Here is a 56,097-nt window from a genome sequence, read left to right on the forward strand (position 1 = left end):
ATCTAGTACATTTTATCTCCACAGGCCGGAACCTCTCGGCCCATGCCAAAAACAATAAGTGGAGTTACCCCATGCCCCCTATCGTTCTGGTGCTTAACGGCCCGAACCTGAACCTGCTCGGCACCCGCGAGCCGGCGACTTATGGTCATGAAACCCTGGCCGATATTTCTGCACTGTGTGGTCGCGCGGCTGACGAGTTCGGCCTGACCGTGGAATTTCGCCAGACCAATCATGAAGGCGAGCTGCTCGACTGGATTCACGCCGCGCGTGGTCGTTGTGCCGGGATCGTGATCAATCCGGCGGCGTGGACGCATACGTCCGTGGCGATTCGCGATGCACTGGTCGCCAGTGAATTGCCGGTGATCGAGGTGCATCTGTCCAACGTCCACGCCCGTGAGCCGTTTCGTCATCATTCGTTTGTTTCCGGCATCGCCACGGCGGTGATGTGCGGGTTCGGCAGCCATGGCTACCGCCTGGCGCTGGAGCATTTCGGTCAGCGGTTGCAGAGGTAAGAACCATGTCGCGTTCCAAGGTGATACTCGCCGGGCTGATCGGCGCCGGGATTCAGGCTTCACGTACACCGGCACTGCATGAGCACGAAGGCGATGCGCAGGGCCTGCGTTATCTGTACCAGCTCATCGACCTCGATCAATTGCACCTCGACAGCACGGCCCTGCACGACCTGCTGCAAGCGGCGGAGCGGATGAATTACACCGGACTGAACATCACTTTCCCGTGCAAACAGGCGGTCATCCCGCTGCTCGACGAATTGTCCCCGGAAGCACGCGGTATCGGCGCGGTCAACACCGTGGTGCTGAAGGACGGCAAGCGTGTCGGCCACAACACCGATTGCCTCGGTTTCGCCGAGGGTTTTCGCCGAGGTCTGCCGGACGCTGCCCTAGAACGTGTAGTCCAGATGGGCGCCGGTGGGGCTGGAGCGGCGGTGGCCCACGCGCTGCTCAGCGAAGGCGTACGGCAATTGACGATTTTTGATGTCGACCGCGAGCGTGCCGAGAGCCTGGCGAACAATCTGAATCAACATTTTGGCGCCGGTCGCGCGCAGGCGGGACGGGATTTGCCCGGGGCGCTGGCGCAGGCCGATGGCCTGGTCAACACCACGCCGATGGGCATGGCCAAGCTGCCGGGTTCACCGGTGCCGGCCGGCTTGCTACGCAAGGCAATGTGGGTCGCGGAAATTGTGTATTTCCCGCTGGAAACCGAGCTGCTGCGCGATGCCCGCGCCTTGGGTTGCCGCACCCTGGATGGCGGCAACATGGCGGTGTTTCAGGCGGTGAAGGCGTTTGAACTGTTCAGCGGCGTGGTGCCGGATGCGCAGCGCATGCTTGAGCATTTTCAGAGCATGAATGGCTGAACAACAGGGTAACTCTGTGGGAGCGAGCCTGCTCGCGAAGGCGTCGATTCAGTCAACGAACAGGGCGACTGACACATCGCTTTCGCGAGCAGGCTCGCTCCCACAGGGGGGATCGAGTCAGGCCTTCAGGTAGCGCAACACCGATTCGCAGATCATCTCGCGGTGGCGCTGCTTGATGGTTTCGTCCGGCAGGTCGATCTGGAAGATTTCTCCCAGCGTGTGGCGGTTCGACACGCGATAGAAGCAGAACGAACTGATCAGCAGGTGCACGTCCAGCGCATCGATGCCACGCCGGAACAAACCTTCGTCCGCGCCTCGTTGCAGAATCCCGCCCAAGGTGTCGAGGATCGTGTTGTTCAGCGCCTTGATCGCATCGGAACGCTTTACGTACTCGGCGTTGTGGATGTTTTCGATGCTGACGATGCGCACGAAATCGACGTTGTGGTCATGGTGATCGAAGGTGAATTCCACCAACCGACGGATCGCCAGCTCGGGCGGCAGCTCGTCCAGGTGCAGGCGGTTTTCCGTGCTGCGAATATCGCCGTAAAGCTTCTCCAGCACCTCGACGTACAACTGCTCCTTGCTGCCGAAGTAGTAATAGATCATGCGCTTGGAGGTGTGGATGCGCTCGGCGATCGCGTCGACGCGGGCGCCGGACAAGCCCTGCTGGACGAACTCGACGATCGCCTCCTGGAGAATGTTTTCGCGGGTCTTTTCCGGGTTGTTCTTGCGACTCTTGCGCGGCACTGCGTCGGACTCGACAGCAGCGGCGGAAAGTTCTGAATTCATGGTCATCGCGGGCTCACGGCCATCACTGCACAAGCTGGCGATTATGGGCCGCGCGGGACAGTGAAGGAAGCCGCGCAGCCGGTGTTTAATCCCGCGTTTACGAATTCCCTACAACTTCGCCTGACGCACCGCACCGCTGCGGGATTTGGCCATCGCCGCCAGCCGCACCGCAACGTTGGCCGCGCCGTAGCCGGCATAGCCATTCTTGCGCTGGATGATCTCGAAGAAGAAACGCCCCTCGAACGGCTCGGTGTAGACGTGAAACAACTCGCCGCCCTGGGCGTCACGGTCGTAGAGCACGTTGTAATAGGCCAGTTCGCTGAGAAACTCATCGTCGAAATCGAAACGCGCCGCGAGGTCGTCGTAATAGTTCAGCGGGATGTCCAGCAGCGGCACACCGGCCTCCTTGGCGCGACTGACCTGGGCGAAGATGTCGTCACAATCGAAGGCGATGTGGTGCACACCGGAGCCGCGATAACTCGACAGCGCATGAGAAATGGCGGTGTTGCGGTTCTCGGAAATGTTCAGCGGCAGCCGGATCGAACTGTCGCGGCTGCGCAGTGCGCGGCTCTTCACCAGACCGTACGGATCGGGCAAGACCACTTCGTCGTCGGCTTCGAAATCCAGCAGGCTTTTGTAAAACAGCACCCAACTGTCGAGGCTGTCCGCCGGCAGTGCCATGGCCATGTGATCGATACGCTTGAGGCCGCCGCCGGTCTGCGCGTCCGGCAACAGATTGAAATCGGTGCCGTACACGTCGGCGTCCTCATCGACCAGATAAATCAGGCTGCCGTCCGGTGCGCGCACCGCCGCCAGCTCCAGTTCATTCGGCCCGACCAGCCCGCGATAGGGCTGCCCCTTGTAAGCGACCGCGCGGGCCAGCGCACTGGCGCTGTCCTTGACCCGCACCGCCGTAGCGCACAGCGACGGGCCGTGGGCTTCGAAAAAGCTGTGGGCGAAGGAATACGGCTCGGAGTTGAGGATCAGGTTGATATCGCCCTGACGCAGCAGGCTGACACTCTTGGAGCGATGCTGCCCGGCCTTGGCGAAACCGAGGCGTTGCAGCCAGTGACTGAGCTTCGCGCCCAGCGCTTCGTCGACGGCAAATTCGAGAAATTCCACGCCGTTGTATTCGCTGGCCGGCGGCGTTTCGAAAAGAATCTCACGGTTGGCCACCGGCGCCGCTTCCTGCTCGAGACGCTGACGGGTCTTCTCTTCCAGATACAGCAGCGAGCGCAAACCGTCGGCGGCGTTGGCCCGTGGCGGCGCGGCGCGAAAGCCGTCGTTGAAGATTTCCAGCGACAGCGGCCCGGTATAACCACTCTTTATGATCGGCGCGAGGAAACCCGGCAGATCGAATTCGCCCTGCCCCGGGAAACAGCGGAAATGCCGACTCCACTCCAGCACATCCATGGCCAGGATCGGTGCGTCGGCCATTTGCACGAAGAAGATCTTGTCGCCGGGAATGTCGGCGATCGCGCTGGGATCGCCCTTTAGCGACAGGGTGTGAAAGCTGTCGAGCAGCACGCCGAGGTTGGGGTGATCAGCCTGACGAACGATGTCCCAGACCTGTTGATAAGTATTGACGTGACGCCCCCACGCCAGCGCTTCGTAACCGATGCGCAAGCCACGGGCGCCGGCGCGTTCAGCCAGCAGGCGCAAATCATCGACGAGGATTTGCTGATCGCCGACACTGTCCGGCGAGGCGTTGCTGCAGACCAGCACCAGGTCGGTGCCGAGCTCCTGCATCAGATCGAACTTGCGCTCGGCACGCTCGAGGTTGCGCGCCAGGCGATCGCGGCGGCAGCCTTCGAAGTCACGAAACGGCTGAAACAGGGTGATGGCGATCCCCAGATCGGCGCACATCTGTTTAATTTCCCGGGGGCTGCCGTCGTAGTAAAGGAGGTCGTTTTCGAAAATCTCCACGCCGTCGAACCCGGCGGCGGCAATGGCTTCGAGTTTTTCCGGCAGGGTGCCGCTCAAGGAAACGGTGGCAATGGAACGCTGCATGTTTCAACTCCCGGACTGCGCCGCTTTATCTTTACTGTAGGAGCTGCCGAAGGCTGCGATCGTTTGATCTTGATTACCAAAACAGCAAAATCAAAAGATCGCAGCCTTCGGCAGCTCCTACCGGGGAATGGGTTTTTATAGTGAGGGAAATTATTGGCTGCATCCCTGCGCGCAGCAATTTAAAGTGTACTACCCGGTTAGTTTTGCGTGCGATTATCGAACACTAAGGCGATTTGGCGAATTGACGATTTTTTGTTCACTGCCCAACATCGGTTGCACATCGAGTCCGGCCACTAACCACCGGGCAAGGTGTTCGACAGAAAAGAACACCAAATAACAAATCCAAAAACGGGTGGAACACATGATTCCTTCACAGACTTCCCGCATGGCTCCGGCCATGAGCACTGCCACGGGTGGCATTGGCGACAAGATCCGCGGCGCCATGGCCGTCGGCAAGACCCGCTGGGGCATGCTGGCGCTGGTGTTTTTTGCCACCACCCTCAACTACATCGACCGCGCCGCCCTCGGCGTCATGCAGCCGATCCTCGCCAAGGAAATGAGCTGGACGGCGATGGACTACGCCAACATCAACTTCTGGTTTCAGGTCGGCTACGCGATCGGGTTTGTCCTGCAGGGACGCCTGATCGACCGGGTCGGCGTCAAGCGCGTGTTCTTCTGCGCCGTACTGCTCTGGAGCCTGGCCACCGGTGCCCATGGCCTGGCGACCTCCGCCGTCGGCTTCATGGTCTGCCGCTTCATCCTCGGCCTGACGGAAGCGGCCAACTACCCGGCCTGTGTGAAAACCACGCGCCTGTGGTTCCCGGCCGGTGAACGCGCTGTCGCTACCGGCATCTTCAACGCCGGCACCAACGTCGGCGCGATGTTCACGCCGATGCTGCTGCCACTGGTCCTGCATGTGTGGGGCTGGCAAGCGGCGTTCCTGTGCATGGCGGCACTCGGCGGCATCTGGCTGCTGTTCTGGGGCTTGAAGTATTTCAATCCGGAAGACCATCCGACGGTGAAACAGTCGGAGCTCGATTACATCCAGCAGCAAGTCGAACCGGAACAGGCCCGCGTGCCGTTCAGCAAGATCCTGCGCATGCGCGGCACTTGGGCCTTCGCCCTCGCCTACTCGCTGACCGCGCCGGTGTTCTGGTTCTATCTGTACTGGCTGCCGCCGTTTCTCAATCAGCAATACAACCTCGGCATCAACGTGACGCAGATGGGTATTCCGCTGATCATCATCTACGTCACGGCTGACTTCGGCAGTGTCGGCGGCGGGATTCTGTCCTCGTTCCTGATCGGTCGCGGGATGAACTCGATCAAGGCGCGGCTGCTGTCGATGTTGCTGTTTGCCTGCTGCATCATCGGCGTGGTCATGGCCGCCGGCTCGGCGAATCTGTGGGTGGCGGTGGCGGCGATCTCGCTGGCGATCGGCGCGCATCAGGCCTGGACTGCGAACATCTGGAGCCTGGTGATGGACTACACGCCCAAGCACATGATGAGCACGGTGTTCGGCTTCGGCGGCATGTGCGCGGCGATCGGCGGGATGTTCATGACCCAGATCGTCGGCCACATCCTCACCGTTACCAACAACAACTACACGGTGCTGTTCACGCTGATTCCGGCGATGTACTTCCTCGCACTGACGTGGATGTACTTCATGGCACCGCGCAAGATTCCGACCATTACCGAATAACCTGCCTGCATACATCCCATTGTGGGAGCGAGCCTGCTCGCGAAGGCGTCAAGTCAGCCACTGAACAGGGTGACTGACACACCGCTTTCGCGAGCAGGCTCGCTCCCACAAGTTGTACCGGGATTCCGCTCTTCAGCGCCGGCTCTGCTGCCACGCTGCCGCCAATCCGCTGCAACAGATCACCGCAATACCGATCACCGTCAACCCGCTCGGTGTGTGATTGAACAGCAGCCAGCCCAACAACCCGGCAAAGACGATCTGGCAATAGCCGAACGGCGCCAGCAATGCCGGCGCGGCGTGACGGAAGGCCTGAGTCAGAAACAAGTGCGCAGTCATCCCGCAACTGCCCAGCGCCAGCATCAGCGCGGCATGAGGCAACGTCGGCACCTGCCAGAAGAACGGCACCAGCGCGCTCATCACCAGGGTATTGCACAGCCCGGCGAAGAAGTTGCTGGTGGTCGGGCTGTCCACTTCGGCAAGTTTGCGCGTCAGCAGCTGGTAGAAGCAGAAGAACAGCGCCGAGCAGAACGGCAGCAGGATTGCCGGGGTGAACAGTTCGCCGCCCGGGTGGACGATGATCAGCACGCCGATGAAGCCGCAGATCACCGCGATCCACTGCCCGCGCGTCACCCGTTCCTTGAGCAGCGGCACCGACAATGCGGTGACCAATACCGGTGCGAGAAAGTTGACCGCCGTGGCTTCCGCCAGCGGGATGTACAGCAGCGCCGTGGTGAAAAACAGGCTGGTGCCGAGCAGACACAGGGCACGGGCGAGCTGCCATAACGGTTTCTTGGTGCGCAGCACGCGCAAACCGGACTGCGGCAGGAAAATCCCCGCCATCAACAAGGTGTGCACCACATAGCGCGCCCACACCACCATCACGATCGGATAAAAACCGGAGAGGTATTTCGACAAGGCGTCGTGGCTGGAAAACAGGAACGTCGCCACGACAATCAGCAAGATCCCCTTGAAGGGCTGGTTGACACCGGAGAGCGGGGTGCTGACGGTCATTGGCAATCTCTGAAAAATACCCGGGCGAGCGTTCGCGCTGGCGGCAATCGTTGTGGCAATCATAGTCGGCCGAGCTTTCAGCAACCGCACAGGTTGCACTCTTCTTCGCCGGGAAACCGCCGCCAGGCAAAACCTTGAGGCAAGATTCCCGCCACTTCGGCGTCCGGCCAGTGTGCAACATCACAGACTGCCGTCGAAACAGCGGGTTCATGAATTCAACGGAAGAAATTCCACTCGTGATTGAATTCACGGCCCGCTCGACCGTCAATACCAGGCCCGCACCATGTGGGCGCGTGTGCATGGACGGACGACCGGACTGGCGCCACACTCACACAGCGGCAACACTCATCACCAGCAGATTCATCACCGGCAATAAAAGAGGATTCCCACATGCTATGGAAAAAAGGCCGACGCAGTGACAACGTCGTCGACGCCCGGGGTGATGACGCAGGCGGTGGCGGCGGCATGCGCTTCGGTGGCGGCAAGGGCCTGAGCCTGACGGCCATCGTGCTGATTGTCGGCATCGGCTGGCTCACCGGCCAGGACCCGATGCAGATCCTCGGCCAGTTGACCGGCCAGATGGACCAACCGGCGCCCTCCTCGCAAACCCGTCAGGCGCCACCGGCCAATGATGAACAGGCCGAATTCGTCCGTTCGATCCTCGGCGACACCGAAGATACCTGGGGTCCGATCTTCCAGCAGGCCGGACGCCAATACAAAGACCCGACACTGGTGCTGTTCAGCAATCGGGTGAACTCCGCGTGCGGCATGGCCACTTCTGCCACCGGCCCGTTCTATTGCCCGGCCGACCAGAAGGTCTATCTGGACATGGCCTTCTTCCAGGAAATGTCGCAGCGCTTCAAAGCCGCCGGCGATTTCGCTCAGGCCTACGTGATCGCGCACGAAGTCGGCCACCATGTGCAGACGCTGCTGGGCGTCTCGGCGAAGATGCAGGCGGCGCGCCAGCAAGGCCGGCAAATGGAGGGCGACGGCGGCTTGCTGGTTCGTCAGGAATTGCAGGCGGACTGTCTCGCCGGCGTCTGGGCGTATAACGCGCAGAAACGCCTGAACTGGCTGGAGCCCGGCGACATCGAAGAAGCCTTGAACGCCGCCAACGCCATCGGCGATGATCGCTTGCAGCAACAGGGCCAGGGCCGTGTGGTCCCGGACTCGTTCACCCACGGTACGTCAGCGCAAAGGGTGCGCTGGTTCAAAACCGGATTCGCGCAAGGCCAGGTAAGCCAGTGCGACACCTTCGCGGCGAAAACCCTGTAAATGCATAAATGGCTCGTGGCGTTATTGTTCATCGTCGGCACCGCGCAAGCGGCCGGCGTCGATGCGATCAGCCCCGGTCGCCTGCAACTCAAGGCCGGGGAAATGGCAGTGGGCATCGGCCCGGCACCGGAAAAGATCGAGCGGGTGCTGATCGTCATTCACGGTCGCCTGCGCAACGCCGAGACCTATCGCAAAAGCGCGGAAAGCGCCGCCGAACTCGCCGGGCAGACCGCGCACACGCTGGTGATCGCCCCGCAGTTTCTCAATGAAAGCGACGTCACCCTGTATTCCTTGCCGCCGACGGTGCTGCGCTGGCAGGGCAACGAGTGGATGGGCGGCGGCTTGTCCACCGGGCCGAATCCGCTGAGTTCCTACGCGGCGCTGGACGAAATCGTCGCGCGGCTCAGCGACCGCAAACAGTTTCCGGACGTGAAGCAGATCGTGATCTTCGGCCACTCCGGCGGTGGTCAGGTGGTGCAGCGTTACGCCCTGCTGGCCAAGGATCAGCCGGCGCTCAAGGCCAACGGTATTCGCTTGCGCTATGTGGTTGCCAATCCCTCTTCTTACGCGTACTTCAACGAGCAGCGGCCAGTGGCGTTCGACCACGCACAATGCCCGGGCTTCAATCGCTGGAAGTACGGCCTGGCGGACATGCCGGTGTATGCCGGCGGGCAAACGCCGTTGCAGGTCGAGAGCGCTTACGTCAAACGCGAGGTGATTTATCTGCTCGGGCAGCAGGACGTCGACCCGGAACACCCGGCGCTGGACAAGAGCTGCGCAGCCGAGGCGCAAGGGGCTTACCGGTTGATGCGCGGGAAGCTGTATTTCGGTTATTTGCTGCGTCGCCATCCTGAGGGGGTCAATCAGCGGCTGGTGGAGGTGCCCGGGGTCGGGCATGACGGGGATGGCATGCTGACGTCGGCGGAGGGGCAGAAGGCTTTGTTTGATCAGTGAGTTTTTTGCTGGATCCACCGGCCCCTTCGCGAGCAGGCTCGCTCCCACATTTGGAATAAATGCCACAGTTGGAATGCATTCCCCTGTGGGAGCGAGCCTGCTCGCGAAGGCGTCCGATCAGACAACAACGATCTCAGGCCTGCAGCATCCGCCGCAACTCAACACAATCCCTTGCATGCCAATCCGTCAACTCCGGCCACGGGTTATCCGGCAGGTTCACCAACACCGTCCGCGCCCCAGCTGCTCGGCCGCAATCCAGATCAAAGCGGTAATCACCGACCATCACCATGTCACTGGCCGGCACTTGCCAGGCCTCGGCCAGTTTCAGCAAACCGCCGGGATGCGGCTTCGGCGGTGCTTCGTCGCGACCCAGCACATCCTCGACCGCAAAGCAGTCGGCCAGGCCGATCGCCTCCAGCGTGACATGTGCCAGCTCCCGCGCATTGCGCGTGAGAATGCCGAGGCGATAACCGCGCGCATGCAGGTCGCGCACCAGCTCCACCGCGCCGGTGGCCGGGGTCGAGCCCAACGCCAGATCGCGTTCATGCTCGAGCAACCAGGCATGCTTGGCCGCCGCTTCATCCGCTGGCAATGCAGCGAGGTGGGTGAGGATGTCATCCTCGGGCGGAATCGCCAGCGCCACACGAATCGCCGCGAAATCATGCACGGCGACGGTCAGCGTGCCGTCCATATCGAACACCCAATGACGAACCTCGGTCAGGCTCATGCCCAGTCCTTGCGATGGCGGATCAGACCTTCCTGAGTCACCGAAGCGACCAGTTGCCCGGCGCGGTTGAATACGCTGCCACGGGAAAAACCACGGGAGTTGCCGGCCCACGGGCTGTCCATCGCGTAGAGCAACCAGTCATCGGCGCGCAGATCATTGTGGAACCACAGCGCGTGATCAAGGCTGGCGACCTGCATGTCTTTCTGCCAGACCGACTTGCCGTGGGGCAGCATCGACGTGGTCAGCAGGCCGAAGTCCGAGGCATACGCCAGCAGGTATTTGTGCAGCGCCGGGATGTCGGCCAGGGCGCCGTCGGCGCGGAACCACACGTACTTCAGCGGATCGGCCGGTTGCGGGTTGTACGGATCCTTTTCGGTGACCGGGCGTACTTCGATCGGTTTCGGACACAGCAGTTTTTCACGCATGTGCTCGGGAATCAGGTGCGCACGCTGCTGGATCAGTTCCAGCTCCGAGGGCAGGTTTTCCGGGCCGACCACCACGGGCATCTGGCCCTGATGCTCGAAGCCTTTTTCGTCGTACTGAAACGAAGCGCTGCACGTGAAGATCGGGTGGCCCTTCTGGATCGCCGTCACGCGGCGAGTGCTGAAGCTGCCGCCATCACGCACGCGATCAACCGAATAGACCACCGGCAACTTGGCATCGCCCGGGCGCAGGAAATAACCGTGCAGCGAGTGCACGTGGCGCGCCTCTTCCACCGTCTGACTGGCCGCCGACAGCGACTGGCCGAGCACCTGACCACCGAACAACTGGCGGAACCCCAGATCCTGGCTGCGGCCACGGAACAGGTTTTCTTCGATCGGTTCCAGGGTCAGCAGATCGACCAGATCTTCCAGCACTTGGCTCATTCAGACTCTCCTCACACAAAGCAATGGCCGCGCAGTCTTGGCTGCGGCGGACGGTTCAGGTTCTGGCACGGGCCAAATACGATGGCGGCCATTGTAAACGTCCGTGTCGGCTTATTCATGCAAGGTTTGCAGCCATTGTTCGCGGCTGATGCGATACAGAACATGACGGCGCAACGGGTGATCGAGCGCAAGCCTGGGGTGATCGAAATCATCCTGTGGATCGTGATGCATGCCGATCGCCTGCATGACCTTCTCCGACTGCGCATTCTGCCCGGCGGTAAACGAGACGATTTCCTCCAGTTTCAACTGGTCGAAACCCGCGCGCAGAGCCGTCCACGCCGCTTCGCTGGCGTAACCCAGGCCCCAGTGTTCCTTGGCCAGACGCCAGCCGATCTCCACCGCCGGGGTAAACGGCGCATCGAAGCCGACCACGCCCAACCCGGTGAAACCGATGAATTCACCCGTGTCCTTGCGCTCCAGCGCCCACAGGCCAAAGCCGTGCTCGGCAAAATGCCCGCGCACACGGCCGATCAATGCGGCACTCTCGAGCCGGGTCAACGGCGCCGGAAAGTAGCGCATCACCTGCGGATCGGCGCACATCGCGGCGAATGCCGGCAAATCCTCGTCCTGCCATTGACGCATCAACAAGCGCGCGCTTTGCAGCTCCAGTATCGGCTCCATCGTCCCCTCCATTTCCATGCCGTTGAGTCTACATCGCTGGTAGGATCGTTCATTCTTTCCCAGGTTCTGCGCGAAACAAGCCATGCCTTTGCCGTTGATCTACCACGAAGACTACAGCCCCGAGTTTCCTGCGGAGCACCGCTTCCCCATGGACAAGTTTCGTCTGTTGCGCGATCACCTGGTCGACAGCGGCCTGACCCGCGACGCCGACCTGCTGCGCCCGCAGATCTGCCCCAACGACATCCTCGCCCTCGCCCATGACCGCAGCTATATCGAACGCTACATGAGCGGCGAGTTGTCCCGCGAAGACCAACGGCGCCTCGGCCTGCCGTGGAACGAAGCGCTGGCGCGACGCACCGTGCGTGCAGTGGGCGGTTCGATCCTCGCGGCAGAGCAAGCCCTTGAGCATGGTCTGGCCTGTCATCTGGCCGGCGGCACCCATCACGCTCACTACGATTACCCTGCCGGCTTCTGCATCTTCAATGACCTGGCGATCATCAGCCAGTACCTGTTGCAGAGCGGCCGGGTCAATCGCGTGCTGATCTTCGATTGCGACGTGCATCAGGGCGACGGCACTGCGCGGATTCTGCACGACACGCCGGAGGCGATTACCGTTTCCCTGCACTGCGAGAAGAATTTTCCTGCGCGCAAAGCCGAAAGTGACTGGGACATTCCGCTGCCCAAAGGCATGGGCGATGCCGATTATCTGCAGGTGGTCGATGACACCCTCAACTACCTGCTGCCGCTGTATCAACCGGATCTGGTGCTCTACGACGCTGGCGTCGATGTGCACAAGGACGATGCCCTCGGTTATCTGCAACTGACCGACGCCGGGGTGGCCGAGCGCGATGAACGGGTGATGCGCCATTGTCTGGGCCGCGACATCCCGGTGGTCGGGGTGATCGGCGGCGGCTACAGCAAGGATCGCCACGCCCTCGCCCGCCGCCACGGCATCCTCCATCACAGCGCGCAACGAGTGTGGGATTCACACGGCTGTCATTGAAACGTGCTGCGTTACCCACAATCGCTGTAGAACTGGCTGTGGATAACCTGAGTGAAAGGGACTGCAGGCCATGCTGGGCAAGGCGCCCAGCGCACTGTTTGTTTTTTAACCAGCCTCGAAATACACCGCAGCCCCGGTGGCAGCGAGCCTGCTCGCGAAAGCTTTAGCACCTACAACATCTAATTGACTGACAGACCGCGTTCGCGAGCAGGCTCACTCCTACAGGGGTTCAGCGCTGTTAGAATGCGCGCCTTGTCCCGCCATACCGCAGCGCACCCCCATGACCCAGAACTCCGCCCCCGCCAACACCCACGTCGCTATCATCGGCGGTGGCCCCGCCGGCCTGATGGCAGCCGAAGTGCTGAGCCAGGCCGGAATCCGCGTCGACGTGTACGACGGCATGCCCTCGGTCGGGCGCAAGTTCCTGCTGGCTGGGGTCGGCGGCATGAACATCACCCACTCCGAAGCGTACCCGGCGTTCCTCTCCCGCTACGCTGAACGCGCACCGCAGATCGCCCCGCTGCTGCGCGCATTCGATGCCGATGCCTTGTGCCAGTGGATTCACGATCTGGGCATCGAAACCTTCATCGGCAGCTCCGGCCGCGTGTTCCCCACCGACATGAAAGCCGCGCCACTGTTGCGCGCCTGGCTCAAACGCCTGCGCGACAGTGGCGTGGTTATCCACACACGCCATCGCTGGCTCGGTTGGAACGCAAGCGGCACATTGCGCATCGCCAGTCCGCAAGGCGAAATCAGCGTAAACCCCGACGCCACCCTGCTCGCCCTCGGCGGCGGCAGTTGGTCGCGCCTGGGCTCGGATGGCGCGTGGATGTTGCCGCTGGAGCAGCGCGGCGTGGATCTGGCACCGTTGCAGCCAAGCAATTGCGGCTTCGAGGTGCAGGCCTGGAGCGAGCTGATGGTGAGCAAATTCGCCGGCGCGCCGCTGAAAAACATTGCCATCGGTTTGAACGACGACATCCCGCGCTTGGGCGAATGCGTGATCACCGCGACCGGCATTGAAGGCAGCCTGATCTATGCGCTGTCGGCGCCGATTCGTGAGGAAATCAATCGCTATGGCGCAGCGGTTATCCACATCGACCTACTGCCCGGCCGGCCTGTGGATAAATTACAGGCGGCGCTGAGCAAACCACGCGGCTCGCGCTCGATGGCCAAGCATCTGCACAGTCAGGTGGGGATTGATGGGGTTAAAGCAGCGTTGTTGCGCGAACTGACCGACGCCGAAACGTTCGCCGATCCGGCGCTCCTGGCGCGAGCGATCAAAGCGTTGCCGCTGACCTTGGTGAAAACCCGTCCGCTGGATGAAGCGATCAGCAGTGCCGGTGGCGTGAGATTCGAGGCGATGGATGAGCGCTTGATGCTCAAGGCGTTGCCGGGGGTGTTTTGCGCCGGCGAGATGCTCGACTGGGAAGCGCCGACGGGCGGCTACTTGCTGACCGGGTGTTTTGCCAGTGGGCGGGCGGCTGGGCTGGGAATCGTGCAATGGCTTAAGCACAAACCCCTGTAGGAGCTGACGAGTGAAACGAGGCTGCGATCTTTTGATCTTCAAAAATCAACATCAAAAGATCGCAGCGTTCCGCAGCTCCTACAGGGAAACGCATCCCCAATGTGGGAGCGAGCCTGCTCGCGAAGGCGTTATCGCAGACGCCGCATCAAATCAAGGCTTGCGCTTACGCGGTCCGGTATTGAACACCGGCACTTTGCGCACCGGCTTGATCGATGGCTCCGGTGCCGAGGTCTCGCCGCTGTCGACCCACTTACCCAGATTGCGTTTTCCACCGCCACCGCCCGATGCTTTCGGCTTCTTCGGTTTTTTCGGTTTCTTGATCACCTGACCGCTGGCATCGGTGTCCGGCACGCGGTGCTCGGGTTCGAAATCCGGCTCGTTCTGGCGCTTCAGGTTCTGCCGCGTCAGCATTTCGATGGCCGAGAGCATGTTCACTTCATCGGCACACACCAGCGAGATCGCCTCACCGGTGGCACCTGCGCGGCCAGTGCGGCCGATGCGGTGAATGTAATCCTCGGCGACGATCGGCAGATCGAAGTTGACCACCAGCGGCAGGTCTTCGATGTCCAGACCACGGGCGGCGACGTCGGTCGCCACCAGAATCTGCACTTCGCTGAGCTTGAACCGGTCCAGCGCGCGCTGGCGCGTAGCCTGGGGTTTGTCGCCATGGATGCCGTCAGCATTCACACCGAGGCCCTGAAGTTTTTCCACCAGCGCATCGACGCCGTTGCGGGTCTTGGCGAACACCAGCACCTGCTTCCACTTGTTCTTGCGCATCAGGTGCACGAACAGTTCAGCCTTGCGCTTCTTGTCTACGGTGACGATCCACTGCTTGACCGTGTTGGCAGCGACGTTGCGCGGGCTGACTTCGACGCTCAAAGGATCGTTGAGCATCTGCCCGGCAAGCAGGCGGATGTCATCGGAGAAGGTCGCGGAGAACAGCAGGGTCTGGCGCTTTTTCGGCAGCATGCGGTAAATGTTCGCCAGTTCTTCCGAGAAGCCCAGGTCGAGCATACGGTCGGCTTCATCCAGCACCAGCGTTTGCAGCTGATTGAGTTTCAGCGCGTTCTGGCGGAACAGGTCGATCAAGCGACCGGGCGTGGCGACCAGCACATCGACGCCGCCGCGCAGCTTCATCATCTGCGGGTTGATGCTGACACCGCCGTACACCGCATATGTGCGCAGCGGCAGGTTCTCGGCGTATTGGCGCACGGCTTCATGGACCTGCTCCGCCAGCTCGCGGGTCGGCACCAAAATCAGCGCACGCGCCGAGTTGGCGGTGACTTTCGGCCCTTCCATGGCCAGCAACTGCAACAGCGGCAAGGCGAAACCGGCAGTTTTACCGGTGCCGGTCTGGGCGGCTGCCATCAGGTCACGACCGGCCAGCACCGCCGGAATGGCTTGCGCCTGCACCGGCGTCGGGGTCTGGTAGCCGAGCGTCTCGAGGGAGCGCAGCAAGGGTTCGATCAGGCCAAGGGAGGCGAAAGTCATGGGAGTACCGTAGGAAAAAATGACGCGGGGATGCAATGCCGCGCAGTTTACCCTAATTCGTACGCGCTTCCGTCGGAACGGCTTTCGCCTCTTCCACGGGTGGCTGTGCAGGTCGACGCCACTGCGGCAGGCTGATCAGCAGCACGGCGCTGATGATCACCAGCATCGCCAGCGCTTCTTCGATGCCGATGGTCTCGCCGACAAACACCACACCGAGCAACACCGCCACCGCCGGGTTGACGTAGGCATAACTGGTCGCCGCCGCCGGGCGCACGTGTTTGAGCAGATACATGTAGGAATTGAAGGCGATGATTGAGCCAAAGAAGATCAGATAGGCCAGCGCCAGCCAACCCTCGAGCGGCGGCATGGCTTGCAGGTGCTCGCCGCTCAGCGCACTGCCGATCAGCAAGACCACGCCGCCGACGAGCATTTCCACCGCGCTGGCCATGGCCCCCGCCGGCAATGGCAGGTATTTGCTCCACACCGAACCGAACGCCCAGCTCGCCGCCGCGAAGATCAGCAACATCGCGCCGAGCGGGCTCGATTGCAGGTTGGAACCCATGTTGAGCATGGCGATGCCAATAATCCCCAACGCCACACCGGCCCACTCCAGCCGCGTATTGCGCGCGCCCCAGAAGTAGCCGAACAACAAGGTGAACAGTGGCACCGTCGCCACCGCCAGCGCAGCAACACCTGAAGCTACCCCGGTGTGCTCTGCCACGCTGACCGCGCCATTACCAAAACTGAGCAGCAGAATGCCGACCAGCCCCGCCGCTTTCCACTGCGCCCAGGTCGGCGCAGGAGCACCGCGCCAGCGCAGCCAGGCGTACATCAAGCTGCCGGCAATGACGAAGCGCACCCCGGCCAGCAACAGCGGCGGCCAGTATTCGACGCCAATGCGAATCACCAGATAGGTCGATCCCCAAATCACGTACAACGCAAAAAACGCAGCGATCAACGGCAGGGAAAAACGGCGCAAGGCAGGCATGGGCAGCTCGACAGTCAGGCTCGGTGGATGGATTATTCTAGAAAGGCGCACGAGCAAAAATAAGTTACAAAACCTGTTTTTAGCGCCGGTACACTTTGGAAAACACGGAGATCGCCGAGTTAAGCCGCGATTTCGAAAGTCTGGCCATTTCAGGAGTTCGCCTTGGACAAATACGACCGCATGCTGCTCGGCGCACTTCTGGAAAACGGCCGCGCGTCTTACGCTGATCTGGCGCGCAAGATTAACCTCTCAGCCCCCGCCGTCGCCGAACGCGTGGCCAAACTAGAAGCGGCCGGAGTGATCACCGGTTATCAAGCAAAAATCGATATGGCGAAAATCGGCCTGCCGATCCAGTGCGTGATCGAACTGCGCCTGAACCAGCACGGCAACCAGAAGGCCTACGATGAACTGATCAAAATCCCGCAGATCACCGAATGCCATCGGGTCACCGGCGACCCGTGCGTGATCATGCAAGCGGCGGTGGCCTCGATGCCGAAGCTGGAAGAGTTGATCGATCGGGTGGCGCAGTTCGGGTTCAGCAAGACGTCGATTGTGCTTTCAAGCGCAGTCGAAAAGCGTGTGCCGTTGGGACACATCGAAGGCAACGGTAAATAATCAGGCACACCGAAAAGATTAATGTGGGAGCGAGCCTGCTCGCGAAGGCGTTGCATCAATCAATACAAAGCTGACTGACACACCGCCATAGCGACCAGCCGAATATTCAACCGTAACTGCGGCCCTCCTCGCTCAGCAAATACGGCATATCCCGCATACGGATCCAAGGCTCATTGCGCCAATGCAGGAGCCTCACCGTTTCTCCGGCACACGCGAGTAAACGCAAATGCGGGTCTGCAACCGACTTGGCGTCCTGCCGAAGCAAGGGCACGACCTGATGCGTAAGCCATTGGCGAAGGTGTCGGTTCTCAGGGGAGTAGTGGTAGATCAGCATCGAATAGACGCCGGACTCACTCAGCATCAAAGCCTTGTCAACACCTTCATGCCCAGACAGATGCATCATCTGCCTCTGATCCTCATCCAGCTTGAGCACTTGCCGTGCATTGATTTCCAGCCCCATGAGACGACCGATGTCTCGGGCACAGAACCAAGCCTCCGCATGTTGCAGAGTGGCCCGCAGTTGAATGTGATGACGGATGAATAATTGGGGCTGTATGAGCGGCTCACGAGGGAATGCTGAATCGAAATTTTCTGAGTGCGTGGGGACAACCTTGACCATGACAAATCTCCTTAAAACATCGGAGCTGCCCGCATCACTTGCAGATGATGGGTGGCAGCTGTGCGCGGGTCTGCAAGACCGAGTAGGAGACCTCGGCAGACCCGAAGGTCTCCCGCACACAGCTACCATAAATCGATAGTCGCCAATTGAAGCGACGCGATTATAGGTTTGCCAGTGGTCTCCTAACAAACTATCGGCGGGCTTGCAGTCCCGATCGCTGAATTTGCAGCGACGCACAGAGGTTAACGGCAGGGTTATCTAGGCTCAAGACGGATTCCCCCTAAACTTCAGTAGGATGCTTCGCCGAGCCATACACGTAATTAAACAAACTGATTACGGGAGACTTTTGTTCGATGGACGCCACCCAGCGCAGCAGCTAATGTCCTGAACATGCCGAGAATTGACCGTTCTCAAATAAACCGATGGACATGAAAGGAGTTCAAAAATGACTTGGAAGGGAACCCTACGCTCAATGCAGGCATCAGCGAGAAGAGCAGAGCGCAACTCAAAACGGCGACAAAGGGAATTGGAGGTGCGTCAGAAAGAATTCGAAAAAATGGAGGTCCTTGAGCAGGCCGCCTACGAAGTTGAGGTCTACGAAAATCACATAGATTTGTTGCTGTCTGTGCATAAAGACTGCGGCGAAAGGATCGACTGGAGTGAGTTCGCAAATCAACCTCCACCGATAAAACCAGCCGCACTAAATGCTCATGAAAACCAAGCGAGGGCGAAACAGGCCAGCTATAAACCTGGCTTCATTACGCGCACTTTGAAACTTGAGGCCAGACAGCGTAAAAAACTGGAATACGCTATTCAAGCAGCGGTTGCCAAAGACACGCAGCAGTTGGCTCAAGAAATAGCGGAGTGGGAAAACGAGTATCAGGATTGGAAAATAGATCACGAACTCGCGCTAGGAATTCTCGCGGGCAATGGCCAATCGAAAATTGATGCAGTTCTGCGCGTGAACCCGTTCACGGATATTTCCCACTTGGGCACGTCAATTAATTTCTCGGTCGCAGATAACGGCATTCTCGAATGCACACTCTCGGTACACGGGACCAAAGTGATCCCTCAAGACATCAAGTCGCTACTACAGAGTGGAAAACTGTCGGTGAAAAAAATGCCGATCAGTAAATTTAATGAGCTGTTACAGGACTACGTGTCCAGCTGCGTTCTGCGTGTGGGTCAAGAACTGCTAAATATTCTTCCCGAACACCTCGTCATCGTTACGGCCGTTGACTTACTCCTCAACTCCGCGACCGGCCACTTAGAGGATCAGCCCATCCTCAGCGTCGCTATTTCTCGCGAGACACTGTCCAAGCTCAACATGCAAAGCATCGATCCATCAGACTCGATGAAGAACTTTGTACACGCTATGAACTTCAAGAAAACGACAGGCTTCATGCCGGTAAGCAAGATCAATAGCCAGCAATTCTACAGTCTGGCTTAAAGCCGAACCCGCAGCCTTCGGCAGCTCCTAGAGGACATTTGATGTTCCAAAGTACACATCGTCTTATCCCATAATGGTTAAGGTGGTGTGTACAACACTCTGCAGTGGGCTAGGGATCAGCGATAACGCTGCAGATGCTCGCCGACTTTCGCCGCAGGGACTTTCTGCAACTTGCACAGCAGGTCGTGATTCAACTCGCGCACCCCGTGCTTGCCCCGCAACTCTTCCGCCAAATGCGCCATCAGATTGGCGGCCATCTCGGCATCGGCCATGGCCCGGTGAGCCTGGCCGGTATGCGGCAACTGCGCGAACGTGGTGAGCGTACCGAGCTTGTGATTCGGCGCCGCCGGCATCAGGCGCCGCGCCAGCAGCAGTGAACAGGCGAAATTCTGCAGGCGTGTGCGTTTGATCCGCCCCAGTTCGAAATCCCAGAACTTCTGGTCGAACGAGGCGTTGTGCGCCAGCAACGGCGTGCAGCCGACGAATTCGTTGACCTCTTCCATCACCCGCTCGGCCGGCGGCGCGGTGCGCAGCATGGCGTTGCTGATGCCGGTCAGTTGCTCGATGAACGCGGGGACGCGCACGCCGGCGTTCATCAGGCTCTGGTAACGCTCGACGATGCGGCCGTTTTCCAGCATGACCACGGCGATTTCCGTGGCGCGGCAGCTGCTGTTCGGCGACAGGCCGGTGGTTTCAAAGTCGATGACTGCGATGCGTTCCAAACCGGGTTCAACTCCGTACAGATAAGTTCTTGAGCTTAATTCTTTAACAGCAGCGCGCCTTCGATCGGCACGTAGCGGCTGGCGGCGCGGATCAGCGAGTTGGCGGTCAGGCCAGGGACGCCGTAGGCCACCGCTTGCACACCGTGCTTGTTGATGATGCGCTCGAGCAGCATGTCGAAATCGCCGTCACCGGAAGCCAGCACCACTTCGTCGACGTGGTCGGCGGCATCCATGATGTCCAGGGTAATGCCGACATCCCAGTCACCCTTGGCCGAGCCGTCGCTGCGCTGGATGTAGGGCTTGAGCTTCACGGTGAAGCCGAGGTTGCGCAGGATCTGCTGAAACTGCTGCTGCTTGCTGTCGCCACGGTCGATGGCGTAGGCATAGGCCTCGACGATCTGCCCGTTCTTGCTGATGTCCGCCCACAATGCGGCGTAGTTGAAGTGGCAACCATAGGCCTGACGCACGGTGTAGTAGAGGTTCTGCACATCGGCGAACACTGCGATTTTTTTCACCGGAGTTCCTGTGGGCGCGCAAGCGCACGAAGCGGGGTCAGGCGATCAGGCCTGAAAAAGGCGATCAGTATGCCAGCCAAGAGAAAGATTCAGCGAATAATCACCGGCTGGCGCCGAGATGTCCCTGACAAACGGTGTTGTGGCGAGGGGATTTAGCGAAACGTCGCACCGCCCCGCTGGGCTGCGCAGCAGTCCTCGCTTTAACCAGGAAAAGCGGGGGCTGCTGCGCAGCCCAGCGGGGATGAATCCCCTCGCCACAGGGTGCATGTCAGCCTTCAGAGGCTATGTCAGACAAAGGAGTCGTCGTCATCGAAGAACGACGAATTGTCGCTGCTGTAATCGGCGTCGCTGAAACCGCCCTGGTCATTGCCCGAGAAGCCGTTGTCCGCCACGCGCTGATCATCGCCCCAGCCGTTGTTGCTCTGGTCGGCGACCTGCGCCGGTTCTTCCTTGATGACCTCGACGATTTCTTCCGGTTGCTGATTATGGTGGAACAGGCTGCTGATGCCCTGCGCCAGCATCACACCGCCGGCCACGCCAGCGGCGGTTTTCAGCGCGCCGCCGAGGAAGCTGTTGCCCGCCGCCGGGGCTGCCTGCTGCGCATAGTTGGGCGGCGCGGCGCCGAAGCTCTGTTGTGGCGCCGGTGCCTGGTAGCTCTGCTGCTGTGCCGGTTCACGCCAGCCGCCGGAGGACGACGGCGCTGCGCTCTGGCTCGGCGCCGGACGCGAACTGCCGCCACCAAAAATGCTCGACAGGAAGCCACCGCTACCGCTCGCTGCCGGTGCGCCACTCTGGGCCTTGGCCGATTGCAGCTCGGCCTGCAGGCGCTGGACTTGCTGGGTCAGTTGCTTGTTCTGCTCATCGAGGCTTTTCAGCGCGGCCTCTTGCACCAGAATCGCCTGGGTCATGAAATAGCCCGCCGCCGGTTGGCGCGTCAGGTGTTCCTTGATCCGCGCCTCGGCCTGGGCGTCGCGCGGGGCTGCCTCCGTTTCGGCCTGTTGCAGCCGGGAAAACAGTCCATCGATCAGGGTTTGCTCTTCGCTGTTCATGGCGACCTCGTAGATTGCCGGTAATAACGTGCCCGCACCCACTCTGGGCGCGGTGCTCTCCTGTAATGGAGACAGTGACAAAACGTTTCAATGACCTTTACCGAATGTTTACGTTTGTGTCGGCCCGCGTTGCATCGGTTAAAGTGAGCCACTGTTTTCGACCTGCGATACCGACTGATGAATGCCCTCGAAGTACTGCGCGACTCTTTGTATTTTTTCAAACGCCATCTGGGCAGCATCGTGCAGTTGTGCCTGCCGCTGGTGATCGTCGAAGCTTTCTTGCAGCAGGCGGTCGATCACGCCACCGGGCCGGACACCTTCGCCGGAGTCAGCATCATCGTCGGCCTGCTGGTGTATCCGCTGTACACCGCCGCGCTGATCCTGTTTCTCGATGCGCGCAGCCGTGGCGAGTCGCCGCGCAACAGCGACCTGCTGGCGATGGCCGCAACCCTGTGGCCACGCTTCGCCGTGCTGACCGCGCTCAATACCTTGCTGATTCTGCTGGGCCTGTCGCTGTACTTCCTCCCGGGCCTGATGCTGATGGTCATGCTCGCCTTCGCTGAATACCTGTTGGTGCTGCGCGGCCTCGGGCCGTTGCAGGCGATGAAGGAAAGCCTGCGCCTGACGCGCGGGCACTTCTGGCGCATCCTGCTGTGCATTCTCTGCGTGATGACTCCGTTGTGGTTGCTCAAGGGCGCGACGCTTGCGGTGTACCCCGAACCGCAGAATCCGCTGATTGCCGGGCTGATCGACAGCGCTCACAGCTTTCTGCAACTGTTCACCAGTGTGGTGCTGTTCCGCCTGTTCATGCTGATCAGCGAATTGCCTGACAAACGTAACGGAGCGGTCTGACCGCGCCGTGCTTGGGCTTCGCGGCTGCCGTCAGGTATGCTCGGGGCCACTTCCTGTAACGCTATAAGCCGAGCCATGACCCGTCTGCTGCGCTACACCCTGCTTCTCGTCATCCTTGCCGTCGTCCTGTTCGGAGTACTGCTGTTCAGCCTGACCTGGCGCCCCGATGCCCGCGAAACCCTGCCGGTCCGTTGCAGCACCACGGCGCCGACGCTGGTGCCCGGGCAAGCACTGAAAGTCATGACCTGGAACGTGCAGTTCCTCGCCGGCAAGCGCTACGTATTCTGGAATGACCTGGCTCAGGGCGACGACGAAGCGCCGACCGCCGAAGACATGGCCTTCAGCCTCGACGAAGTGGCGCGGGTGATCCGCGACGAACAACCCGATGTGGTGCTGTTGCAGGAGCTCGACGACGGCGCCAAGGCCAGCGATTACCAGAACCAGCTCAAACTGTTGCAGGAACGTGTCGCCGATCTGTACCCGTGCAGCACCAGCGCCATCGACTGGAAGGCGGATTTTGTTCCCGAGCCACATATCTACGGCAGCGTCGGCCGCCAGTTGGCCACCTTGAGTCGCTATCGCATCGAACACGCCGAACGCCTGCAACTGCCCGTGGCCCCGAGCAACTTCATCAGCCGCCAGTTCCAGCCCAAAGACGCTTTGCTGGCCGTCAAACTGCCGCTCAGTGATGGCGGACAACTGACCGTATTCAACACCCATCTGCAGCGCGCCAGCCAGGCGGACGGCCACTTGCAGGCGCAAGTCGCCGCCGTGGCCAAGGTGCTCGACAAGTATGAAAGCCAAGGCCTGCCCTGGCTGATCGGTGGCGATTTCAATCTGCTGCCGCTGGGCCAGTACCGGCGCCTGCCCGTGGAGCGTCGCACGCCCTACTCTGCCGACAGCGAACTGCATCTGCTGTGGGACAAGTACCCGATGATCCCGACCAACAATGAAGCCGGCGGCATCGACCGGGCCAAATGGCTGACCCATTACCCCAACGACCCCGGGCTCAACGGCCCGGATCGCACGGTGGATTATCTGTTCTACAGCCCGAAGCTCAAACGCCTGCAAGCCCAGGTGCGACAGGACGATACCTTGCGCATCTCCGACCACTTGCCGGTGATTGCGCGCTTCTTGCTACCCGCTGCGCCATAAGCGCTCTGCCCTTAGAAGCCGGGCGGAATGTAACCGGGGACAAACCGGACGCCCAGGCACTTGCCATGCAGGATTCGCCCGTCCTCGATCAGGAACTGTGCAATCTTCTTCTGTTGATCGATCTTCGCCTGCAATTTGCAATCGGAACTGTGCCCAACTTGCTGATAATGCTCGGTGTACACCATGCCGTTGCCGGTATGGGTCATCGAAGTGCCAGCCGCTTCGGTGGTGGTCCAGCTCGCGGACTTGTACCAGGTCAGCACGGCCAAGGGTTCGCCATTTGGGCCGATTTCTTTTTTCATCGAATCAGGCGTGCCGAACAGGTCCAGTGCTTCCTGGAGATCGCGGCCTTCCCAGCGGCTCTGCGCGATAGTGCCACAACCGCTCAAGAGCAATCCTGCCACTAGGGTTGCCAGCCACAAACGTGTGTAAGTCATTGGATGCCCCGGCTTATTTCTTCAGTTCGAGCAGGCTGTCGATGTTGTCCATCATCTGGCTCTTTTGCTGAATCGGCGCGAGCTTGAAGAACATCTGCTGCAGCATCTCGATCATCTGCAGGTATTCCATCTTGCCCACGGCGGCCATGTCGTTTTTGGCGCGACTGCCAGGGGCGCAGGCAAACTTAAGCGCCTGCTGGACCCAGAAGTCTTTCGGGGTCTGCCATTGATTGGCAACTTTCAGATGACGCATGGTGTAGGCGAGGCGTTCGATGGACTGGCCATTGATAAAACGCACCTTGCCCGTAGAGCATTGGGCTTCGAGGTTGTAGACGTCGATCATCGGTTTGCCCGGCTCTTCATACACCAGAGTCACCGCGACCATGGTTGCGCCTTTGGTTTTCTGCGAAGGCACGACCGAGGTGGCATCGGCGACGTACATGATGTTTTTCTGAGGCACGCCGTTGCCGTAGATAATCCACCAGTCGCCAATCGGATTGGACTCTTCGGCCATTGCCGGATCAGAGGCGGCCAGCAGCGCAGCCGACAAGAAGATCAACTTCTTGAACTTGAAGAAAGAGCTCATGGGCAGTTCCGTTCCTTGGGCGCAAGTTGTCAGGCAACAAGGCTTGATATTGTTCAGGCGGCGATTTTGCGAGCCTGAACAACCAAGGGCAATTAGCACGGATGGGCTAATGGCACGCAGCCATTGCGGGTCAGGTGCCCCGTGGTTTCGCCCGCGCCGTGGCTTCGGCGACCAAGGGATCGTCCGGCCAATAATGCTTCGGATAACGCCCCTTCAGATCCTTCTTCACCTCGGCATAGGTGCTGCGCCAGAAGTTGGCCAGGTCCTGCGTGACCTGCACCGGTCGCCGCGCTGGCGACAGCAGATGCAGCTTGACCACTTGCCGGCCGCCGGCAATCCGTGGCGTATCGGCCAGACCAAACAGCTCCTGCAAGCGCACCGCGAGAATCGGTGGATGGTCGCTGTAATCCAGACGAATCGATGAACCCGACGGCACGCTCAAATGATGCGGCGCCAGCTCGTCGAGTTTCTGTGGCAGCGGCCACGGCAGCAGATTGCGCACGATGCTCGACAGGTCGAGGTTGGCGAAATGGCTTAGCCGCGAGACCTTGCCCAGATACGGCATCAGCCAGTCTTCCATGGTATTGAGCAGCGCTGCATCGCTGACATCCGGCCATTGGCTGTCGTCCTGAGTGCGCAGATCGAGCTGGCGCAACAGCGCCACCCGCGCTTGCCACTGGCGCAGTTCCGGGGTCCATGGCAGCAGCTCCAGCCCCTTGCGCCGCACCAGATTGACCAGCGCCTGACTGCGCGCGTTTTCATCGAGACCGGTCAACGGTTCGCGGCTGAGAATCAGCTCGCCGACCTTGCGCTGGCGCTCGGCACGCAGCACGCCTTCGCGTTCATCCCAATCGAGTTGATCGACGCTGCGCACTTGTTCGGCGAGCACCGAATCGAACAGCGCCGGATCGAAATCCGCCGCCAGATAGATGCGTTCTTCGCGCTGGCCCTGGCGGCTGCCAAGGTCGGCGATGACGATCCACTCGTGCTTCATCAGGCTATCGGCCTCAGCGAACAGCGCCGCGCGACCGTTGGCCAAACGGAATTCAGCCCCACCGGAACGCCGTTGCTGGGCGACGCGATCCGGGTAGGCCAGCGCCAACAGAGCACCGAGCCAGCGCGGATGCTCGGCATCTTTGACCGGCTCGCTCGCCTTGCCGCGCAGATAACCGCGATATTGCCGAGCCAATTGCCGGGCACGTTGCACCCCGCCCTGCGCGCCACGACCGGCGCGCTCTTCGCCGGAAAGCAGCACCAGCCTGCTGTGCAGATCCGCACCGGCACCGCGCAAGATATCGCGCTCGCCGAGCAGCGCCGCCACATCGCAGGCCATCGCCGCCAGCCCCAGCGCCTGACCGCGCAACAGCAAGTGCGCAATGCGCGGATGCGCCGGCAATTCAGCCATGGCCTGGCCGTGGGCCGTCAGCGTGTCGCCGTGCAACGCGCCGAGCCGTTGCAGCAGATCCTGCGCTTGGGCATACGCGGCGGCGGGCGGTATGTCGAGCCAGACCAGTTCGCCCGGGGTCACGCCCCAGCGCCCCAGCTGCAAAGCGAGGCTGGCCAGATCCGCCGAGAGAATTTCCGCGCTGCCATAGGCCGCCAGTTGTTCGTGCTGATCCTGTGACCACAGGCGATAACACACGCCCGGCTCCAATCGCCCGGCGCGGCCGGCACGCTGGGTGGCGCTGGCCTTGGAGATGCGTTGAGTGTCGAGGCGGGTCATGCCGCTGCCCGGGTCGAAACGCGGCACCCGCGCCAGCCCGGCATCGATGACCACGCGCACGCCGTTGATGGTCAGGCTGGTCTCGGCGATGTTGGTTGCCAGCACCACTTTGCGCTGACCGGGCGGCGCCGGATCGATCGCCGCGCGTTGCGCATTGAGGTCGAGTTCGCCGTGCAACGGGCACAGCAAGATGTCTTTGCGCTCGCCAATGGCGTCGGCCAATTGCTGATGCACGCGACGGATCTCCGCTTGCCCCGGCAGAAACACCAACATGCTGCCGGTCTCGTCGTGCAGCGCTTCGAGCACGGTTTGGGTAACGCGTTGATCGATGTATTCCCCTGGTTGGAACGGCCGGCCCCAGCGCATCGTCACCGGGTACATGCGGCCTTCGCTGCGCAGGATCGGCGCGTCATCGAGCAACCCCGCCAGGCGCTCGCCTTCGAGGGTCGCCGACATCAGCAGAATCTTCAGCGGCTGTTCAGCGCGAAACAGCTCGCGACCGTTCAGACTGAGCGCCAACGCCAGATCGGCGTCGAGACTGCGTTCATGAAATTCGTCGAAGATCAGCAGGCCCACACCCTCCAGCGCCGGGTCGTCCTGCAAGCGCCGGGTAAGGATGCCTTCGGTGACCACTTCGATACGGGTTTTCGGGCCGACTTTGCTGTCGAGGCGGATGCGATAGCCGACGGTTTCACCGACCTGCTCGCCGAGCTCGCTGGCCAAACGTTCCGCCGCTGCGCGCGCGGCCAGACGCCGTGGTTCGAGCATGACGATGGTCTGCCCGGCCAGCCAGGCTTCGTTGAGCAAGGCCAAGGGCACGCGGGTGGTCTTACCGGCGCCGGGCGGTGCTTCGAGCACGGCTTCGTGGCGTGACGCGAGGGCTTCACGCAGGGCGGGTAAAACATCATCGATCGGCAAAGAAATCATGCTGGCTCCCAAACAGAGCGGCGAGTATAACGACGAACTGTCTGACGTTCGTCAGGGTCTTAACTTCACAAGACGAAGCTTCGTTATTTGATGACTCAGGAGACATTTCCATGCGCTTACCCTCTCGCCTGATCGGCGGTGTTCTGGTCACCACTCTGCTCACGCAACTGTCGGCGTGCGGTTCGATTTTCTACCCGGACCGCCGTGGCCAGATCGACGGCAAGATCGACCCGGCGATTGCCGTGCTCGATGCCGTCGGCCTGCTGTTCTACATCATTCCCGGGCTGATCGCGTTTGCCGTCGACTTCGCCACCGGGGCGATCTATTTCGAACCGGGCCACACCGCGCAGATCGATCCGGCCAAGCTCAAGCAAGCCATCGGCCCGGACGGTCAGGTCGACAATCACAAGTTGCAGGCGATTCTCGAGAGCGAACTGGGTAAAGACTTTCCTCTCGACGACCCGCGCCTGATCCAGCACAAGGGCAGCACTCAGCAACTGGCGATGTTCGGCCTGCAACCCGCCGCTTGAATAAGGACGTTCAATGACCTCCAGCCCCGAACACGCCCGCCTGCTGCGGCTGGCGACCCGCGCCTCGGTGGCGGTCGCGTGCACGCTGATCGTCGCCAAAGCGATTGCCTGGTGGCTCAGCGGATCGGTGAGCATGCTCGCCGGCCTCACCGACTCGGCGCTGGATGGCGTCACTTCAATGCTCAATCTGCTGGCGGTGCATTACGCACTGCGTCCGGCGGATGACGATCACCGTTATGGCCACGGCAAAGCCGAATCGCTGGCGGGCATGGCGCAGGCGTTGTTCATTGGTGGCAGCGCGGTGTTGATCGCGTTTCAGGCCTACGAGCGCTTGCAGAAACCAGAGCCGCTTGGCGCGCCGTGGCTGAGCATCGGTGTGATCGTGTTTTCCCTGCTGCTGACGGCGGCGCTGCTGATGTTGCAGCACCGGGTGATCAAGCAGACCGGCTCCAACGCCGTGCGTGCCGACTCCCTGCATTACCGTTCGGACCTGCTGCTCAACGGCAGCATCCTGATCGCGCTGGTGTTGGCCGGGATGGGTTTTGCGCAACTGGACGCGTGGTTCGGGCTGGGGATCGCCGTGTACATTTTCTGGAGTGCGATCCAGATCGCCCGGGAAAGTTTTTCGGTGTTGATGGACGAGGAGTTGCCGACCGATGTCAGCCAGCACATGCTCGAACTGGCGTGCAGCGTGCCGGGGGTGCTCGGTGCGCATGACTTGCGCACGCGGATCTCGGGCAACCACTGGTTCGTGCAATTGCACCTGGAATTGCCGGGCGAACTGACCCTGTCAGTCGCCCATGGCATCAGCGATCAAGCGGCGGCGGCGATTCACAAGGAATATCCGAAGGCCGAGGTGCTGGTGCACGCCGACCCACAGGAAGTGGTGCTCGCCGCCCGCACTCAGTAATTGACTTGGTAACCGCGACTGCTCAGGCAGTTGCCCTGCGCCTGGCGATAAGCCTGAACCACCTCGGGCGCCGGTTGGTAGGTCGCGGTGCGCGGGTCGAAACCGCTTTGCTGCACAGCGTACTGCGAGCACTGGTAACCGTCCTGCTGCACCTGCTGCGGTGACTGGCCGTTGGCCGGGTAGGCTTCGACGTCATAGCCTTGAGATTGCGGTTGCGGCGGTTGCTGCAGCGGCGGCTCGACGACCACGTAATCCTGCGTCGCCTCTTGATAGGCGTAATACGAGCCGGCGGCGAGGAACAGCAGCGAGCCGCCGATCCACACTTCACGGGCGTAATCCGGCAAATACTGGATGCGGATCCCGCGCGGCGGCTGCACGACGATGTAGCGTGGGCCTTGCGGGCGATACCAATAGCCACCGGAATAGAAGTAATCCTGACCGCGATACGGCACGCGGTAATCACGATCCGGGAAACGGTCGATCACATGGCCTGGACGATACTGCGGGCCAGGACCCCAGCCATTGCCATGACCGTTCGGCCGTCCCGGCCAGCGGTTGTCATCGGGACGCGGCTGCGTCTGCCATTGCTGATTGTGGTAACCGTTCTGCGGGCGCTCGTCGCGGTAGTAACCCTGACGCGGTTCCTGGGTCTGGCGCACGGCGTCGGGTCGCGACTGGATCGGCAGGTTGTTGCCCGGCTGGCGAGGCGGTTCTGGACGATCACCGACACGGTTGCGGTTCTGCCATTGACCGTCATTGTTATGCGGCTGGCCGTTGTGCTCGAACTGACGGCTGTTGTCGCCACGGATGATCCCGTCCTTCTGCGGCCCGTTGCCCGGCCCACGATTCTGCGGCTCATCGGCCAGCGCTTGCGCACTGACACCCACACACAGCAAACCAACACCGGCCAGACGCCAGATGCGCGAATTCATGCTTTTCCTCACTGCGGGAGCCTGTCGTTGGCAGGGCTTGTTGCTGAGACTCGAAACAGCCCCACCGGGTTCTGCAACAGGTTATCAGTCGCGCGACTTATTTATTGAGGCGCCTACATGAAATCGCAGGCAAGAAAAAAGGGAGACCCGTCGGCCTCCCTTCTGGAGAACTTCGTCCTGGCTCGACGCTTTTGACGTCGGCTCACCTCACGCTGTCTTCTGGGCAGTGTGCAGCTCGGGGGCCGGCACATCCCCGGTGGGGGTGGCGGCCGCGGCGGGCCTGATTGGGCGGGCCGCGTGGACTGTGTTACCGAGCAGTGATTCTGGTGTTAAGAATAAGCCTGAGGCTGCGACAGAGGATTGCGAAAATTGCTCAATTAAACACCGCTTGCGCAATTTTTAACCCTGGATAGATAATCTGCCGCAATAGTTACGACCAAGGACAGATTGATGAGCAAACTTGACCGGTATGACCTGAGTATTTTGGCGGAATTGCAGCGCGACGCCCGTATCTCCAACCAGGAACTGGCCGAGCGCATCGGTCTGTCGCCCTCGCCTTGCTCGCGCCGGGTCAAGCAGCTGGAAGACGATGGCTATATCTCGCGCCAGGTTGCGCTGCTCGATCGCAAGATGCTCGGCTTGAGCCTGACGGCGTATGTACTGATCGGCATGGACCGGCACACCCCCGAGCGCTTCGAGAATTTCGAGGCGGCAATCCGCACGTTGCCGCAAGTGCTGGAATGCAGTCTGGTGACCGGAGTGGATGCCGACTACCAGTTGAAAGTGGTGGTGCCGGATATGGATCACTATCAAAAGTTGCTGTTGGGGCATCTGACCCGGATCGAGGGGGTCACCAGCGTGCGGTCGAGTTTTGTGCTGAACCAGGTTTTGAACAGTACTGAATTGCCGCTGACTCATTTGCGTAGCTAAGCAAAAGCCCCTCACCCCAGCCCTCTCCCGGAGGGAGAGGGAGCCGACCGAGAGATGCTCTAGAAGTACGCCGACCTGAAAGTTCTGTTGTGAATCCATAAGCGACTCGATATTTCAGGTCGATGTAAGACGCCAGACACCTCGGTCAGTCCCCTCTCCCGGAGGGAGAAGGAGCCGACCTAGAGATGCTCTAGAAGTACGCCGACCTGAAAGTTCTGTTGTGAATCCATAATCGACTCGATATTTCAGGTCGATGTAAAACGCCAGACACCTCGGTCAGTCCCCTCTCCCGGAGGGAGAGGGAGCCGACCTAGAGATGCTCTAGAAGTACGCCGACCTGAAAGTTCTGTTGTGAATCCATAATCGACTCGATATTCAGGTCGATGTAAGACGCCAGACACCTCGGTCAGTCCCCTCTCCCGGAGGGAGAGGGAGCCGACCTAGCGATGCTCTAGAAGTACGCCGACCTGAAAGTTCTGTTGTGAATCCATAATCGACTCGATATTTCAGGTCGATGTAAGACGCCAGACACCTCGGTCAATCCCCTCTCCCGGAGGGAGAGGGAGCCGACCTAGAGATGCTCTAGAAGTACGCCGACCTGAAAGTTCTGTTGTGAATCCATAAGCGACTCGATATTTCAGGTCGATGTAAGACGCCAGACACCTCGGTCAGTCCCCTCTCCCTCCGGGAGAGGGTTAGGGTGAGGGCAACAATTGCGGATCAGACCCAGATCAATGCCACCCCACCGACCATGGCGTATACTCGCCGCCGCCCTTTCAGCCCTGTCCGCGCCGGAGATCGCCAATGGATCCAGCACTGTTCGAAGAGTGGATGATGACCGGTCTGGTCAGCATCCTGATCATTTTCATGGGTTTCATCGTCTGGGATCTGGCGAAGAAGTCCAAGGCCGGGCGGTTCGGCTCGTTCATTCTGTTTTTCGTGCTGGGCCTGGGCGTGGCCGCGTTCATCATCAAGAGTGTGGTGATCGGCCTGATCGAGTCCGGCGCCTTATAAGCGCGCCGGCACTTCCCGCCACTGGCCCTGATCCAGCCCTTCAAGGGTCCAGTCGCCAATCCTGACTCGCACCAGACGCAACGTCGGCAGCCCGACCGCCGCCGTCATGCGCCGCACCTGACGATTGCGCCCTTCGCGAATCACCAGTTCCAGCCATGAAGTCGGTATGGTCGCGCGAAAGCGTACCGGCGGATTGCGCGGCCACAACTGCGGCTCAGCCAGTTGCCGCGCTTGGGCGGGCAGAGTCATGCCGTCATTCAGCTCGACGCCATCACGCAGGCGCTGCAACTGCTCAGCCGTCGGCTCGCCCTCCACCTGCACCCAATAGGTCTTCGCCAGTTTGTGTTTCGGATCGGCGATGCGCGCCTGCAACTGGCCGTCGTTGGTCAGCAGCAACAAACCTTCGCTGTCGCGATCCAGACGTCCGGCCGGGTAAATCCCTGGCACATCGATGTAATCCTTGAGTGTCGCCCGCCCTTCACCGTCGCTGAACTGCGTCAGCACATCGAAGGGTTTGTTGAACAGGATCAGTTTCGGCTCGGCCGGTGGTGCCTTGGCAACACGGCGCGGGGCAGAAGACTGAGGCTTCACGCCGGGGCGGCGGGAAGGGGGACGCGGGGGACGGGACATAAGAGACAGAACATTTAGCGATCAGGGCTGACAATGCTAGTGCCCCGACCGCCAAATGACCACGACTAACCGTTAACGGAACGGCGGCTCGTCGAAGCTGCGCAGTTTGCGCGAGTGCAGCGAGTTGAGCTCGGTGCGCAGCAGATCCACTGCTTCGATGCCGATTTTCAAATGCTGGCTGACCGCACGCTCGTAGAAGGCGTTGGCCGAGCCCGGCAGTTTGATTTCGCTGTGCAGCGGTTTGTCCGAAACACAGAGCAACGTGCCGTACGGCACCCGCAGGCGATAACCCTGCGCTGCGATCGTGCCGCTTTCCATGTCCACCGCCACTGCGCGGGACAGGTTGATCAGCGGCCGTTCCTGCGCCCAGCGCAGTTCCCAGTTGCGGTCGTCGTAGGTCAGGACCGTGCCGGTGCGCAGGCGTTTCTTCAGGTCGTCGCCTTTCTCGCCGGTGACATTCGCCGCTGCCTGTTGAAGCGCAAGCTGCACTTCGGCCAGTGCCGGGATCGGAATATTCGGCGGCACCACACGATCAAGAATGCCGTCGCGACGCATGTAGGCGTGGGCCAGCACGTAATCGCCGATGGTCTGCGACTGACGCAGGCCACCGCAGTGGCCAATCATCAGCCAGCAATGCGGGCGCAGCACGGCCAGGTGATCGGTGATGTTCTTGGCGTTGGAAGGGCCGACACCGATGTTCACCAGCGTGACGCCGTGGCCGTCGTTGGCGATCAGGTGATAGGCCGGCATCTGGTAACGGTGCCAGACCACACCGGCGGCAATCGCCGAGGCTTCGCCGTGGTCCATGCTCTTCTCGATGATCACGTTGCCCGGCAGGACCATACGCACGAAGCGCGGATCGCGGCGCAACTGCTCCAGACCATGAACGATGAACTGATCGACGTAGCGATGGTAGTTGGTCAGCAGAATCCACGGCTGCACATGGCGCCAGTCGCTGCCGGTGTAATGCACCAGGCGGCGCAGCGAGAAGTCCACGCGCGCCGCATCGAACAGTGCCAGCGGCAGCGGATCGGTGTTTTCCCAGTCGTAGAGGCCGTCGGCAATGCCATCGGTGGCGGCGGACAGATCCGTGCTCGGGAACACCCGCGCCAGCACCGCCGCAGTGACGCCGGAACCGGCCAGTTCATCGCCCTGCTCGACCACGTACGGATACGGAATGTTCTGCTGGCTGACGCCGACTTCGACGGTCACGGTGAAGTCGTGCATCAACGGCGTCAGTTGTTCAAGCAGGTATTTGCGAAACGCCGCCGGGTGGGTGACGGTGACGCTGTAAGTACCGGGCAACTGCACCTTGGCGTAAGCGCGGGTGGTCTGCGGCACTTCGCCCTGGCAGTGGTAGGTCAGACGCAGTTCGGGATAACGAAACAGGGCACGCTGTTCGGCGTCGGGTTCGACGCGGTCCTTGAGGTAACGCTTGAGGGCAGAATTCAGCGCAGTGGTGGCCCGCTCATGCAGCTCGGCCAGACGATCCACGGCTTGTTCGGCGGTTTGAACGACAATAAACGCTTCGGTCACAATCAGCTTCCTGTGTTCTGACTTGCAGAGCTTCATCTTGCCTGCATCGTGGACGCACGGGAACAGTGGCGTTGTGGGTGTACCGAAATCTTTCAGGCAACCCGAATCACTGTGGGAGCTGGCTTGCCAGCGATGAGGCCGTCACATTCAACATCGATGTTGACTGACAGACCGCCATCGCTGGCAAGCCAGCTCCCACAGGGTTTTGTGGTGTCGGGAAAATTGCGGTCAGAAAAGCTGAGGGGTCGAGCGTGCGACGATGGCTTCGACGTCCAGCCCACGCGGCAACCCGCCGTAGACGCGACCGCCACCGCCACCGCTCAGGCGGCTGGCAATGAAAGCATCACTGACCGCCGAATTCCCCGCCTCCAACAGAAGCTTGGCCTGCAACCCAAGCGCAATGTCTTCAGTCAGTTGCCGCGCTCGATACTGAATTTCACTGGTGTCCTTGAATTGCGCCTGCAACTGCTGGATATGTGCGGCCAGACGCTTGTCGCCATGGCCATCGCCCAATTCGCTGAACAGCACATCCAACACACCCGGCTCCTTCGACAATGCGCGCAGCACATCCAGACATTGCACATTCCCCGAGCCTTCCCAAGTCGAGTTCACCGGCGCTTCGCGGTAAAGGCGCGGCAGGATGCTGTCTTCGACATAACCGGCGCCGCCCATGCATTCGGCGGCTTCGTTGATCATTCCTGGCGCACGTTTGCAGATCCAGTATTTGCCCACCGCCGTCACCAGCCGCGCGAACTGCGCTTCGTGGCGATCATCCAGATGATCCAGCGCTTTGCCCATGCGCAGACTCAAGGCCAGCGCGGCTTCGCTTTCCAGGGCCAGATCGGCGAGTACGTTTTGCATCAGCGGCTGCTCGCTGAGCAGTTTGCCACCGACCTTGCGGTGCGCGCAGTGATGACTGGCCTGGGTCAGCGCCTGACGCATCAGCGAACTGGAGCCGACCATGCAATCGAAACGGGTCATCGCCACCATCTCGATAATGGTTGGTACGCCGCGCCCTTCTTCGCCGATCATCCACGCCAGCGCCCCACGAAACTCCACTTCGCTGGAGGCGTTGGACTGGTTGCCGAGTTTGTTTTTCAGACGCTGGATGTAGAACTGATTGCGCGTGTCATCCGGGCGATGGCGCGGCAGCAGGAAGCAACTCAAGCCCTTGTCGGTTTGCGCCAATGTCAGGAAGGCGTCGCACATCGGCGCCGAGCAGAACCACTTGTGCCCGACCAGTTCATAGGCCTGACCCGGGCCGCTGGCGCCGACCGGGTAAGCCTTGGTGGTGTTGGCGCGCACATCGGTGCCGCCCTGCTTCTCGGTCATCGCCATGCCAATGGTCACGCCGGCCTTGTGCGCCATGCCGACGTTGCGCGGATCGTATTCGGTGGCGAGGACTTTCGGCAGCCACTGCTCAGCCAGCTCCGGCTGCAAGCGCAGGGCCGGCACGCTGGCGAAAGTCATGGTCAGCGGGCAACCACTGCCGGCCTCGGCCTGGCTGTGCAGATAGGTCATCGAAGCGCGGGCGACATGCGCGCCGTCCTGCGGGTGTGCCCACGGCAGCGAGGTCAGGCCATGTTCGATCGCCGTGCGCATCAGCTCGTGGTAGGCCGGGTGAAATTCGACCAGATCGATGCGATGACCGTAGCGATCATGGCTGGCGAATACCGGTTTGTTCTGGTTGGCGAGAAACCCCGCTTCCATCAAAGGCCCACCCGCGAGTGCGCCATAGGCATCGATGCGCGACTCGGCCCAACCGGCGCCAAAACGCCGCGACCACTCCTGCAGCGGCAGGTCGATGCGGTACAGGTTGGTGCCGTCCAGCGACGGTGGCTGATTGGTGACTTCGTGGGTTTCGGCGAACTGATGCAGGTTCATGACGGCGCTCCGTGTTCAGCAATGGCATCAGTTAAGCACTGGTGCTTTTTTGAACAAAGTGTCATAGACGCCGTTTTTGCGGCGCTTTTACCCCATCAGCAACTGAGCACGCGGCGCTGTAAAGCAGCCTGCAGATCCTCGAACTTCACCGGTTTGTGCAGATAGTCGATAGGCGCGCCCGGGGCGCATTGCTCGCGATCCGCACCCAGCGCCAGCATGAATACCGGCAAGTGCGCACAGCCCGGCAATGCATGGATCTGGCAGCACAGCGATGCGCCTTCGTGGCGGGGCAACTGGCAATCGATCAGCACCGCATCGAAGCTTTCCCGTTGCAGGCAGTCCAGCGCGGCGGCGCCGTTGTCAGCGCTGCGCACGCGGAAACCGAGCTTGAGCAACATGCCACGCATGACCAGTTGATTGACGCTGTTGTCGTCCACCAGCAGCACCGTGCAGTCCTGCGGCGCACGAATGCAATCGCGGGTCGGCTGATCCCCAGGCGCTTCGATCACCGGCAGTTCGAATTCGACATCGAGCTGGAAGCGGCTGCCGCGTCCCGGCTCGGAACGATGGGTGAGTTTGCCGCCGAGCAATTCGACCAGCTGCCGACAGATCGCCAGCCCCACCCCCAGGCCGCCGTATTCGCGAGTCATCGAACCATCGAGCTGGAAGAAACGCTGATACAGGGTCGCCTCGCCCAGATCAGTGAAACCGATACCGGTGTCGATCACCGCGAACGATAGCCCCATGCGCTCATCCGCCGACGGCCGCCCGGTAACGCGCAACGCCAGCCCGCCGACGCGGGTGAACTTGATCGCATTGTCCAGCAGGCATTCCAGGCACTGCGCCAGTTTCGCGCTGTCGCCGAGCAAGCGATCCGGCAGGGTCGGCAACACCTCGACCTTGAAGTCCAGCGACTTGCTCGCTGCATTACCTTCGAACTGCACGCGCAACGCCTCGACCACTGCGCGCAGGCTGAAACTGCCCGGCGTCGCCTTGAGTTTGCCGGCCTGCAATTCAGTGAGCGTGAGGATGCCATTGACCATGCGCATCATGTCGCGAGCAGAACCGGCGGCGGTTTGTTGATATTGCTCAAGCTCGGGATTGAGGTCGACGGTCTGCATCAGCTCCAGCGAACCGATCACGCCGTTCATCGGCGTGCGCAGTTCGTGGGTCAACGTCGCGAGGAATTCATCCTTGAGCTTGTTGCTGTGGGCCAGTTGCTGGTTGAGCACTTCGAGTTTCTGCCCGGCGTCGAACAAAGTCTGCGCCTGTTGTTCGCGCATGGCGTTGATGCGGTCGGCCAGCGCCAGCGACAGCAGCGCCACCTCGATGGCCGAGCCGATCTGGCTGGCGTACATGGTCAGGAACACGTTGGGCAGCAGGCCCAGCACCATCAGCGTATTGACGATGCCGCCGAGCAGGAATGCCGACCAGGCGATGATGAAGTAACGCGCCACCCGCAGGCCGCGCCACCAGGCAAGAATCCCGGCGGCAAAGATCACCACGGTGAAGGTCAGCGCCAGTGTGGTCGCCAGGCGCAGGGCCAGGGCGTAACTGGTCATCAGCGACAGGCCGATCACCAGCGCACTGAAGGCAATCAGGCCGATCAGCAAGCGATCCAGCCAGGGGCTGTGGGTCTTGGTCTGCAGGAAACTGCGGGCGAACTGGCTGCCGAACAGACCGGCGCAACCGATGAAGAACGGTGTCGCGGCGTTGGCCCACCATGGGTTGTCCGGCCAGAAATACTCGACCGCCGCGCCATTGACCGACAATTGATAGAGGCCGAACGAGCCGATATAGAAGATGTAATAGAGGTAACTGGTGTCGCGCACGCTCAAGTAGATGAACAGGTTGTAGACCAGCATCCCCAGCAGCACGCCATAAATGATGCCGAGTACATACAGGCGCACCGGTTGGTCTTCGAGGTATGCGCTGCTCGACCACAACGTCACCGGCGCCTGGATCGAGCCTTCGCTGGCCAGTCGCAGGTACAGCGTCTGCTGTTGATCCGGTTTGAAGGGAAGGTCGAACAGGTAGTTGTTCTGGCGGATCTCGCGACTGGCGAAGGGCAAGGCATCGCCGGTCTGGCGCACCAGTCGGTATTCGCCGTTGGCGCCAGGCAAGTACAGATCGAGGTGATCAAGCGGCGGATACGCCAGTTCCAGCAGCCAGGTGCGCTGGGCGGCCGGGTTGCTCGGGCGGTAATGCAGGTCGATCTTCAGCCAGAACGCCGAACGCGAGTAACCGGCATTGAGCGTGGCTTTGTCGTGAGCTTTGAACTGGCCGGCGGCATCTTGCGCGCGGACGTCGGCAATCGTCGCCTGACCGCTCGGGTCTTCGAACACTTGCAGCGATCGGCCCAGTGGCAGGCTTTGGGTGAATTCGTCGAATTCGACAGCGCTCGCCATGAGGGGCAAGCAGAACAGCAACATCAGCAAATAGCGCATTGAAGCCCCAGCGTGGCTCGTCCGGTTGTGTCAGGAAGCCCCCCATTCCCTTTGAGTAGACGTAAAACCGGTATTACCTGTGATTGTTTGGATCCAGCCTAGCATAGCCGTTGATGGCCATTGAGCACCATGGAAATTTTTCCTACAACGGCTCTAGAACGGGCGTTCCAGGGCAAAGCACCGAGATAGAGCTGTTGGGTTGGTCAACTCGCGACGACAGCCTCCTTGATAGATGACCAATTGTGGCGAGGGGATTTATCCCCGTTCGGCTGCGAAGCAGTCGCCAGTCCATCCAGCGAGATGTGTCAGAAAGAACCGGATTGCAGGGTTTGGGGCCGCTTCGCAGCCCAACGGGGATAAATCCCCTCGCCACAAATGTGCTCCAAATAAAGACTGCGGGGTTGTCCGACAATCTGCTCGCAAACACCGTGAGTACTGAACCCCAAAATCAGCTTTGGTGGTAAGCTCGCGCACCATGAATATCTACAGCTCCCGCCCCGTTGTCCTCTGTCTCTCCGGCCACGACCCCAGTGGTGGCGCCGGCTTGCAGGCAGATATCGAAGCCTTGCTCGCGCAGGGTTGCCATGCGGCTCCGGCCGTCACCGCCCTGACCGTGCAAGACACCGTCAACGTCACTGACTTCCGCGTCCTCGACCGTGAATGGGTACTGGCCCAGGCCAACGCCGTGCTCAACGACTCCGAAGTCGCCGCAGTGAAACTGGGCATGCTCGGTTCGCTGGAGATGGTCGACACGGTCGTCGAACTGCTCTCGGCGCACCCGCACCTGCCGGTGGTCTGCGACCCGGTGCTGCGTGCCGGCGGGGGCGGACGCCTGGGCAAAGACGAGGTCGGCTATGCGATGCGCCAGCGTCTGCTGCCGCTGTCGATCATTGCCACGCCCAATCTTCCTGAAGCGCGCATCCTTGCCGAACTGCCCGAAGGAACGGCCGACGAGTGCGCGGAAAAACTCCTGCCATTCGTCAAAAACCTGCTGATCACCGGCGGCCATGGCGACGAAACTGAAATCCACAACCGCGTGTACAGCCGCGACGGCCTGCGTGAAACCTTTATCTGCCAGCGCCTGCCAGGCAGCTATCACGGCTCCGGTTGTACGCTGGCCAGCGCCCTCGCCGGTCGCCTGGCTCAGGGCGAACACCTGGCCAGTGCCGTGCGCAGTGCGCTGGATTACACCTGGCGCACTTTGCGCGATGCCGAACAACTGGGCAAAGGCCAGTTCGTGCCGCGTCGCCTGCCGCTGGATTTCTGCTCGTAACGTCGTGAGGTCTGCCCGATGAAACTACGTGGCCTGTATGCCATTACCGACAGCCAGTTGCTGGCCGGCAAGTTTCTGTCTTACGTGGAGGCGGCGCTCGACGGCGGCGTCACCCTGCTGCAATACCGCGACAAGAGCAGCGACGAGGCCCGCCGTCTGCGCGAGGCCGAAACGCTGCGCAACTTGTGCGAACGCTACAAGACGCAGTTGATCATCAACGACGACGCCGAATTGGCAGCGCGCCTCAACGTTGGCGTGCACTTGGGCCAGACCGACGGCCCGCTGTCGCCGACCCGCGCCCTGCTCGGTTCGAAAGCGATCATCGGTTCGACCTGCCACGGGCAAATCGCTCTGGCCGAACAGGCTGCCAAAGAAGGTGCGAGTTATGTCGCCTTCGGCCGCTTCTTCAATTCCACCACCAAACCCGGTGCGCCGAGTTGCAGCCTCGACTTGCTCGACGAAGCCAAGCGCACGCTGCACTTGCCGATCTGCGCGATCGGCGGCATCACCCTCGATAACGCCGCGCCACTGGTCGAGCACGGTGTCGATCTGCTCGCCGTGATCCACGGTTTGTTCGGCGCCGAGAGCAGCGCCGAAGTGACCCGCCGCGCCCGCGCCTTCAACGAACTTCTGAAAATCTGATTTGAGAGCCCGATCATGTCTCGTTCCGAAACCCTGTTTGCCAATGCTCAGAAACACATCCCCGGCGGCGTTAACTCGCCGGTGCGCGCGTTCAAGAGCGTTGGCGGCACCCCGCTGTTCTTCAAACACGCCGAAGGCGCTTACGTCACCGACGAAGATGACAAGCGTTATGTCGATTACGTGGGTTCGTGGGGGCCGATGATCCTTGGCCACAGCCATCCGGACGTGCTCGACGCGGTGCGCAATCAGCTGCAACACGGCCTGTCCTACGGCGCACCGACGTCGATGGAAACCGAGATGGCCGATCTGGTCTGCTCGCTGGTGCCGTCGATGGAGATGGTGCGCATGGTCAGCTCCGGCACCGAAGCGACCATGAGCGCGATCCGACTGGCCCGTGGTTACACCGGTCGCGACAGCATCATCAAGTTCGAAGGCTGCTACCACGGCCACTCCGACAGCCTGCTGGTCAAGGCCGGTTCCGGCGCTCTGACCCAGGGCGTACCGAGCTCGGCCGGCGTGCCGGCAGCGTTCGCCAAACACACCCTGACCCTGCCGTTCAACGACATCGACGCGGTTGAAGCGATGCTCGCCGAAGTGGGCGAAGAGGTGGCGTGCATCATCGTCGAACCGGTCGCCGGCAACATGAACTGCGTGCCGCCAGCGCCGGGCTTCCTCGAAGGTTTGCGTTCGCTGTGCGACAAGCATGGTGTGGTGCTGATTTTCGACGAAGTGATGACCGGTTTCCGCGTCGCCCTCGGCGGTGCCCAGGCGCACTACGGCGTGACGCCGGACCTGACCACGTTCGGCAAGATCATCGGCGGCGGCATGCCGGTGGGCTGCTTCGGTGGCAAACGCGAGATCATGCAGCGCATCGCCCCGCTCGGTCCGGTGTATCAGGCAGGTACGTTGTCGGGTAATCCGCTGGCGATGGCTGCCGGCCTGACGACCTTGCGTCTGATCAGCCGCCCGGGTTTCCACGCCGAATTGACCCACTACACCGCGCGCATGCTCGACGGTCTGCAACAGCGTGCCGATGCTGCGGGCATCCCGTTCGTGACCACCCAGGCCGGCGGCATGTTCGGTCTGTACTTCAGCGGCGCCGATGACATCGTCACCTTCGACGACGTGATGGCCAGCGATGCAGCAATGTTCGGTCGCTTCTTCCACCTGATGCTGGAAGGTGGCGTGTACCTGGCGCCGAGCGCTTTCGAAGCCGGTTTCACCTCGATCGCCCATGGCGAAGCCGAGCTGCAACTGACGCTGGACGCCGCCGAGCGCGCTTTCGCCGCATTGAAATAATCGCCGTACCGCTGACGTTGGCTATGGCCAGCGTCAGCTTTCGCCTACATCCGCTCGGTTTTTCCGACATGCCTGCGAAAATCCTGCCCGAATCGGGCGATATATTCCCCACGCAGCAGAAAAACGAGTAAAGACTTTGTAAGGTTGGCCCTGCTTATTTCATAATGCGCGCTTATTGGATCCCTCGACGGGTCCGCGTGCCCTTCAGAGGTAAGTCGATTCCCATGAACCGCACCGGCCGCACCCTTGCATTGGGCTGCCTGTTGCTCCTTCAGCCCCTGCTCGCGCATGCACAAGCAGGCGGCAACTCGTTGTTGATCCCGGCGATGGGTCGTTGCACCCTCAATACTCAGCCGCAAGATGTCACGCAGGCACTGGCCGCCTGCCAGAAAGCGGCGGACGAAGGGGACGCGCAAGCGCAATACGAGTTGGGTGAGTTCTACTACGACGGCAAGAACGCGCCGCGCGACCTCAATCAAGCCCTGAGCTATTTCGAAAAGGCCTCGTTGCAAGGCCACGCCCAGGCGCAATACAAGCTCGGCAGCATGTTCTTCCACGGTGAAGGTGTGCAGGCCAACAATATCCAGGCCTACATCGTGCTGAAGATGGCAGCGGTCAACGGTGCCGAAGAGGCGCTGGACACGGCCGACGAAGTCTCGGAAAAGATGTCCCGCGAAGATCTCGAAACCGCCACTCAGGTGCTCGGGCAGATTTTCCGCAAATACCTGATGGAACTGCAGAACGCCGATGGGCGTACGCCGTTTTCACCTCTTCCCTGATTTTTGCGCCGACCATTCTGGCCTCTTCGCGAGCAGGCTCGCTCCCACAGAGGATCTTCTGAACACTGGAGATCTACTGTGGGAGCGAGCCTGCTCGCGAATGGGGGCTACGCGGTCTTGAAGCTTACTTTTCAGGCATCGGCATCGGAAACGGCATGACATTGCCGACCGCGCCCCGGGCCTCGCTGATTTTCGGCGTGCCCAGACGTTCCACTTCATCGATGCGCACGATCGAATGCATCGGCACAAAGCTGCGCACCACGCCTTCGAACTGCGCCTTGAGCTTTTCTTCGCTCGGATCGACGACCATTTGCGTACGCTCGCCAAAGACGAATTCTTCAACTTCCAGGAAACCCCACAGATCACTTTGATAGATCTGCTTGGCGTACATTTCGAACACCTGGCCCTGGTTGAGGAAAATCACCTTGTAGATTGGAGCTTCGCGTTTGGTCATGGCGGGCGGATAACATCGGGGTAAAAATGAGGGCGCGAACTATAGCATAGCCACCGGACGCACAGCGGTAGGAACCTGACGGCTTGTTCCCTATAATGCGCGGTTCTTTGAATCACGTGACGACCCGAATCCATGGCCAAGAAGCTTTACATCGAAACCCACGGTTGCCAGATGAACGAGTACGACAGCTCGCGCATGGTCGATCTGCTGGGCGAACATCAGGCCCTGGAAGTCACCGCTCGCGCGGAAGACGCCGACGTGATTCTGCTCAACACCTGCTCGATCCGCGAACGCGCCCAGGACCGCGTGTATTCGCAGCTCGGCCGCTGGCGCGAACTGAAGCTGGCCAACCCGGACATGGTCATCGCTGTCGGCGGTTGCGTGGCCAGTCAGGAAGGCGCGGCGATCCGCGATCGCGCTCCCTACGTTGACGTGGTGTTCGGCCCGCAGACCCTGCACCGTCTGCCGGAAATGATCGACGCCGCGCGCAGCAGCAAGCTGCCGCAAGTCGACGTCTCGTTCCCGGAAATCGAAAAATTCGACCACCTGCCCGAGCCGCGTATCGACGGCCCGAGCGCTTATGTGTCAGTGATGGAAGGTTGCAGCAAGTACTGCACGTTCTGCGTGGTGCCGTATACCCGTGGTGAAGAAGTCAGCCGGCCGTTCGACGACGTGATCGCGGAAATCATTCACCTTGCCGAACACGGCGTGCGTGAAGTGACCTTGCTCGGGCAGAACGTCAACGGCTATCGCGGCCAGACACACGACGGTCGCCTGGCCGATCTGGCCGAACTGATCCGCGTGGTCGCCGCTGTCGATGGCATCGACCGCATCCGCTACACCACGTCGCACCCGCTGGAGTTCTCCGACAGCCTGATCCAGGCCCACGCCGAAGTGCCGGAACTGGTCAAGCACTTGCACTTGCCGGTGCAGTCGGGCTCCGACCGGATTCTCGCGGCGATGAAGCGCAACCACACGGCGCTGGAGTACAAATCCAAGCTGCGCAAATTGCGCGCTGCCGTGCCGGGGATCTGCATCAGTTCGGACTTCATCGTCGGCTTCCCCGGTGAAACCGAGAAAGACTTCGAACAGACCATGAAGCTGATTGCCGATGTCGGCTTCGATTTCTCCTACTCGTTCGTCTACAGCCAGCGCCCGGGCACGCCCGCTGCCGATCTGGCAGATGACACGCCGGAAGAATTGAAGAAAGAACGTCTGAACGCGCTGCAACATCGTCTGAATCAGCAGGGCTTCGAGATCAGCCGACAAATGGTCGGCTCGATCCAGCGCATTCTGGTGACCGATTATTCGAAGAAAGACCCGGGCGAGCTCCAGGGCCGCACCGAGAATAATCGTATCGTCAACTTCCGCTGCGACAATCCCACCCTGATCGGCCAGTTCGCCGATGTGCACATCGACGCCGCGCAACCGCACTCGCTGCGTGGTTCGCTGGTTCAATAACACCATCGCATTGTGGATGGGGCTTCTGTGGTGAGGGGATTTATCCCCGATGGTTGGCGCAGCCGACCCAAAACCTGCAATCCGGGTGATCTGATACACCTCTGATAATGGTTTCAGGGCCGCTTCGCGCCCCATCGGGGATAAATCCCCTCACCACAAATGACCCCGCCAGCCACAGAGAATGGGTTCGAAAGCAGCGTCGATATTTAAGAGCTTTCGCACCCAGGCCACTGGCGTTATCCTTGATTTCATCCTAATTGCCCCAGGGCGGCTAAATACGACCTTGAACGCACCCATCGAACCACATCGTTTTCTCCTCGAGCCTTTTGAGGCTCGCCGCTTCGCCAATCTGTGCGGGCAATTCGACGAGCATTTGCGCTTGATCGAACAGCGCCTGGCCATCGAGATCCGCAATCGCGGAAACCAGTTCGAGTTGATAGGCGATCCAAAACTCACCACGTCCGCGGAAAACCTGCTGCGCCGCCTGTACCGGGAAACCAAGGGTACCGAGCTGTCGCCAGACCTGGTGCACCTGTTCATTCAGGAATCAGCAGATATCGACAACCCGGCCCCTGCCGAAGCGACCGTCGCCCTGCGCACCAAGAAAGGCATGATTCGCCCACGCGGCTTGAATCAGCAGCGCTACGTGAAGGAAATCCTCGGCAACGACATCAACTTCGGCATCGGCCCGGCCGGTACCGGCAAGACCTACTTGGCCGTGGCCTGCGCGGTTGACGCACTGGAGCGCGAGCAGATCCGCCGCATCCTGCTGGTGCGTCCGGCAGTCGAAGCGGGAGAAAAGCTCGGCTTCCTGCCCGGCGACCTGTCGCAGAAGATCGACCCGTACCTGCGCCCGCTCTACGACGCGCTGTACGAAATGCTCGGTTTCGAATACGTCGCCAAGCTGATCGAGAAACAGGTGATCGAAGTCGCGCCGCTGGCCTACATGCGCGGTCGTACGCTGAACAACAGCTTCATCATTCTCGACGAAAGCCAGAACACCACCGTCGAGCAGATGAAGATGTTCCTCACGCGCATCGGCTTCGGCTCCACCGCCGTGATCACCGGTGACATCACCCAGGTCGACCTGCCGCGCGGCACCAAGTCCGGGCTGCACCATGTGATCGAAGTGCTCAAAGACGTGCCGGGCATCAGCTTCACCCACTTCCAGCCCAAGGACGTCGTGCGCCACCCGTTGGTGCAGCGGATTGTCGAGGCCTACGAGCGCTTCGAAACCCGTGCCGAAGCCGCGAAGGAAGCCTCGCGCGATGCTTGAGCTGGATCTGCAAATCGCCACTGAGGCCAGCGCGCCGAGTGAAGCCGAGTTCCGCCAGTGGTGCGAACTGGCCCTGCGCCAGCGCACCGCTGATTCGGAAATGACCATTCGTCTGGTCGACGAGGAAGAAGGCCGCGAGCTCAATCACACCTGGCGCCACAAGGACTACGCGACCAACGTGTTGTCGTTCCCGGCGGAAGTGCCTGACGAGTTTCTCGATATCCCGCTGCTCGGCGATCTGGTCATCTGCGTGGCCGTGGTCGAACGCGAAGCCGCCGAGCAGGGCAAGGAACTAAAGGCGCACTGGGCACATCTGGTCATTCACGGCTGCTTGCATCTGCTGGGTTACGACCATATAGATGACGACGAAGCCGAAGAAATGGAAGCGCTGGAACGCGAGTTGCTTGCTGAACTGGGCTATCCCGATCCGTACGCGGACGACGAAACCGAACACTCCCCCATCGTTACAACAAAGGATTCAGAGTAATCGCTATGAGCGAAGATCGATCGAGCAACGGGCAGAAGTCATGGCTGGGTAAACTGACCCAGGCTTTTGCCCACGAGCCGAAGAACCGTCAGGAGCTCCTCGAGCTGCTGCGTGATGCACATCAGAACAAACTGCTGGACAGCGAAGCGCTGGCCATCGTCGAAGGCGCCATCCAGGTGGCTGACCTGCAAGTGCGCGACATCATGGTGCCGCGCTCGCAGATGGTCAGCATCAAGGCGACCCAGACACCCCGCGAATTCCTCCCCGCCGTGGTCGACTCGGCCCACTCGCGCTATCCGGTCATCGGCGAAAGCCATGACGACGTGATGGGCGTGCTGCTGGCCAAGGATCTGCTGCCGCTGATCCTCAAGGAGAACGGCGACAGCTTCAACATCAAGGACCTGCTGCGCCCGGCCACCTTCGTGCCGGAGTCCAAGCGTCTGAACGTGTTGCTGCGTGAGTTTCGCGCCAACCACAACCACATGGCCATCGTCATCGACGAATACGGCGGTGTGGCCGGTCTGGTGACCATCGAAGACGTGCTTGAGCAGATCGTCGGCGACATCGAGGACGAGCACGACGTCGAAGAAGACAGCTACATCAAGCCGCTGCCCAGCGGTGATTTCCTGATCAAGGCGCTGACGCCGATCGAGAACTTCAATGAGTTCTTCGACAGCGAGTTCTCCGACGACGAATTCGACACCGTCGGCGGCCTGGTGATGAGCGCGTTCGGGCACTTGCCAAAACGCAACGAAACCACTGAAATCGGCGCTTATCGTTTCCGCATCCTGAACGCCGACAGCCGCCGGATTCACTTGCTGCGACTGACGCCGATCGCTCGTTAATTCTAAGGACTGAAATGCGCTGGACAACCCGCCCCGGCTGGCCCGGTAACCTGCTGGCCGTGGCGGCCGGTGCAATCACCACATTCGCTCTCGCACCGTTCGACATCTGGCCGCTGGCATTGCTGGCGGTTGGTCTGTTCTATGCCGGTTTGCGTGAGCTGAGCCCGCGTCAGGCGCTCGGCCGTGGCTGGTGCTTCGGCTTCGGCCTGTTCGGTGCCGGCACCAGTTGGATCTATTACAGCATCCACCACTTTGGTGGCGCTTCGGTGTTGCTCGCCGGGTTCCTGATGCTGCTGTTCACCGCGGCGATTGCCTGGTTCTTCGCCCTGCCCGCGTGGCTGTGGGCACGCTGGTTGCGGCGTAACGAAGCACCGCTGGCGGATGCCTTGGCGTTTGCGGCGTTGTGGGTCGGCCAGGAAGCCTTTCGCGGCTGGTTCCTCACCGGTTTCCCATGGCTTTATTCCGGTTACAGCCAGCTCGACGGCCCGCTGGCCGGGCTCGCGCCGGTGGGCGGGATGTGGCTGGTCTCGTTTGTTCTGGCACTGACCGCAGCGCTGATCTACAACGCGCCGCGCTTGTTGCAGGCGCGCCGCAAGGGTTTTATCGCGGCCGGTGTGGTACTTCTGGCGGGGCCTTGGGTAGCAGGCATCGCCCTCAAAGGCCACGCGTGGACCAGCCCGTCAGGCGCACCGCTGACCGTGGCCGCAATTCAGGGCAACGTCGCGCAGAGCATGAAATGGGACCCGGCCGAACTCAACGCGCAACTGGCGCTGTACCGTGATCTGAGTTTCCGCTCCAAACCGGTCGATCTGCTGATCTGGCCGGAAACCGCCGTGCCGGTGTTGAAGGAGTCCGCCGAGGGCTACCTGACGATGATGGGCAACTTCGCCGCCGAGCGTAAGTCGGCGTTGATCACCGGCGTGCCGATCCGCCAGACCGTGCATCACGAACGGCGCTTCTTCAACGGCATCACCGTGGTCGGCGAAGGCGACGGCACTTACCTGAAGCAGAAACTGGTGCCGTTCGGCGAGTACGTGCCGTTGCAGGACGTGTTGCGCGGCTTGATCGCGTTCTTCGACCTGCCTATGTCGGACTTCGCCCGCGGCCCGTCGGATCAAGCGCTCTTGCAAGCCAAGGGTTACCAGATTGCACCGTTCATCTGCTACGAGGTGGTCTATCCGGAATTCGCCGCCGGGCTGTCGGCACGCAGCGACCTGCTGCTGACGATCAGCAACGACACCTGGTTCGGCACGTCGATCGGCCCGCTGCAGCATTTACAGATGGCGCAGATGCGCGCGCTGGAAGCCGGACGCTGGATGATCCGCGCGACCAACAACGGCGTTACTGGCCTGATCAACCCGTTCGGCCAGATCACCGAACAGATTCCGCAGTTCGAACAAGGTGTGCTGTACGGCGAAGTGGTACCGATGCACGACCTGACGCCGTATCTGCAATGGCGCTCGTGGCCGTTGATCGCGTTGTGCCTGCTGCTGTTTGGCTGGGCGCTGATGGCGAGCCGGATGTCGAAGACCCTCTGAGAAATATGACGAGGGGATTTATCCCCGCTGGAGTGCGCAGCAGTCCCCTCTTCTGAAGGTAAGAAAGGGGTCGCTACGCGCCCCATCGGGGATAAATCCCCTCGCCACAATGATCTTCAGCGGTAAAACAACGAATACCCCACCTGCCCCACCGCTTCATTGAGCAATTGCCCGCTCTGCCAGATCGACTTGAATTCCGGCAACCAGCCGCCAAACGGGCGAGCGTTATCCGTACCGAGGAACCCCACCGGTGCCGGCACCACCTCGAAACCCGCCTGCTCAAAGCTCCACACTGCACGCGGCATGTGCCACGCCTGCGTCACCACGACGACCCGCTTGATCCCCTGCGGCAAGAGGATATCTGCCGTCATCTTCGCGTTCTCCCATGTGGTGCGACTCTCGCCTTCCTGCCAGCGCACCGTTACGGCGAAATCATCACGCAACGAATCCGCCATCAATTTCGCTTCGGTCGGCGGCGTGCCGTAGTGCAGGCCGCCGCTGGTCAGAATCGGCAGGCCCGAGGCCTTGGCCAGGCGCGCCGCGTAACGCTGCCGCTCCAGTCCTATGCCGGTCGGCTGGTCTTCGCCCCAGGCGATGTCTCCACGCTCGCGCCCCGAGCCCAGCACCACAATCGCATCGGCACGTTGCGCCAAGGTCGTCCACTCTGACCGCGCCAGCGGCGGCTCACGTTCCAGCGCCTTGGCGCTCCACTGCACGACCACCGGCAGGCTCATCAGCAGCAGGCCACCAAAACCGACGGCAAAACACACGCCAGCCAGGCGTGGCCGCGAACGGCGCAGCCACCAGGCGACCAGCAACAGCAGCAAAAGAATGCCGGGCGGCAATAAAAGTTGTTTGATGAAATAGCGAAAGGGCATCGGGCATCTCCAAAGATGCCCGAAGCCTAAAAGTGTTGATTACGCGTTACAACCATTAGGCGGGATCCTGTTGCAAAAGATCCGTTTCCTGACCTGCCATGCGCTTACTTGGCCTGCACAGAACGCACCTTGCCGGTGTCTCTGCGCGGCGCCTTGTCCTTGAGCCAGATGACCTTGGCCGAATGTGCTGCATCGAGTTGCTTCACTGCTTGAGACAGGCATCCCTGCGTTTCACGTTCACTGCGATCCAGATAGGCCTTGACCAGTTTGAACTCGGCGGGGCTCAAGCCACGCAATTCCAGTTCCAGGGGGCGCTCGTCGCGCAGCCGGTCAGCGGTTTTCACGGCGTCCAACGCCATGCCCAGACGATCGATCAACCTTTCATACAGCTCGGGTTTCGTTACGTTCTTTTTCCGTTGCTCCACCATCCCTCACCTCATTGAAGATAAGACTCACTCCCCAATTAGAGCTTAGCTTCACTGCACGAACCGGCTACACGCCGCGACCAACGGCCCTCGTCGCCCAAAAGCTCTGGCAAACAGCTGTAATCAGGGTTTCCCTCGGCCAAGCGCGGTCATGTATGCTACGGCGCTTCCTGTCATTCCACTTCCAGCGCACCCGGGCCATCCCGGATGCTGCCGTCGAAGAGGATTAGGCCACCCCTATCCAGTACAAAAGTAGCCATGCACGAACAATATCAGCCACGTGAGATCGAAGCCGCCGCCCAGTCGTTCTGGGATGAGCAAAAGTCCTTTGAAGTCAGTGAACAGCCAGGCAAGGAAACCTACTACTGCCTGTCGATGTTCCCTTACCCCAGCGGCAAGCTGCACATGGGCCACGTGCGCAACTACACCATTGGCGATGTGATCTCGCGCTACCAGCGCATGCAGGGCAAGAATGTTCTGCAGCCAATGGGCTGGGATGCGTTCGGCATGCCGGCGGAAAACGCCGCAATGAAAAACAACGTAGCGCCCGCCAAGTGGACCTACGAGAACATCGCCTACATGAAGTCGCAGCTGCGCAGCCTCGGCCTCGCGGTGGACTGGTCCCGTGAAGTGACCACCTGCAAGCCGGACTACTACCGCTGGGAACAATGGCTGTTCACGCGCCTGTTCGAAAAAGGCGTGATCTATCGCAAGAACGGCACCGTGAACTGGGACCCGGTCGACCAGACCGTTCTGGCCAACGAGCAAGTCATCGACGGCCGTGGCTGGCGCTCCGGCGCGCTGATCGAAAAGCGCGAAATCCCGATGTACTACTTCAAGATCACCGCTTACGCCGACGAGCTGCTGGAAAGTCTCGACGAACTGACTGGCTGGCCTGAACAGGTCAAGACCATGCAGCGCAACTGGATCGGCAAGTCCCGTGGCATGGAAGTGCAGTTCCCGTACAACGTCGATTCGATCGGCGAAGCCGGCACCCTGAAAGTCTTCACCACCCGTCCGGACACCCTGATGGGCGCGACCTACGTCGCCGTCGCTGCCGAGCACCCGCTGGCCACCCTGGCCGCGCAGAACAATCCCGAGCTGCAAGCGTTCATCGCTGAATGCAAGGGCGGCAGCGTTGCCGAAGCAGACGTCGCCACCCAGGAAAAGAAAGGCCTGCCGACCGGCCTGTTCGTCGAGCACCCGCTGACCGGCGAAAAGCTCCCGGTATGGGTCGCCAACTACGTGCTGATGCACTACGGCGACGGCGCGGTCATGGCGGTTCCGGCGCACGACGAGCGCGATTTCGAATTCGCTCACAAATACAACCTGCCGGTGAAATCGGTGGTGCGCACCAGCTCCGGTGACACCAACCCGGCGCCGTGGCAGGACGCCTATGGCGAGCACGGCACGCTGATCAACTCCGGCGAGTTTGACGGCCTCGACTTCGCCGGCGCGTTCGACGCCATGGAAGTGGCCCTGATCAAGAAACAACTGGGCGCCTCGCGCACCCAGTTCCGCCTGCGCGACTGGGGCATCAGCCGCCAGCGCTACTGGGGCTGCCCGATCCCGATCATCCATTGCGCCGCCTGCGGTGACGTGCCGGTGCCGGAAGACCAACTGCCGGTTGTGTTGCCGGAAGACGTGGTGCCGGACGGCGCCGGTTCGCCGCTGGCGCGCATGCCCGAGTTCTACGAATGCAGCTGCCCGAAATGCGGCGCGCCGGCCAAGCGTGAAACCGACACGATGGACACCTTCGTCGAGTCGTCGTGGTACTACGCCCGTTACGCCTCGCCGCATTTTGAAGGTGGCCTGGTAGAAAAATCCGCAGCCGATCACTGGCTGCCGGTGGATCAGTACATCGGTGGTATCGAACACGCCATTCTCCACCTGCTTTACGCGCGCTTCTTCCACAAGCTGATGCGTGACGAAGGTCTGGTCAGCTCCAATGAGCCGTTCAAGAACCTGCTGACCCAAGGCATGGTGATCGCCGAGACTTACTATCGTCGCGAAGCCAATGGCGCTTACACCTGGTTCAACCCGGCAGACGTGGAACTGGAGCGTGACAGCAAAGCCAAGGTGATTAGCGCCAAGCTGAAATCCGACGGCCTGCCGGTGGAAATCGGCGGTACCGAGAAGATGGCCAAGTCGAAGAACAACGGCGTCGACCCGCAGTCGATGATCGACCAGTTCGGCGCCGACACCTGCCGTCTGTTCATGATGTTCGCCTCGCCGCCTGACATGAGCGCGGAATGGTCCGATTCCGGCGTTGAAGGTTCGCACCGCTTCCTCAAGCGCGTCTGGCGTCTGGCGCAAGCTCACGTCACCCAGGGTTTGCCGGGCAAACTGGATATCGCCGCGCTGAGCGACGAGCAGAAAACCGTGCGTCGTGCGATTCACCTGGCGATCAAGCAGGCCAGCCATGACGTCGGCCAGAACCACAAATTCAACACCGCCATCGCCCAGGTAATGACGCTGATGAACGTGCTGGAAAAAGCCGCCCAAGGCACCGAACAGGACCGCGCGCTGCTGCACGAAGGTCTGGAAGCGGTGACCCTGCTGCTGGCGCCGATCACCCCGCACATCAGCCATGAACTGTGGAAGCAGTTGGGTCACGCCGATGCGGTGATCGATGCAGGCTGGCCGGCCGTGGACGAAAGTGCCTTGGTGCAGGACAACCTGACCCTGGTCATTCAGGTCAACGGCAAGCTGCGCGGGCAGATCGAAATGCCGGCCAGTGCCACTCGCGAAGAGATCGAAGCCGCCGCGCGCATCAACGAGAACGTGCTGCGTTTCGTCGATGGCCTGACCATTCGCAAAGTGATCGTGGTGCCGGGCAAACTGGTCAACATCGTCGCCAGCTAAATTGGATCGGGTGCCGGGCTCGCCTGGCACCCAGTAAAACCTTTCGGGCCGCAGAGTCGGCTCACCTGGTTTCAAGGGGAGCAACACAATGATCAAACGCAATCTGCTGGTGATGGGCCTCGCCGTTCTGCTGAGCGCCTGCGGTTTCCAGTTGCGTGGTACCGGCACCAACGAACTGTCGATCAAGGAAATCGACCTGAGCGCGCGTAACGCTTATGGCGAAACCGTAAGACAGCTGCGTCAGACGCTGGAGTCCAGCGGCGTCAAGGTTTACAGCGGCGCGCCGTACAAGCTGTATCTGGCTGACGAGCAGGAAAGCCAGCGCATCCTCAGCTATGCCGGTGCCGGGCGCACAGGCGAGTATCAGGTCAACACTGTGCTGAGCTATGACATCCGCGGCGAGAAAGACCTGTCGCTGATCAGCGACAAGCTCGAAGTGCAGAAGGTGTTCATTCACGACGGCAACAACCTCGTCGGCTCCGATCAGGAAGCCAACGACGCCCGTCATGAAATCCGTCGCGAGCTGGTGCAACGCATGATGCTGCGCCTGTCGCAGCTGACCCCGGGCCAGTTGCAGCAACTGCAGCAAACCGCCAACGACCGCGCCAAGGCTGAAGCCGATGCGCTGGAAGCGGCGCAGAAGGCTGAGGCGGAAACTCCGCGTCAGTCGCCGCTCGAAATCCCGCAGCAGTAAGACGGCCGGGGCGCTCAGGCGCCCCGCTCGCCCTTCCTTATGAAGCTCGCTCCCGCGCAACTCGGCAAACACCTGCAAGGCGCACTTGCGCCGGTCTACATCATCAGCGGCGATGATCCGTTGCTGTGTCAGGAAGCCGCCGACGCCATCCGCACCGCTGCTCGCCAGCAAGGTTTCGACGAACGTCAGGTCTTCGCCGCCGACGCCAATTTCGATTGGGGTACGTTGCTGCAGGCCGGCGCAAGCATGTCGCTGTTCGCCGAAAAACGCCTGTTGGAACTGCGCCTGCCGTCCGGTAAGCCTGGCGATAAAGGCGCCGCCGCGCTGATCGAATACTGCTCGCGTCCTGCGGAAGACACGGTTCTGCTGATCAGCTTGCCGAAGCTCGATGGCAGCGCGCAGAAAACCAAGTGGGGCAAGGCACTGGTCGAAGGCCAGCAAACCCAGTTCGTGCAGATCTGGCCGGTGGATGCCAATCAGCTGCCGAGCTGGATTCGTCAGCGCCTGTCCCAGGCAGGTCTGTCGGCCAGTCAGGACGCCGTCGAATTGATTGCCGCGCGTGTCGAAGGCAACCTGCTCGCCGCCGCACAGGAAATCGAAAAGCTCAAGTTGATGGCCGAAGGTGGGCAGATCACCGTCGAAACCGTGCAGGCCGCCGTGGCCGACAGTGCCCGGTTTGACGTGTTCGGCCTGACCGACGCGGTGCTCAACGGCGAACCGGCGCACGCGTTGCGCATGCTTGAGGGCCTGCGCGGTGAAGGCGTCGAGCCGCCGGTGATCCTCTGGGCATTGGCGCGGGAGTTGCGCCTGCTGGCCAACATCTCCCTGCAATACAGCCAGGGCACGCCACTGGACAAATGCTTCAGCCAGTCGAAACCGCCGGTCTGGGACAAGCGCAAGCCGCTGATGAGCAAGGCGCTGCAACGTTACTCGGCGCAACGCTGGGCACAGTTGCTGCTCGAAGCGCAGCGCATCGATGCGCAGATCAAGGGCCAGGCGGCGGGTTCACCGTGGATGAGCCTGAGTCGGTTGGCGCTGTTGATGGCTGGCCAGCGATTGTCTTTGCCTGCCGAATAAGGCAGTCGACCGCGTAGCGTCCATTCGCGAGCAGGCTCGCTCCCACAGCTGACCGCGTACCAATGTGGGAGCGAGCCTGCTCGCGAAAGCGCCAGAATATTCCTACGCATGAGCTACTGGACAGATGCGCCACATCGGCAGATTATTCCCGGCGCAAAACCCACCACGCCGAGAGACCCCTCATGAGCAAAAAGCCAGCAAAGCATGGCCCCAACAAGGCCAAATCCATCGTCGCCCAGCCCTTGTTCCGCAGCCGCCAGGAACGACCAGCCAAGGGCAAAGGCAGCTACCGCCGCGAAGCCTTCCGGTCTGACAACCGGGAGGCTTTTTACTTTCTGGCCGCCTGAAGCGCACTACCCCTCGCTCATGTTAAGGTCTGCACCTGATTCGTTTCCCCTGGAACTGTGCATGCCCCCAAGTCTTTCCCGTCGTTGGCCCGTGCGCCAATTGATCGCTGCCTCCAGCTTCATTCTGCTTGTCGCCTGCGCGGAAAAACCCACCGCCGCCGATGCACAACCGCTTCAAGCCGCCCCGGTCACCACGGCCCCAGCGATCATTCCGCCGGTAGTGCCGTCCGCCGACCCGCTCGATATTCAACCGACCCAGACCTTTGCCGAATGGCAGGCGGGTTTCCGCAAGGACGCCCTCGCCGCCGGGATTCGCCCCGAGCTGTTCGATCAGGCATTTGCCAATATCAGCTTCGATGCCAGCGTGATTCGCGCCGACCGCAGTCAGCCGGAGTTTTCCCGGCCGGTGTGGGAATACCTCGACGGCGCACTGTCGCCGCTGCGCGTACGCAAAGGCCAGGCGTTGATCAACCAGTACGCCGACATTCTGCAAAGCATCGAGCAGCGCTATGGCGTTGATCGCCAGGCGCTGGTGTCGGTGTGGGGCATGGAAAGCAATTTCGGCCAGTTCCAGGGCAGCAAGTCGGTGATCAATTCGCTGGCCACACTCGCCTACGAGGGGCGTCGTCCGGGCTTCGCTCACGCGCAACTGATCGCCGCCCTGCAGATTCTGCAACAGGGCGATATCACCCCGGAGAAGATGCTCGGTTCCTGGGCCGGCGCGATGGGCCAGACCCAGTTCATTCCGACCACTTACAACACCCACGCCGTGGACTTTGACGGTGACGGCCGCCGCGACATCTGGGGCAGCCCGGCCGACGCGTTGGCTTCGACTGCGCATTACCTGCAAAGCTCGGGCTGGCAGCGTGGCCAGCCGTGGGGTTTCGAAGTGCAATTGCCGAGCGGCTTCAACTACACCCTGGCCGATGGCGCGATTCGCAAAAGCGTCGCCGAATGGCGGCAACTGGGTGTGAACCTGCCCAATGGTGCGCAGGTGCCAGCCGGTTCCGAACAACTGTCCGCTGCCCTGCTGCTGCCAGCCGGTTATCGCGGCCCGGCGTTCCTGATCCTCGACAACTTCCGGGCGATTCTCAAGTACAACAATTCGTCGTCGTATGCGCTGGCGGTGAGCCTGTTGTCCGAGCGTTTCGAAGGCGCGGGCCTGATCAATGGCAGTTGGCCCAAAGATGATCTGCCGCTGAGCCGCACCGAACGCATCGAACTGCAGACGCTATTGAGCGCGCGTAATTACGATGCCGGCACGGCGGACGGGATTATCGGCGCCAATACGCGCAAAGCGATTCGCAGTGCCCAGCAGGCACTGGGCTGGCCGGCGGATGGGTATCCGACGCACAAGTTGCTTGAGAGCCTGCGCAACCAATAGAGCAAATCAAAAGATCGCAGCCTTCGGCAGCTCCTACAGGACGATCATCAATCCCATGTAGGAGCTGCCGAAGGCTGCGATCTTTTGCCTCCCGAATTATCGGATGACCACATCCTGCTCCAGCAGCAACTCCTGCTTCCCTGCATCCAGGCGCACCAGCGCGCCCAACGGCAGTGTCAGGTTCGGGTCGCAATGGCCACTGCGCCAACCCGACAACACCGGAATTCGCAACGGCTCAAAGGTTTGCTTGAGCAGGCGATTCAGCGCGTCGACCTCCACTCCGGCGATATCACCGACCAGCACACCGCGCAGTCTGGCCAGCTTGCCGGCCAGACGCATCTGGGTCAGCAACCGATCAATCCGATACAGCGGCTCGTTGATGTCTTCGATAAACAGAATCACCCCTTCGACATCAATCTCGTAGGGCGTGCCGAGGGTTGCAGCAATCATCGCCAGATTGCCGCCAAGCAGCCGCCCGTGAGCGATGCCCGGTTCGACGGTTGATAACGGATAAGCCGC

53 protein-coding genes (1 of these 53 cut by a window edge) are annotated in these 56,097 nt (G+C 61.1%); 29 read left to right on the plus strand and 24 right to left on the minus strand.

The window, feature by feature from the left end:
* Positions 1-71 precede the first annotated feature (71 nt).
* Together aroQ and AB4N85_RS17895 are read left to right on the plus strand one after the other, a co-directional pair.
* A complete protein-coding gene (gene aroQ, locus AB4N85_RS17890) occupies positions 72-512 on the plus strand; it encodes a type II 3-dehydroquinate dehydratase (protein ID WP_076564187.1) in 441 nt (146 codons plus the stop codon).
* A 5-nt stretch (positions 513-517) separates the two neighbouring features.
* On the plus strand, positions 518-1,372 hold the full coding sequence (locus tag AB4N85_RS17895; RefSeq protein ID WP_056790559.1) for a shikimate dehydrogenase: 855 nt from the start codon (positions 518-520) through the stop codon (positions 1,370-1,372).
* A gap of 117 nt (positions 1,373-1,489) precedes the next feature.
* On the opposite strand, the gene AB4N85_RS17900 is transcribed toward AB4N85_RS17895, so the two are convergent.
* Entirely contained in the window at positions 1,490-2,167 is a 678-nt protein-coding gene (locus tag AB4N85_RS17900; RefSeq protein WP_016773079.1) for a TetR/AcrR family transcriptional regulator, read from the minus strand.
* 102 nt (positions 2,168-2,269) lie between these two features.
* Entirely contained in the window at positions 2,270-4,171 is a 1,902-nt protein-coding gene (gene quiC, locus AB4N85_RS17905) for a 3-dehydroshikimate dehydratase QuiC (protein WP_460065300.1), read from the minus strand.
* Positions 4,172-4,532: 361 nt separating this feature from the next.
* On the opposite strand from quiC, the gene AB4N85_RS17910 reads away from it, so the two are divergent.
* Positions 4,533-5,870 carry an MFS transporter gene (locus AB4N85_RS17910; RefSeq protein WP_056790566.1) on the plus strand — a complete coding sequence of 446 codons (1,338 nt, stop codon included), beginning with the start codon at positions 4,533-4,535 and terminating at the stop codon, positions 5,868-5,870.
* Positions 5,871-6,002: 132 nt separating this feature from the next.
* Here the strand turns inward: AB4N85_RS17910 and AB4N85_RS17915 are convergent, their stop codons facing one another.
* Entirely contained in the window at positions 6,003-6,881 is an 879-nt protein-coding gene (locus tag AB4N85_RS17915; RefSeq protein ID WP_041477756.1) for a DMT family transporter, read from the minus strand.
* A 390-nt stretch (positions 6,882-7,271) separates the two neighbouring features.
* Between AB4N85_RS17915 and ypfJ the strand changes: the two genes are divergently transcribed.
* Together ypfJ and AB4N85_RS17925 are read left to right on the plus strand one after the other, a co-directional pair.
* On the plus strand, positions 7,272-8,156 hold the full coding sequence (gene ypfJ / locus AB4N85_RS17920; protein WP_041477755.1) for a KPN_02809 family neutral zinc metallopeptidase: 885 nt from the start codon (positions 7,272-7,274) through the stop codon (positions 8,154-8,156).
* Positions 8,157-9,110, plus strand: coding sequence for an alpha/beta fold hydrolase (locus AB4N85_RS17925; RefSeq protein ID WP_122750937.1), 954 nt, complete (start codon positions 8,157-8,159; stop codon positions 9,108-9,110).
* Positions 9,111-9,243: 133 nt separating this feature from the next.
* Here AB4N85_RS17925 and AB4N85_RS17930 read toward each other — a convergent pair whose 3' ends face one another.
* From AB4N85_RS17930 to AB4N85_RS17940, 3 genes are all read right to left on the minus strand, one after another.
* Positions 9,244-9,837 (minus strand): HAD family hydrolase, encoded by a 594-nt coding sequence (locus AB4N85_RS17930; protein ID WP_212617188.1) that lies wholly within the window; start codon positions 9,835-9,837, stop codon positions 9,244-9,246.
* Positions 9,834-10,703, minus strand: a complete 870-nt coding sequence (tesB, locus tag AB4N85_RS17935; protein ID WP_095181876.1) for an acyl-CoA thioesterase II — start codon at positions 10,701-10,703, stop codon at positions 9,834-9,836. Before tesB ends, AB4N85_RS17930 begins: the two co-directional genes overlap by 4 nt.
* A gap of 111 nt (positions 10,704-10,814) precedes the next feature.
* Positions 10,815-11,384, minus strand: coding sequence for a GNAT family N-acetyltransferase (locus AB4N85_RS17940; protein ID WP_110603105.1), 570 nt, complete (start codon positions 11,382-11,384; stop codon positions 10,815-10,817).
* Between the two features lie 82 nt (positions 11,385-11,466).
* Here AB4N85_RS17940 and AB4N85_RS17945 point away from each other — a divergent pair, with 82 nt between their 5' ends.
* Positions 11,467-12,387, plus strand: a complete 921-nt coding sequence (locus AB4N85_RS17945; protein ID WP_252868327.1) for a histone deacetylase family protein — start codon at positions 11,467-11,469, stop codon at positions 12,385-12,387.
* Positions 12,388-12,667: 280 nt separating this feature from the next.
* Positions 12,668-13,912, plus strand: a complete 1,245-nt coding sequence (locus tag AB4N85_RS17950; protein WP_252868328.1) for a TIGR03862 family flavoprotein — start codon at positions 12,668-12,670, stop codon at positions 13,910-13,912.
* 150 nt (positions 13,913-14,062) lie between these two features.
* Here the strand turns inward: AB4N85_RS17950 and AB4N85_RS17955 are convergent, their stop codons facing one another.
* Both AB4N85_RS17955 and yedA read right to left on the minus strand, forming a co-directional pair.
* Positions 14,063-15,403: a DEAD/DEAH box helicase gene (locus tag AB4N85_RS17955; RefSeq protein ID WP_024014423.1), complete on the minus strand. Its 1,341-nt coding sequence runs from the start codon at positions 15,401-15,403 to the stop codon at positions 14,063-14,065.
* A gap of 52 nt (positions 15,404-15,455) precedes the next feature.
* Positions 15,456-16,391: a drug/metabolite exporter YedA gene (yedA, locus tag AB4N85_RS17960; protein ID WP_110602775.1), complete on the minus strand. Its 936-nt coding sequence runs from the start codon at positions 16,389-16,391 to the stop codon at positions 15,456-15,458.
* A 162-nt stretch (positions 16,392-16,553) separates the two neighbouring features.
* On the opposite strand from yedA, the gene AB4N85_RS17965 reads away from it, so the two are divergent.
* Positions 16,554-17,006, plus strand: a complete 453-nt coding sequence (locus tag AB4N85_RS17965) for an Lrp/AsnC family transcriptional regulator (protein ID WP_056790591.1) — start codon at positions 16,554-16,556, stop codon at positions 17,004-17,006.
* Between the two features lie 106 nt (positions 17,007-17,112).
* Here AB4N85_RS17965 and AB4N85_RS17970 read toward each other — a convergent pair whose 3' ends face one another.
* The gene (locus AB4N85_RS17970) at positions 17,113-17,625 is read right to left on the minus strand and encodes a BRO-N domain-containing protein (RefSeq protein ID WP_252868329.1); all 513 of its coding nucleotides are present in this window, start codon (positions 17,623-17,625) and stop codon (positions 17,113-17,115) included.
* A gap of 445 nt (positions 17,626-18,070) precedes the next feature.
* On the opposite strand from AB4N85_RS17970, the gene AB4N85_RS17975 reads away from it, so the two are divergent.
* Positions 18,071-19,075 carry a hypothetical protein gene (locus tag AB4N85_RS17975; RefSeq protein WP_252868330.1) on the plus strand — a complete coding sequence of 335 codons (1,005 nt, stop codon included), beginning with the start codon at positions 18,071-18,073 and terminating at the stop codon, positions 19,073-19,075.
* A gap of 116 nt (positions 19,076-19,191) precedes the next feature.
* On the opposite strand, the gene AB4N85_RS17980 is transcribed toward AB4N85_RS17975, so the two are convergent.
* The 3 genes from AB4N85_RS17980 to AB4N85_RS17990 all read right to left on the minus strand — a co-directional run bounded on the left by AB4N85_RS17980 (position 19,192) and on the right by AB4N85_RS17990 (position 21,361).
* The gene (locus tag AB4N85_RS17980; protein WP_095181881.1) at positions 19,192-19,797 is read right to left on the minus strand and encodes a 3'-5' exonuclease; all 606 of its coding nucleotides are present in this window, start codon (positions 19,795-19,797) and stop codon (positions 19,192-19,194) included.
* 35 nt (positions 19,798-19,832) lie between these two features.
* Positions 19,833-20,312, minus strand: coding sequence for a LabA-like NYN domain-containing protein (locus AB4N85_RS17985; protein WP_016773064.1), 480 nt, complete (start codon positions 20,310-20,312; stop codon positions 19,833-19,835).
* A gap of 287 nt (positions 20,313-20,599) precedes the next feature.
* A complete protein-coding gene (locus AB4N85_RS17990; protein WP_252868331.1) occupies positions 20,600-21,361 on the minus strand; it encodes a DUF2076 domain-containing protein in 762 nt (253 codons plus the stop codon).
* A gap of 177 nt (positions 21,362-21,538) precedes the next feature.
* Here AB4N85_RS17990 and AB4N85_RS17995 point away from each other — a divergent pair, with 177 nt between their 5' ends.
* Complete coding sequence (locus AB4N85_RS17995; RefSeq protein WP_252868332.1) at positions 21,539-22,213, plus strand: YciC family protein; 675 nt, start codon at positions 21,539-21,541, stop codon at positions 22,211-22,213.
* 75 nt (positions 22,214-22,288) lie between these two features.
* Positions 22,289-23,368: an endonuclease/exonuclease/phosphatase family protein gene (locus AB4N85_RS18000; protein ID WP_252868333.1), complete on the plus strand. Its 1,080-nt coding sequence runs from the start codon at positions 22,289-22,291 to the stop codon at positions 23,366-23,368.
* An 11-nt stretch (positions 23,369-23,379) separates the two neighbouring features.
* On the opposite strand, the gene AB4N85_RS18005 is transcribed toward AB4N85_RS18000, so the two are convergent.
* The 3 genes from AB4N85_RS18005 to hrpB form a co-directional block, all read right to left on the minus strand.
* On the minus strand, positions 23,380-23,805 hold the full coding sequence (locus AB4N85_RS18005) for a hypothetical protein (protein WP_052392144.1): 426 nt from the start codon (positions 23,803-23,805) through the stop codon (positions 23,380-23,382).
* Positions 23,806-23,818: 13 nt separating this feature from the next.
* Positions 23,819-24,391 (minus strand): hypothetical protein, encoded by a 573-nt coding sequence (locus tag AB4N85_RS18010; protein WP_252868334.1) that lies wholly within the window; start codon positions 24,389-24,391, stop codon positions 23,819-23,821.
* Positions 24,392-24,521: 130 nt separating this feature from the next.
* Positions 24,522-27,041 carry an ATP-dependent helicase HrpB gene (gene hrpB, locus AB4N85_RS18015; protein ID WP_252868335.1) on the minus strand — a complete coding sequence of 840 codons (2,520 nt, stop codon included), beginning with the start codon at positions 27,039-27,041 and terminating at the stop codon, positions 24,522-24,524.
* 110 nt (positions 27,042-27,151) lie between these two features.
* Here hrpB and AB4N85_RS18020 point away from each other — a divergent pair, with 110 nt between their 5' ends.
* Together AB4N85_RS18020 and AB4N85_RS18025 are read left to right on the plus strand one after the other, a co-directional pair.
* On the plus strand, positions 27,152-27,571 hold the full coding sequence (locus AB4N85_RS18020) for a polyribonucleotide nucleotidyltransferase (RefSeq protein WP_252868336.1): 420 nt from the start codon (positions 27,152-27,154) through the stop codon (positions 27,569-27,571).
* Between the two features lie 13 nt (positions 27,572-27,584).
* Entirely contained in the window at positions 27,585-28,481 is an 897-nt protein-coding gene (locus AB4N85_RS18025) for a cation diffusion facilitator family transporter (protein ID WP_056790613.1), read from the plus strand.
* On the opposite strand, the gene AB4N85_RS18030 is transcribed toward AB4N85_RS18025, so the two are convergent.
* Positions 28,475-29,413 (minus strand): DUF6515 family protein, encoded by a 939-nt coding sequence (locus AB4N85_RS18030; RefSeq protein WP_252868337.1) that lies wholly within the window; start codon positions 29,411-29,413, stop codon positions 28,475-28,477. The genes AB4N85_RS18025 and AB4N85_RS18030 overlap by 7 nt on opposite strands.
* 450 nt (positions 29,414-29,863) lie before the next feature.
* On the opposite strand from AB4N85_RS18030, the gene AB4N85_RS18035 reads away from it, so the two are divergent.
* Together AB4N85_RS18035 and AB4N85_RS18040 are read left to right on the plus strand one after the other, a co-directional pair.
* The gene (locus AB4N85_RS18035) at positions 29,864-30,343 is read left to right on the plus strand and encodes an Lrp/AsnC family transcriptional regulator (RefSeq protein ID WP_007909658.1); all 480 of its coding nucleotides are present in this window, start codon (positions 29,864-29,866) and stop codon (positions 30,341-30,343) included.
* An 804-nt stretch (positions 30,344-31,147) separates the two neighbouring features.
* Positions 31,148-31,357, plus strand: a complete 210-nt coding sequence (locus AB4N85_RS18040; protein WP_016773053.1) for a DUF2788 domain-containing protein — start codon at positions 31,148-31,150, stop codon at positions 31,355-31,357.
* On the opposite strand, the gene AB4N85_RS18045 is transcribed toward AB4N85_RS18040, so the two are convergent.
* The 4 genes from AB4N85_RS18045 to AB4N85_RS18060 form a co-directional block, all read right to left on the minus strand.
* Positions 31,352-31,987 (minus strand): pseudouridine synthase, encoded by a 636-nt coding sequence (locus AB4N85_RS18045; RefSeq protein WP_056790617.1) that lies wholly within the window; start codon positions 31,985-31,987, stop codon positions 31,352-31,354. The two genes, AB4N85_RS18040 and AB4N85_RS18045, sit on opposite strands and share 6 nt — an antisense overlap.
* Before the next feature lie 72 nt (positions 31,988-32,059).
* Entirely contained in the window at positions 32,060-33,559 is a 1,500-nt protein-coding gene (gene amn, locus AB4N85_RS18050; RefSeq protein ID WP_167351308.1) for an AMP nucleosidase, read from the minus strand.
* 192 nt (positions 33,560-33,751) lie between these two features.
* Positions 33,752-35,407: an acyl-CoA dehydrogenase family protein gene (locus AB4N85_RS18055; RefSeq protein WP_252868338.1), complete on the minus strand. Its 1,656-nt coding sequence runs from the start codon at positions 35,405-35,407 to the stop codon at positions 33,752-33,754.
* A 95-nt stretch (positions 35,408-35,502) separates the two neighbouring features.
* Positions 35,503-37,854, minus strand: coding sequence for a hybrid sensor histidine kinase/response regulator (locus tag AB4N85_RS18060; RefSeq protein WP_252868339.1), 2,352 nt, complete (start codon positions 37,852-37,854; stop codon positions 35,503-35,505).
* A 475-nt stretch (positions 37,855-38,329) separates the two neighbouring features.
* Here AB4N85_RS18060 and AB4N85_RS18065 point away from each other — a divergent pair, with 475 nt between their 5' ends.
* The 4 genes from AB4N85_RS18065 to AB4N85_RS18080 all read left to right on the plus strand — a co-directional run bounded on the left by AB4N85_RS18065 (position 38,330) and on the right by AB4N85_RS18080 (position 41,847).
* On the plus strand, positions 38,330-39,127 hold the full coding sequence (locus AB4N85_RS18065; protein WP_073475650.1) for a hydroxymethylpyrimidine/phosphomethylpyrimidine kinase: 798 nt from the start codon (positions 38,330-38,332) through the stop codon (positions 39,125-39,127).
* A gap of 18 nt (positions 39,128-39,145) precedes the next feature.
* Positions 39,146-39,769 (plus strand): thiamine phosphate synthase, encoded by a 624-nt coding sequence (gene thiE, locus AB4N85_RS18070; RefSeq protein ID WP_056790629.1) that lies wholly within the window; start codon positions 39,146-39,148, stop codon positions 39,767-39,769.
* Between the two features lie 15 nt (positions 39,770-39,784).
* Positions 39,785-41,068, plus strand: coding sequence for a glutamate-1-semialdehyde 2,1-aminomutase (hemL, locus tag AB4N85_RS18075; protein WP_252868340.1), 1,284 nt, complete (start codon positions 39,785-39,787; stop codon positions 41,066-41,068).
* Positions 41,069-41,292: 224 nt separating this feature from the next.
* The gene (locus tag AB4N85_RS18080; protein WP_041477733.1) at positions 41,293-41,847 is read left to right on the plus strand and encodes a tetratricopeptide repeat protein; all 555 of its coding nucleotides are present in this window, start codon (positions 41,293-41,295) and stop codon (positions 41,845-41,847) included.
* Between the two features lie 124 nt (positions 41,848-41,971).
* Here the strand turns inward: AB4N85_RS18080 and AB4N85_RS18085 are convergent, their stop codons facing one another.
* Positions 41,972-42,301 carry a DUF1820 family protein gene (locus AB4N85_RS18085; RefSeq protein WP_016773045.1) on the minus strand — a complete coding sequence of 110 codons (330 nt, stop codon included), beginning with the start codon at positions 42,299-42,301 and terminating at the stop codon, positions 41,972-41,974.
* A 132-nt stretch (positions 42,302-42,433) separates the two neighbouring features.
* On the opposite strand from AB4N85_RS18085, the gene miaB reads away from it, so the two are divergent.
* The 5 genes from miaB (at position 42,434) to lnt (ending at position 47,908) form a co-directional block, all read left to right on the plus strand.
* The gene (gene miaB / locus AB4N85_RS18090; protein WP_041477732.1) at positions 42,434-43,762 is read left to right on the plus strand and encodes a tRNA (N6-isopentenyl adenosine(37)-C2)-methylthiotransferase MiaB; all 1,329 of its coding nucleotides are present in this window, start codon (positions 42,434-42,436) and stop codon (positions 43,760-43,762) included.
* Between the two features lie 283 nt (positions 43,763-44,045).
* Positions 44,046-45,038 (plus strand): PhoH family protein, encoded by a 993-nt coding sequence (locus AB4N85_RS18095; protein WP_016773043.1) that lies wholly within the window; start codon positions 44,046-44,048, stop codon positions 45,036-45,038.
* Positions 45,031-45,525 (plus strand): rRNA maturation RNase YbeY, encoded by a 495-nt coding sequence (gene ybeY / locus AB4N85_RS18100; protein ID WP_252868341.1) that lies wholly within the window; start codon positions 45,031-45,033, stop codon positions 45,523-45,525. The genes AB4N85_RS18095 and ybeY overlap by 8 nt, the downstream gene beginning before the upstream one ends.
* A 5-nt stretch (positions 45,526-45,530) precedes the next feature.
* Positions 45,531-46,370 carry an HlyC/CorC family transporter gene (locus AB4N85_RS18105; RefSeq protein ID WP_024014438.1) on the plus strand — a complete coding sequence of 280 codons (840 nt, stop codon included), beginning with the start codon at positions 45,531-45,533 and terminating at the stop codon, positions 46,368-46,370.
* A gap of 14 nt (positions 46,371-46,384) precedes the next feature.
* Entirely contained in the window at positions 46,385-47,908 is a 1,524-nt protein-coding gene (gene lnt, locus AB4N85_RS18110; RefSeq protein WP_150638417.1) for an apolipoprotein N-acyltransferase, read from the plus strand.
* A 116-nt stretch (positions 47,909-48,024) separates the two neighbouring features.
* Here lnt and AB4N85_RS18115 read toward each other — a convergent pair whose 3' ends face one another.
* The gene (locus tag AB4N85_RS18115) at positions 48,025-48,786 is read right to left on the minus strand and encodes a YdcF family protein (RefSeq protein ID WP_150742306.1); all 762 of its coding nucleotides are present in this window, start codon (positions 48,784-48,786) and stop codon (positions 48,025-48,027) included.
* Positions 48,787-48,890: 104 nt separating this feature from the next.
* The gene (locus AB4N85_RS18120) at positions 48,891-49,214 is read right to left on the minus strand and encodes a hypothetical protein (protein ID WP_024014441.1); all 324 of its coding nucleotides are present in this window, start codon (positions 49,212-49,214) and stop codon (positions 48,891-48,893) included.
* A 255-nt stretch (positions 49,215-49,469) separates the two neighbouring features.
* On the opposite strand from AB4N85_RS18120, the gene leuS reads away from it, so the two are divergent.
* The 5 genes from leuS (at position 49,470) to AB4N85_RS18145 (ending at position 55,578) form a co-directional block, all read left to right on the plus strand.
* On the plus strand, positions 49,470-52,076 hold the full coding sequence (gene leuS / locus AB4N85_RS18125) for a leucine--tRNA ligase (RefSeq protein ID WP_041477728.1): 2,607 nt from the start codon (positions 49,470-49,472) through the stop codon (positions 52,074-52,076).
* An 88-nt stretch (positions 52,077-52,164) separates the two neighbouring features.
* Positions 52,165-52,770 carry an LPS-assembly lipoprotein LptE gene (locus AB4N85_RS18130; protein ID WP_252868342.1) on the plus strand — a complete coding sequence of 202 codons (606 nt, stop codon included), beginning with the start codon at positions 52,165-52,167 and terminating at the stop codon, positions 52,768-52,770.
* A 39-nt stretch (positions 52,771-52,809) separates the two neighbouring features.
* A complete protein-coding gene (gene holA, locus AB4N85_RS18135; RefSeq protein WP_041477726.1) occupies positions 52,810-53,847 on the plus strand; it encodes a DNA polymerase III subunit delta in 1,038 nt (345 codons plus the stop codon).
* 182 nt (positions 53,848-54,029) lie between these two features.
* Positions 54,030-54,194 (plus strand): alternative ribosome rescue factor ArfA, encoded by a 165-nt coding sequence (gene arfA, locus AB4N85_RS18140; RefSeq protein ID WP_016773035.1) that lies wholly within the window; start codon positions 54,030-54,032, stop codon positions 54,192-54,194.
* Positions 54,195-54,255: 61 nt separating this feature from the next.
* Positions 54,256-55,578 (plus strand): lytic murein transglycosylase, encoded by a 1,323-nt coding sequence (locus AB4N85_RS18145; RefSeq protein ID WP_056790645.1) that lies wholly within the window; start codon positions 54,256-54,258, stop codon positions 55,576-55,578.
* A gap of 96 nt (positions 55,579-55,674) precedes the next feature.
* Here the strand turns inward: AB4N85_RS18145 and AB4N85_RS18150 are convergent, their stop codons facing one another.
* On the minus strand, positions 55,675-56,097 hold the end of the coding sequence (locus tag AB4N85_RS18150; protein ID WP_252868343.1) for a S66 peptidase family protein. 525 nt of this gene lie beyond the right edge of the window; the window shows 423 of its 948 coding nt (coding positions 526-948); its start codon lies beyond the right edge, outside the window; the stop codon is at positions 55,675-55,677.

The sequence above is a fragment of the Pseudomonas sp. H1_G08 genome, from assembly GCF_054681355.1.

What these genes read in the sequence shown, in the direction of transcription:
- aroQ (WP_076564187.1), top strand. Translation starts at nt 72, where the DNA reads ATGCCCCCTATCGTTCTGGTGCTTAACGGCCCGAACCTGAACCTGCTC.
- AB4N85_RS17895 (WP_056790559.1), top strand. Translation starts at nt 518, where the DNA reads ATGTCGCGTTCCAAGGTGATACTCGCCGGGCTGATCGGCGCCGGGATT.
- AB4N85_RS17900 (WP_016773079.1), bottom strand. Translation starts at nt 2,167, where the DNA reads ATGACCATGAATTCAGAACTTTCCGCCGCTGCTGTCGAGTCCGACGCA.
- quiC (WP_460065300.1), bottom strand. Translation starts at nt 4,171, where the DNA reads ATGCAGCGTTCCATTGCCACCGTTTCCTTGAGCGGCACCCTGCCGGAA.
- AB4N85_RS17910 (WP_056790566.1), top strand. Translation starts at nt 4,533, where the DNA reads ATGATTCCTTCACAGACTTCCCGCATGGCTCCGGCCATGAGCACTGCC.
- AB4N85_RS17915 (WP_041477756.1), bottom strand. Translation starts at nt 6,881, where the DNA reads ATGACCGTCAGCACCCCGCTCTCCGGTGTCAACCAGCCCTTCAAGGGG.
- ypfJ (WP_041477755.1), top strand. Translation starts at nt 7,272, where the DNA reads ATGCTATGGAAAAAAGGCCGACGCAGTGACAACGTCGTCGACGCCCGG.
- AB4N85_RS17925 (WP_122750937.1), top strand. Translation starts at nt 8,157, where the DNA reads ATGCATAAATGGCTCGTGGCGTTATTGTTCATCGTCGGCACCGCGCAA.
- AB4N85_RS17930 (WP_212617188.1), bottom strand. Translation starts at nt 9,837, where the DNA reads ATGAGCCTGACCGAGGTTCGTCATTGGGTGTTCGATATGGACGGCACG.
- tesB (WP_095181876.1), bottom strand. Translation starts at nt 10,703, where the DNA reads ATGAGCCAAGTGCTGGAAGATCTGGTCGATCTGCTGACCCTGGAACCG.
- AB4N85_RS17940 (WP_110603105.1), bottom strand. Translation starts at nt 11,384, where the DNA reads ATGGAGCCGATACTGGAGCTGCAAAGCGCGCGCTTGTTGATGCGTCAA.
- AB4N85_RS17945 (WP_252868327.1), top strand. Translation starts at nt 11,467, where the DNA reads ATGCCTTTGCCGTTGATCTACCACGAAGACTACAGCCCCGAGTTTCCT.
- AB4N85_RS17950 (WP_252868328.1), top strand. Translation starts at nt 12,668, where the DNA reads ATGACCCAGAACTCCGCCCCCGCCAACACCCACGTCGCTATCATCGGC.
- AB4N85_RS17955 (WP_024014423.1), bottom strand. Translation starts at nt 15,403, where the DNA reads ATGACTTTCGCCTCCCTTGGCCTGATCGAACCCTTGCTGCGCTCCCTC.
- yedA (WP_110602775.1), bottom strand. Translation starts at nt 16,391, where the DNA reads ATGCCTGCCTTGCGCCGTTTTTCCCTGCCGTTGATCGCTGCGTTTTTT.
- AB4N85_RS17970 (WP_252868329.1), bottom strand. Translation starts at nt 17,625, where the DNA reads ATGGTCAAGGTTGTCCCCACGCACTCAGAAAATTTCGATTCAGCATTC.
- AB4N85_RS17975 (WP_252868330.1), top strand. Translation starts at nt 18,071, where the DNA reads ATGACTTGGAAGGGAACCCTACGCTCAATGCAGGCATCAGCGAGAAGA.
- AB4N85_RS17990 (WP_252868331.1), bottom strand. Translation starts at nt 21,361, where the DNA reads ATGAACAGCGAAGAGCAAACCCTGATCGATGGACTGTTTTCCCGGCTG.
- AB4N85_RS17995 (WP_252868332.1), top strand. Translation starts at nt 21,539, where the DNA reads ATGAATGCCCTCGAAGTACTGCGCGACTCTTTGTATTTTTTCAAACGC.
- AB4N85_RS18000 (WP_252868333.1), top strand. Translation starts at nt 22,289, where the DNA reads ATGACCCGTCTGCTGCGCTACACCCTGCTTCTCGTCATCCTTGCCGTC.
- AB4N85_RS18005 (WP_052392144.1), bottom strand. Translation starts at nt 23,805, where the DNA reads ATGACTTACACACGTTTGTGGCTGGCAACCCTAGTGGCAGGATTGCTC.
- AB4N85_RS18010 (WP_252868334.1), bottom strand. Translation starts at nt 24,391, where the DNA reads ATGAGCTCTTTCTTCAAGTTCAAGAAGTTGATCTTCTTGTCGGCTGCG.
- hrpB (WP_252868335.1), bottom strand. Translation starts at nt 27,041, where the DNA reads ATGATTTCTTTGCCGATCGATGATGTTTTACCCGCCCTGCGTGAAGCC.
- AB4N85_RS18020 (WP_252868336.1), top strand. Translation starts at nt 27,152, where the DNA reads ATGCGCTTACCCTCTCGCCTGATCGGCGGTGTTCTGGTCACCACTCTG.
- AB4N85_RS18025 (WP_056790613.1), top strand. Translation starts at nt 27,585, where the DNA reads ATGACCTCCAGCCCCGAACACGCCCGCCTGCTGCGGCTGGCGACCCGC.
- AB4N85_RS18030 (WP_252868337.1), bottom strand. Translation starts at nt 29,413, where the DNA reads ATGAATTCGCGCATCTGGCGTCTGGCCGGTGTTGGTTTGCTGTGTGTG.
- AB4N85_RS18035 (WP_007909658.1), top strand. Translation starts at nt 29,864, where the DNA reads ATGAGCAAACTTGACCGGTATGACCTGAGTATTTTGGCGGAATTGCAG.
- AB4N85_RS18040 (WP_016773053.1), top strand. Translation starts at nt 31,148, where the DNA reads ATGGATCCAGCACTGTTCGAAGAGTGGATGATGACCGGTCTGGTCAGC.
- AB4N85_RS18045 (WP_056790617.1), bottom strand. Translation starts at nt 31,987, where the DNA reads ATGTCCCGTCCCCCGCGTCCCCCTTCCCGCCGCCCCGGCGTGAAGCCT.
- amn (WP_167351308.1), bottom strand. Translation starts at nt 33,559, where the DNA reads ATGAAGCTCTGCAAGTCAGAACACAGGAAGCTGATTGTGACCGAAGCG.
- AB4N85_RS18055 (WP_252868338.1), bottom strand. Translation starts at nt 35,407, where the DNA reads ATGAACCTGCATCAGTTCGCCGAAACCCACGAAGTCACCAATCAGCCA.
- AB4N85_RS18060 (WP_252868339.1), bottom strand. Translation starts at nt 37,854, where the DNA reads ATGCGCTATTTGCTGATGTTGCTGTTCTGCTTGCCCCTCATGGCGAGC.
- AB4N85_RS18065 (WP_073475650.1), top strand. Translation starts at nt 38,330, where the DNA reads ATGAATATCTACAGCTCCCGCCCCGTTGTCCTCTGTCTCTCCGGCCAC.
- thiE (WP_056790629.1), top strand. Translation starts at nt 39,146, where the DNA reads ATGAAACTACGTGGCCTGTATGCCATTACCGACAGCCAGTTGCTGGCC.
- hemL (WP_252868340.1), top strand. Translation starts at nt 39,785, where the DNA reads ATGTCTCGTTCCGAAACCCTGTTTGCCAATGCTCAGAAACACATCCCC.
- AB4N85_RS18080 (WP_041477733.1), top strand. Translation starts at nt 41,293, where the DNA reads ATGAACCGCACCGGCCGCACCCTTGCATTGGGCTGCCTGTTGCTCCTT.
- AB4N85_RS18085 (WP_016773045.1), bottom strand. Translation starts at nt 42,301, where the DNA reads ATGACCAAACGCGAAGCTCCAATCTACAAGGTGATTTTCCTCAACCAG.
- miaB (WP_041477732.1), top strand. Translation starts at nt 42,434, where the DNA reads ATGGCCAAGAAGCTTTACATCGAAACCCACGGTTGCCAGATGAACGAG.
- ybeY (WP_252868341.1), top strand. Translation starts at nt 45,031, where the DNA reads ATGCTTGAGCTGGATCTGCAAATCGCCACTGAGGCCAGCGCGCCGAGT.
- AB4N85_RS18105 (WP_024014438.1), top strand. Translation starts at nt 45,531, where the DNA reads ATGAGCGAAGATCGATCGAGCAACGGGCAGAAGTCATGGCTGGGTAAA.
- lnt (WP_150638417.1), top strand. Translation starts at nt 46,385, where the DNA reads ATGCGCTGGACAACCCGCCCCGGCTGGCCCGGTAACCTGCTGGCCGTG.
- AB4N85_RS18115 (WP_150742306.1), bottom strand. Translation starts at nt 48,786, where the DNA reads ATGCCCTTTCGCTATTTCATCAAACAACTTTTATTGCCGCCCGGCATT.
- AB4N85_RS18120 (WP_024014441.1), bottom strand. Translation starts at nt 49,214, where the DNA reads ATGGTGGAGCAACGGAAAAAGAACGTAACGAAACCCGAGCTGTATGAA.
- leuS (WP_041477728.1), top strand. Translation starts at nt 49,470, where the DNA reads ATGCACGAACAATATCAGCCACGTGAGATCGAAGCCGCCGCCCAGTCG.
- AB4N85_RS18130 (WP_252868342.1), top strand. Translation starts at nt 52,165, where the DNA reads ATGATCAAACGCAATCTGCTGGTGATGGGCCTCGCCGTTCTGCTGAGC.
- holA (WP_041477726.1), top strand. Translation starts at nt 52,810, where the DNA reads ATGAAGCTCGCTCCCGCGCAACTCGGCAAACACCTGCAAGGCGCACTT.
- arfA (WP_016773035.1), top strand. Translation starts at nt 54,030, where the DNA reads ATGAGCAAAAAGCCAGCAAAGCATGGCCCCAACAAGGCCAAATCCATC.
- AB4N85_RS18145 (WP_056790645.1), top strand. Translation starts at nt 54,256, where the DNA reads ATGCCCCCAAGTCTTTCCCGTCGTTGGCCCGTGCGCCAATTGATCGCT.